The sequence below is a fragment of the Xanthomonas cassavae CFBP 4642 genome (assembly GCF_000454545.1).
Taxonomy (GTDB): domain Bacteria; phylum Pseudomonadota; class Gammaproteobacteria; order Xanthomonadales; family Xanthomonadaceae; genus Xanthomonas; species Xanthomonas cassavae.
This window is the reverse complement of record NZ_CM002139.1, coordinates 2,997,587-3,055,257: the sequence shown is the minus strand read 5'-3', so window position 1 is coordinate 3,055,257 and position 57,671 is coordinate 2,997,587. Positions and strand designations below refer to the sequence as shown.

The window sequence follows — 57,671 nt, the reverse complement described above, 5'->3', positions numbered from 1 at the left end:
AGCGACTCGGCGTTCTGGAGCGATCTGGGCTTCAGCGCCGAGGCCACGCTGCGCACGCGCGAGGATTACCAGCGTTATCTGAAGATGCTGGCCGACATCCCGCGCTATTTCGCCGAGCACACCGACAATATGCGCGCCGGGCTGGCGCGCGGTTTCACCCAGCCGCGGGTCACGATGACCGGGCGCGACCAGTCCATCGCCGATGTGGCGCAGGCCAAAGGCGAGGCCAACCCGTTCTACGCGCCGTTCAAGCAGATGCCGGCGACGCTGCCGGCCGATGTGCAGGCGCAGCTGCGCCAGCAGGCAGTCAAGGCCATCGATACACAGGTGGTTCCGGCATACGCCAAGCTGCTGGATTTCATCCGCAATGACTACCAGCCGCGCGCACGCACCACGCTGGCCGGCGAAGCGTTGCCGGACGGGCAGGCGTATTACCGTGCGCAGATTCGCGAGTTCACTACGCTGGATTTGAGCCCCGACCAGATCCATCAGATCGGCTTGCAGGAGGTGGCCAAGCTGCGCACGCAGATGGACCAGACCATCGCGGCCAGCGGCTTCAAGCCGCCGGCCGGGCAGGCGGTATTCCCGGCGTTTCTGCACTTCCTGCGGACCGACCCGCAGTTCTACGCCAAGACGCCGGAAGAGTTGCTCAAGCAGGCGGCCTGGATCGCCAAGCGCGTGGACGCCAAGGTGGGCGATTACATCGGCCGGCTGCCGCGCCGTCGCTTCGCCATCGAGCCGGTGCCGCCGGAGCTGGCGCCGTTCTACACCGGCGGTCGCGGTGGGCCGGGCATCTATCTGGTCAATACCTACAACCTGCCGTCGCGGCCGCTGTACAACCTGACCGCGCTGACCTTGCACGAATCCTCGCCCGGTCACGCATTGCAGATGCCGCTCGCGGCAGAGGCGCAAGGCTTGCCGGAGTTCCGTCGCTACGGCTTCATCTCCGCCTACGGTGAAGGTTGGGCGCTGTATTCGGAGTATCTGGGCCAGGAAATGGGCATGTACGACACGCCCTATGACCGCTTCGGTTACCTGACCTACCAGATGTGGCGCGCCTGCCGCCTGGTGATCGATACCGGCATCCACAACAAGGGCTGGACGCGCGAGCAGGCGCAGGCCTACCTGCGCGACAACACTGCGCTCAGCGAGCACGAAGTCACCACCGAGGTGGACCGCTACATCGCCTGGCCGGGGCAGGCGCTGTCGTATTACCTGGGCGAGCTGAAAATATTGGAGCTACGCCGCAAGGCAGAAGCCGCGCTGGGCGAAAAGTTCGACCTGCGCAACTTCCACGATGCGGTACTGCAGACCGGTTCGGTGCCATTGCCGGTGCTGGAAGCGCGCATCGACCGCTTCATCGCCGATGGCGGCGTGTCGCCATACCCGCCGGATGACCCGGCAGAGGCATCGGCAGAGGCGAAGGCCTCTGCCAGTGACTGACACGTGCGCGCACGTGATGCTCTACGTGCAGTAACCGCGCTTTCCACACTTCGGGGCGACGTATGACCACACACGCTGCGACCACGCAAGGCAAGTTCCACAAGCGCCTCAGCCTCACCGACCTGACCTTTATCGGGCTGGGTTCGATCTTCGGTTCCGGGTGGTTGTTTTCGGCCAGCCATGTCTCATCGATCGCGGGGCCGGCCGGCATCGTGTCGTGGATACTCGGCGGTATCGCGGTGCTGCTGCTTGGGCTGGTGTATTGCGAACTTGGCGCGGCATTGCCGCGCGCCGGCGGAGTGGTGCGCTACCCGGAGTATTCGCATGGCGCCTTGCTCGGTTCGCTGACCGGCTTCATCACCTTGATCGCGTTCTCCAGCCTGATCGCGATCGAAGTGGAGGCGGCGCGGCAATACGCAGCGGCGTGGTTCCCATGGTTGAGCCAGCCGAACAGTACCCATCCCAGCGTCGCGGGTTGGCTGGTGCAGCTGGCCTTGCTGGTGCTGTTCTTCGTACTCAACTATTTCAGCGTCAAGACCTTCGCGCTGGCCAACAACATCGTCAGCATCTTCAAGTTTCTGGTGCCGATCCTGGTGATCGTGCTGCTGATGCAGCACTTCGATGCCGGCAATCTGAGCGTGCATGGGTTCGCGCCGTCGGGGATGGCGGGGGTGGAAGCGGCGATCTCCGCCGGCGGCATCATCTTTGCGTACCTGGGCCTGACGCCGATCGTGTCGGTGGCCAGCGAGGTGCGCGACCCGCAGCGCAATATTCCGATTGCGCTGATCCTGTCAGTGGCGCTGTCCACGGTGATTTATGTGCTGCTGCAGCTGGCGTTCCTGGGCAGCATCCCGGCCGCACAGCTCGCGCAAGGCTGGGCGGGCATCGACAAGGCCTTCTCGCTGCCGTACCACGACATCGCCCTGGCCTTGGGCATGGCGTGGCTGGCTGCGCTGGTGATCTGCGATGCGATGGTCTCGCCCAGCGGCACCGGCAACATCTACATGAATGCCACGCCGCGCGTGGTGTACGGCTGGGCGCGCAGTGGCGGGTTCTTGCCGGTGCTGACGCGGGTGGACCCGGCGTCGGGCATCCCGCGTCCGGCACTGTGGTTGAGCCTGGGGTTGTCGATCTTCTGGACGCTGCCGTTTCCCTCGTGGGAAACGCTGATCGGGGTGGTGTCGGCCGCCTTGGTGCTGAGCTATGCGGTGGCGCCGATCACGGTGGCGGCCCTGCGCCGCAGCGCGCCGGACTTGCCACGCCCATTTTTCGTGCGTGGCCTGCCGGTGATGGGGCCGCTGTCGTTCATGGTTGCGGCGTTGATCGTGTACTGGTCCACCTGGCCGACCTTGTCGTGGTTGCTCGGCTTGCAGGTGCTGGCGTTCGTGCTGTACGTGCTATTTCGCCTGCCTTCGCGCCAGGGCCGCGCGCGCCTGGTGCGGCAGGTACGCGCGTCGCTGTGGCTGATCGTGTTCTTCGTGCTGGTGATGCTGGTGTCGTGGGCGGGCACGTTCGGTGGACATGGCTGGATTGCGCATCCCTTCGATACGTTGAGCGTGGCGGTCATCGCGTTCTGCATTTATCACTGGGGCGCACGCAGCGGTTTGCGCAGCGACGAGCTTGCGCTGGAGGAGGACGATGGTGAGTGATGTGCGCCGCCGCGCATTTGGTTTGCGTCGATGGTCTGCGCTGGCCGGGTACATGATGGTGTTGTCGGGTGCTGTGCAGGCTGCGCCCAGCGTTGCCGATTACCATCGTTCGCTGGGTTTGCGCGAGCAGTGGATCACGCTGACGGAGAATGTCGCCTGGCCGGCGCAATGGCAGGACAATGGCAGGTTCTATTACCGCAAGACGGTGCCGGGCGGCTTTGCGTTTGTCAGTGCCGATGTGGCCACCTTGCAGAAGCAGCCGGCCTTCGATCAGGCACGCGTGGCGCAGGGCCTGAGTGCGGCAACCGGCAAGCCCTATGCGGCGCTGCGTCTGCCGTTCGAGCAGTTTTCGTTTTCAACCGAGGGCGAACGCAGCGATGGCGCCATTGTCTTCGCACTGGACGATGCGCCCTGGCGTTGCACCCTGACCACCTACCACTGCGCGCCCGATGCTCGGCTGCAGGCCACTTCACGCCCACGCGGTTTCGGCGTGGTGCGCGACCCGCTGGTGCCGGCCGACACCACGCCGCGTCGCTCGCCGGATGCCAGGTGGGAGGTGTTGGCCGATGGTTGGAACCTGGTGTTGCGCCGTGTCGCCGACGGGCAGGTCACCCGGCTCAGCAGCGACGGTCGTGCCGATGACTATTTCGATCTGGAGAGTGTTGCCTGGTCGCCGGATTCGCGGCAGCTGGCGGTGTATCGCGTGCGTCCGGGGCTGGCTCGCCGTGTCACCCGCGTCGAAGCCGCGCCTGCCGGCGGCGGGCAACCGGTGGTGCACACCCAGTTGTATCCCAAGCCGGGCGATGCGGTGGATGTGGAACGGCCGGTGCTGTTCTCCCTGGACGGAACACGTCGCGACGTGGACACGGCGTTGTTCGACAACCCGTATTCGTTGTCGCCGCTGCAGTGGCGCAGCGACGGGCGCAGTGTCGCGTTCGACTATGTGCAACGCGGCTTCCAGCGCATGCGCGTGATTGCGGTGGATGCACGCAGCGCGCGCGCGCGCGTGGCAGTCGGCGAAGACGCCCGCACCTTCGTGTATGCCGACCGCAGCTTTCGCCACGACGTAGACGGGCGTGGCGATGAGGTGCTGTCGATCTCCGAGCGCGATGGCTGGCGGCACCTGTATCTGTTGGATGGACGCAGCGGCAAGGTGAAGCGCCAGCTCACCCGCGGGCCGTGGGTGGTGCGCGATGTGCTGCGCGTGGACGATGCGCAACGCCGCATCTGGTTCACTGCCAGCGGGATGGATGCGGGCAAGGACCCGTACGACCGGCAGCTCTACAGCGTTGATTTCGACGGCCGCCGGTTGACCCGCCTGACCCACGCCGATGCCGACCACGACGTGGCCATTGCCGATGATGGCCTGCATTACGTCGATGTCTATTCGCGTCCGGACCTGCCGCCGGTGATGGAGCTGCACGCCATCGATGGCCAGCTGCTGCACACCGTGGAGCGTGGCACGATCGACAAGCTGCAGGCCGCCGGCTGGCGCGCGCCGGAGACCTTCGTGGCCAAGGGGCGCGACGGCACCACCGATATCTGGGGCATGGTGGTGCGTCCGCGCGACTACGATCCGCGCAAGACCTATCCGGTGATCGAAAACATCTATGCGGGGCCGCACGATTCCTTCGTGCCCAAGACGTTCTGGCCGTTCGGTTATCACTCCGGCGGCGACAAGCAGATCGGCATGCAGGCGCAGGCCGATCTGGGTTTCATCGTGGTGATGATCGACGGCATGGGGACCGCCAACCGCTCCAAGGCGTTTCATGATGTCGCGTGGAAAAACCTGGGCGATTCAGGGTTTGCCGACCGCATTGCCTGGCATCGTGCGCTGGCGGCCAAGGACCCGTCCTACGACATCAGCCGCGTCGGCATCTACGGTGCATCGGCCGGCGGGCAGAGCACGCTGGGAGCGCTCGAGCGTCACCCGGAGTTCTACAAGGTGGGCGTTGCGTTCGCCGGGTGCTACGACAACCGCATGGACAAGATCAGCTGGAACGAGCAGTGGATGGGCTGGCCGGTGGATGCCAGCTACGTCGCAGCCTCGGGCGTGGTCAATGCGAGCAGGCTGCAGGGCGACCTGCTGCTGATCGTGGGCGAGCAGGACAGCAATGTGGATCCGGCGTCCACCGCACAAGTCGTCGATGCCCTGATCAAGGCCGGCAAGGAATTCGACCTGCTCACCGTGCCGGGTGGCGAGCATTCGGTTGGCCGCTCCAGCGGGCCGATCGATTACGTGCAACGTCGCCAGTACGACTTCTTCGTGCGCCACCTGCGCAACGAGCCCACGCCGCACTGGAATTCCCTGCCATCGGAGGTGCAATGATGCGTTTGTTTGCTCGATTCAAGCCGCAGCGGCGCAGCCGGGTGGCGGGTCTGCTGTGGTCGCTGGCATTGCTGGCTGGCAACGCACCGTTGCTTGCGGCCGCCGAAGAACTGCCGCGCCTCGTCACCAAGGATGGCCGCCACGCGCTGTTTGTCGATGGTGCGCCGTATACCATCCTGGCCGCGCAGTTGCATAACTCCAGCGCATGGCCGGCGGTATTACCCAAGGCATTGGACGATGTGGTTGCCCTGCACGCCAATACGGTGGAAGCGCCTGTGTACTGGGAGCAGTTCGAGCCGGCACAGGGCCGCTTCGACACGACCAATGTGGACGCGCTGATTGCCGGCGCCCGCAAGCGTGGCCTGCGTGTCGCGCTCCTGTGGTTCGGTAGCTGGAAGAACGGCCAGATGCATTACGTGCCCGAATGGATCAAGCGCGACGAGGCGACGTACCCGCGCATGCGCGATGCCAATGGCGAGCCGGTGGATGTGTTGTCGCCCCATGTGGCCGCCAACATGCAGGCCGATGCGCGGGCGTTCACCGCGTTGATGCAGCATCTGCGCAAGGTGGATGGCGACCGCCACACGGTGATTCTGGTGCAGGTGGAAAACGAGCCCGGCGCGATCGGCACCGTGCGCGATCACGGCCCGGCAGGCGAGGCAGCGTTTGCGCAACCGGTACCAGCCGCGATTGCGCGCGCACTCGGCAAACCGCAGGGCAGCTGGCAGCAACTGTTCGGCGCCGAAGCTGCCGAAGCGTTCAACGCATATGCAACCGCTGCGTATATCGAACAGGTGGCCGCCGCGGGCAAGCGTGTCTATCCGCTGCCGTTCTACGTCAACGCCTGGCTGCGCTACAAGGGCAAGCGCTATCCGGGCATGGACTATCCGTCCGGCGGCGCGACGGTGAACGTATTCGCGTTGTGGCGTGCGGCCACGCCGTCGATCGATTTCATTGGTACCGACATCTACACCAGCGACTACACCGAATACACCAAGGTCGTCGGCCAATACGCGCGGCCCGATAATCCGGCCTGGGTCTCGGAAACCGGCTTCGAAGCTGCCACTGCGCCGTATCTGTTCCATGTGCTGGGGCAGGGCGGGGTCGGCTTTTCGGTGTTCGGCATGGATGGCAACCCCGACAGCGAGGCCAACCGCGCAGCGGTTGCAGCCCATGCGGCTAACTTCACGCTGCTGGCGCCGATGCAGCGGATCCTGGCGCAGGCCGCCTTCGACGGCCGCCTGCAGGCGGTGGCCGAGCAGCCCGGCGCGCCACAGCGCACGCTGCGCTTTGGCGAGTGGGAGGCCAAGGTGTCGTTCGGTGCGCCCATGTGGGGCGATGCGCCGCCCATTCTGCCCGGCAACGACGACCACGCCGGCCGGCTGCTGGTGGCCCAACTGGGGCCGGAGGAATTCCTGGTGACCGGTATGGCTGCGCGCATTGAATTTTTTCGCGACGCGGCCGATACCCGTCATGGACAACTGTTGCGGGTGGAGCAGGGGCGGTATGTCGACGGGCGCTGGCAGATGGAAAGGCAGCTCAACGGCGACCAGACCGACTACGGCCTCAACTTCGGGCGTGTGGATGCAAACGGCAATGTGCCTGTGGTGTTGCGGGTGCGGGTAGGGACTTACTGAGCCTTGCTGACCGTGTCGCTGCTGCCTTCGGCCTGTTGTCTGCAATGGGCTGAGCCTTGTTCGAATCTTCACCGCCACGCCGGAGCCACCATGAGCATCAGCAGCATCGCAAGTTCCGGAATGCAGGTCGCCGCGCTGCGTCAGCAGGTGGCGGCCAGCAATGTGGCCCGTCAGCCAGTGGACGGCAGCCCACGTCAGTCTGTCGCGGCCACGACCCAGGCCAATGGCGGCGTGGCGGCCAGTGTGGTGAATGCCAACGCCGATCCATCTGCGCCAGCCGGCGATCTGGTCGAAGGTCTATCGGCACGCAATGATTTCCAGGCGAATGCCAATGTGCTGCGGCGCTCCGACGAGATGCTGGGGAGCTTGCTGGATGTGGTGACCTAAGCAGTTCGAAGTGGATGAAAGCTGCCACCGACCCCTTGCCCCAGGGGCACGGGTCTCCGTTTGATGGCCCGCCAGGTGCCACCTGGTGCGGCCCGGCCGTCATGCCGCCGTCGTTTCGCGTCGGGATGCGCTGCGCATACCTTGCTTGTAACGCCACCGCCGTTCGCGTTTCCAATGCAGCGCCTTCATGCGACTGCGCAGTGGAGTGGTGCCCTTGCGGCCGGTGCATCGGCATTCAACGCCAACCCGCATATGGCCCCGGCCGTTCACACGATGTGCGCGCCGGTCAATCGGATCGCAACACCTCCGTCAGCCGTGCACCGTCGGGCACGCCCAAGCCGGTATTGGCGTCCCAGCCGGTGGATGCACGGAAGCCGGCGTTATCGCCGGCAACGATGTCGCGGAATGCGTCCGGTCGACCGTACAGGCGCGGCAACACGAAATGGGGTTGCATGCGGTTTTCGCCGTAGACGCGTGCCAGCAAGGCCGCCCATAACGGCGCGGCGGCGCTGGTGCCGCCCATCACGGCGGGCTGCCCATTGATCGACAGGTAGTAACCGGTCTGCGCGTCGGCATTGGCCGCCACATCGGGAACGCCGCGCATGCCCAGCTGGCGCGACTGGTGCCGTGCATCGGTGATGCGCAGATCCTTCTGCCAGGCAGGGCGTGCAAAGAACCTGCTTTCTCCGCCGCCGCCGTTCGCCCAGGCTTGTTCGTTGGCGCTGTCGGCCGTGACCTGGAGCCGAGTGCCGCCGCAGGCGAGCACGAACGGGCTGGATGCGGGAAAGCAGACATTCAATCCTGGCTGCCCATCGCTGGCGCCATCGTCGCCAGCGGCAATGCATACGGTGATGCCCATCAGTGCAGCGGCCTGAAACGCACAGTTGTAGGCCTGGCGCGATTGCGGCGTCCATTGCGATTCGGTGAAACCCCAGCTGATGGCAATGACGCCGGGAGAATGCTCTGCATCGTGGATGGCGGCGTTGATCGCTTCCAGAAAACCGTTGTCGGTGTTGGGCGCGAAATACACCACCAGTTTGGCGCCCGGCGCGATTGCCCCGGCAATCTGGATATCCATCTGCGCTTCGACATCGGCATCTGCATTGCCGCGACTGACGGTGTTGGTGGCCCCGGGCAACAGCACATCGACCAGTGTCGGCATGGGGACGCGCAGCTGCGCGAAATAGGCGGCCATCTGCGCGCGTGCATAGCCGCCGCCCAGCACGATGATGCCGATGCATTGACCCTGCCCGTCGTGCTCGGGAAAGCCGTAGAGCTGCGCCAGCTGCGGCGGGGTGTATTGCATGATCGGACCATCCTCACTGCCGGCCGGTGCAGTGGCCTGTAGCGCAGGCGGCGAGGATGCAGTCGCCTCGGGCGCGCTGGGCAGCGTCTGAGCCTGCGGGCGTGCGTCCAGCCCGAGCACGGCGGTGACGATGCCGCCCAGGGTCTGTGGAATCGATACCGGGCCGGTGCGCCCGCGATAGCGCATCGCACCATCGACATAGTCGCGCAAGCTGACCTGGAATGCGGCCTCGCATTGCTGCACGGTGCCCTCCAAGATCACGTTGCCGCTGTCTGCGTGCGCGTGCTCCATCGTCAAACCATAGCGGGCGGCAAAGTCGGCAACGGCCTGCAGATCTGTCGCACTGGCGGCGAAGCGTTCGCTGAACTCTGCGCGCGTGAGCGCAATCGGTAGCGTATTGGGCTGCAGGTGCAGCAGCGCATCGGCAGCGGCATTCAATGCCGGCATCCGCACCGCGAGCAGGACGCGCAGGCGTTCGTCCTGCGGCGGTTGTCCGGCCTCGATGGTGGAGGGGGCGATACGGCGCTCACTGCCAGCCAGGATCGTGTGCATGCGGGGGAGAACTCCATCGAAGTGGTGAGCCAAAGTGGGTTGGTGCAGATCCAAATGTAGCCGGCGCGTGCTGCGCGACCACCGCGGCACGCGCGGCTGCCAGTAGCACGGCAGTGTGCACTCAATGCCATGCGCGAGTTGTCTGTGCAGCGGGGTACCGCGTGCGATGGACTGCAATACGAAGCACGGACGCATCGATTGGTGGGCCACCGGCCAATAGCACGCAACGGCAAGCGGCTGCAGCAAGATCAGCATCGCCTGCCTGCGCCTCAGATCCTGCGACAGCGTGCCGCGTGGCCGCGTGGCTTGCGGCGCTGTCGGCCTGGCGCATCCAGAGCGCCGGCGCGGACGACGGCGGGCGTCGCTGCCTGGGCGTGATGTGCGGATTTCCGCACGGGTGTCTGACCGCTGTCACAAGACGTCGTGCATGAACGCGCGCACGATGGGCCACGATCATTTGAGGGAGCAACGATGGACCGTAGAACCTTTCTGCGTCAGGGCATGGCGGCCACCGCGGCGGTCGGTGCAGGTGCCGCGCTGGCAACGCCAACCACGGCGCCGGCTGCGAGCACGCCGCCGGCGCCGACACTGCCCCGTCTGGAACCGCTGCCTTCGGCCGCGCATGTCGGTAGCACGTTGTGTAGCTTCACCCACCTGCAGCAGCATTGGACCGTCTACGAGCATCTGGACGATGCGCAAGGCCAGCTCACGTTGTGGAGCGACAGCGGCATGCTGCGGCTGGACAAGCGCACCGAGCCGGCGTATCCGGCCGCGGGCACGCCGTATTTCGGGCTGCCGCTGGCGCAGGTGGCCATGGACGAAGCCGACCTGCTGGCCGACCGCCTGCTGCGCGATGGCGACCCGGACGAGGCACAGGTGCGCGAGGTGGCACCGCCGCCCGCCTCCTTGCTCGATCCCAAGGACAATGGCGGGCGCTGGCCGTGGACCACCTTCGTCGGTACACGCGAAAGCCTGGACACCATGCCCATCCTGCCCAACGGCCGCAGCCGCACCTCGCGGCCGGAACACGCGTTTGCCGAACTGGGCGAAGAGGCGCTGATCAAACGCCGCGAAGAGGGCATGCTTGGCGGCTGGATGCCGGCGGTGCGCAAGGTGATGCGCCGCGAGGGCGAGCCCGACAGCTGGTACGACGTACTGATGTTTGCCGACGTGCGGGCACGCGATCGCTTCGTGGTGCAAACCTGGCACCGCACGATGAAGGTGAAAGCCGGCGCCATCGTCGCGGTGCACTACACGCATAGCTACCCGGAATTTGCGCCCTCGCGCAGCGCCGCCACCGCCGAACAGTTCTACGCGGCACTGATCGATTTTGCTGCGTATTGGCAGCAGGCGCTGGACGGCACCGTGCAGGCGCAATTTCCCGATGCCAGCTGGAACGACATGGCGCAGTTCGCGTTTGCGCGCGAGCTGGTGGTGCGCCCCGGCGGCGATTACCCCAAGTATGGCGCGGTGGAACGCGACTACTACGGCAACGAATACGACGGTTTCCAGGACACGTTGACCAGCTCGCTGTATGCCAATCTTGAGTGGGGACGTTTTGCACAAGCCGCGGCGGTGCTCGATAACTACTTCGATGAGTTCGTGCAGGACGATGGCCTGCCGAACATGCGCGGGCCGGAAGTCGGGCAGTTCGGGCTCACCTTGTCGTTGCTGGCGCGGTATCTGCGTTACACCGGCGATGCGCCACGGCTGCGCCGTCTGCTGCCCAAGATCGCCGCCACCGCGCAGGTGTTGTGCGCCTTGCACGACCAGGCGCTGGCATTGCCGCGCACGGCGCATGGGCATGGGTTGCTGCACGGCTGGAACGAATCCGATGCCTGCCTGTTTCCCGATCCATCGCGATGGTGGAAACCGTATTTTGCCAACAGCGCGCTGACCATTCGCGGCTGGGAAGACATCGCACAGGTGTGGAGCACACTTGATGGCGATGCCGGCCAGGCCGCGCAATGGCAACGCCGCGCCAAGCAGCTGCGTACGCGGCTGGAAGCCAGCCTGCGTGCCAACGTGCGTCGCGACCTCTCCCCGCCGTACGTGGGCCCGTTGCCCGGTACTACATTGACCTTCCGCCAATCGTTGCTGCAGGAAAAGCCCAGCGAACAGCAATGGCCGCACCGTGCGTATGTCGAACTGCTGCAGGCCGATGTGTTGCCGGACGATCTGGCCCACCTGGTGATCGATTGCCTGCGTGGCCACGGCGGCACCAGCATTGGCGTGGTGGCCAACATCGCACCGCCGGAGCCGGGCAGCCGCGATCTGCTCGGTTTCATTTCCTACGGCTACGCGCAACAGCTGCTGCGGCTGGATCGCATCGAAGAATATCTGTTGTTCGTCTACGCGCATCGCTATCAGGTGCACACGCGCGGCAGTTGGACGGCCGGGGAAGTCAGCGGCATCACCGGCGGCATGCCGTTGTTCTGCATACCGGCGCAGATGACCATCCCCTTGCTGCTACGCTGGATGCTGGTCAGCGACGATGGCGCCGGCGAGCAGTTGTTTCTCGCGCGTGCGCTGCCGCGCGCGTGGCTGGGCAGCGGTGCGCCGGTGGGCATCACCGCAGCGCCAACGCGCTGGGGCACGGTCACCTTGACGCTGCGCACCGAGACTGCGGCGCGTTGCATCCGTGCCGATGTGCAGTTGCCGGAGCGTGCGCCCGTACACACCTGGCTCACCCTGCGCACACCCGCAGGCACACGCCTGCAGCGCGTGCTTGTCGATGGCAGACCGGCGCGAGTACAGGGCCCGCATGCAGATCGGGTGGCCTTGCCTGGCGCTGCTGCACTGGTGAAGGTGCAGGCGTGGTACGCCTGACAACGGCGATGCGATGATCAGGCGTTGCCGTTGTTGCCGTTGTTGCCGTTGTTGCCGTTGTTGCCGTTGTTGCAGTGTTGCTGGACAGCGCGCACCGCAGTACCGCTTCGCTGTTCGCATGCAGGTGCTGTGGTCGATCACAGAGACCAGGGCACATCGCATGATCGTGCCGAGATGTCGCTGTTTGGGCAATGCAGGCATGCCCGAAAGCAGGCGCAAGCACGCGATTTTCCGCATGCGTCCCGCCTAAATTCGTCAAGACGGCGCAGTGGCGTTGTCGCAAGATGTTTTTAACGTAACGCGTGTGCCAAGCATGCGCTCTCAGGGGAGAGCGGTGTCGTTGCAGTTGCCGTCCTTGCATGCGGAGAGACCTGCCGTTGAGACGGCAGGTCGGTGCAGTCTCTGTCGTGATCGTTCCCTTCATCTGTGCGCCGCGGCGGTGCGGCTTGGCCGTGCGCGGTCATGCAGGAAGGTGGGCCGTACCCTGTGTCAGTACAAGGATTTCCGATGTCGTCCAGCCGCCCTGCTGTTGTTCCCAAACGGCGCGTCTTGCAGACCACCCGGCTCGTCAACGCGCTGCTGTTTGCACTGGCGGTCGCCGCCGTGCCGGCCGCCGCGCAACAGCGTGGCGATGGTGCAGACGAAGCCACTCAGACGCTGGATCAGATCAACGTCACCGGCACCCATCTGCGCCGCGTCGACGCCGAAACCGCCAGCCCGGTCGTGGTGATCGACCGGCAGCGTATCGAAGACAGCGGGCAGAACACGCTGGGGCAGCTGCTGCAGCGCTTGCCGATGATGGCCGGCTTCCAGACCGGGCCTGCGCTCAACTCCAACTTCAGTCACGGCCGCGCGCTGGTGTCGCTCCGCAATCTCGGGCCCGAGCGTACGTTGGTGCTGGTCAACGGCCATCGCATGGCAGGGCCTGCCAGCAGCGTGGCGTCGGCGCCCGGCGTGGACGTCAACGCAATCCCCGCCGCGATGGTGGAGCGCGTGGAAGTGCTCACCGATGGAGCGTCGTCGGTGTACGGCTCCGATGCGATCGGCGGCGTGGTCAATGTCATCCTCAAGGACAAGTACGACGGATTCGCCGCCACCGCGGACTACGCGCAGAGTACGCACGGCGATGCCAATCGACGCACGCTCGGGCTGGAATGGGGCAAGACCTGGGACCGCGGTGGGCTGATCGTGGGGCTCAGCCAAAACTCGATGAACCCGGTGTTCAATCGCGACCGCAGTTACGCGGCCAAGGCGGTGGAATATCTCGATGGGCAGGTCAGCGAGGTTCGCGGCGCCAACACCCGTGCCTTCCTGACCGACGGGCGCGTGCTGACGCCGGTGGACGGCGTCGCGCCGGGTCCGGTCGGCGAAGAGGCTTTTCGCCCCTACAATCGCGCCACCGACAGCTACAACGTCTACGACGCGCAGTACCTGATCACCCCGATCAAGCGCACCAATGCCTCGCTGCACGGCAGTTTCGACTTCACCCCCAGCGTGCAGGGGTACATGGACGTGTTCTGGACGCGCAGCAGGACGGTCTCGCGCTTGGATGCCTACGGGCTGGAAATGCCGGACGCGGTAGACAACTACTACAACCCGTTCGGCGATCAACTGGACGCCTACTATCTGCGCTCGCCGCAGGCCAACACGCGCGTCTACACCTCCACCATGTTCCAGACCAATGTCGTGGCTGGCTTGCGCGGGCGCGTGGATGGCACCAGCTGGCAGTGGGATACGGCGGCCGGCTATGCGCGCTACAAGGACACCTTGGTGCGCACCGGCTTCTCGATCACCTCGGCGTTGAATAACGCGGTAGGCGCTTCGTTCCTGGACAGCGACGGGGTCGTGAAATGCGGCGCGCCGGGCGCCGTGATCGTCGGCTGCACGCCGATCAATATTTTCAACCCCAACGACCCGGCCACCATCGCCGCATTGCGTGGCACGCAGCGGCCGGTGGATCTGATCGACGAAAGCCAGATGCGCTTTGTCGATATCAGTGCCAATGGCGATCTGTTCAAGCTGCCGGCCGGAAGGGTGCAGGCGGCCGTCGGCCTGGTGTATCGCACCAACAAGTTCGCGCAGGGGACGACCAGCGACGTGGCCGCTGCCGATGCCGAGGGCAATTGCGACTACAACGATGGCTGCATCCTCAAGCAGGGGCGCGAGGAGTCGGTCAGGGAAGCCTACGCGGAATTGCTGGTGCCGCTGCTGAAGGACGTGCCGTTCGCCAACGTGTTGAACCTGAACCTGGGCTCGCGTTATTCCAATTACGACGCCTGGGGCAACACCACCAACAGCAAGGTTGCGATCGAATGGCGGCCGATTGCGAATCTCTTGGTGCGTGCCACCGGCTCGCAGGTGTTCAGGGCGCCGGCGTTGGGCGATTTGTATGGCTCGCCCTACAACAGCGTGATCGACAACACCGGCGATTTCCAGGATCCGTGCACAGGCTTTACCGGCGCACCCAATCCGGCCTGCGCGAACGTGCCCAACGATGGCAGCTTCACCAACACCGCGCAGTTCAACGTGGTGACCTCCGGCGCCAATAACGTGGGCTTCAAGCTCAAGCCCGAGCGTGGCCGCTCCTACAATGTCGGGTTGGTCTATGACCCGGATCAGGTGCGCGGGCTATCGCTCAACGTCGACAGCTGGCGGGTCTTGCTGGACGACATGCTGACCGGTGTCGGCTACCAGCAGGTCGTCAGCGATTGCTTCGACGGCAGCTAAGCGGCCTTCTGTCCGCTGATTCAGCGCGATGCCACCGGACAGCTGATGCGGGTGTCGGTGCCGTTCGCGTACAACAGCGGCAAGGTCGATATTCGCGGCTACGACGCCGGCATTCATTACACGCTGGCCGACACCGCCTGGGGCACGTTTGCGACGGGGCTGGATGCAACGTTCTTCTCCAGCTATCGCTTTGCGGGCGATCCGCATAACTACGTCGGCGAAAATTCCAGCTGGGGCAACATGCCGCGTTGGCGCGCCGTGGCCAATCTGGCCTGGGACAATGGCCCGTGGCATGCGAGCTGGAACGCCCGTTACCTGGGCCGCACGGTCAACGGTAGCCAGTACGAAAATTTCTGCGTCGACACCAATGCCGACGGTAGCTGCGCCTATTTCCCGATTGGCTCGGTGGTGTATCACGACGCCTCGCTGAGCCGGAAGATCGCATCGCTGCATAGCACGCTGGCGGTAGGAATCGACAACCTGGGCGACCGCAAGCCGCCACGGTTCTACAGCTACTCCAATGCAGCTAATACCGAAGCGAGCACCTACGACACGCTCGGGCGCTATGTCTGGAGCCGGCTGCGAGTGGAGTTCTAGCACGTCTAGAAAGGCAGCCGGCAGGGGTTAGGCAGAGTAGACGGTGCATCTGCAACGCAGCGGACGCGCGGGACATGCCGCATCGAGCGACGCTGCGTGGACCCGGCGGAGAGCTTTAGTTGACCTGCACGGCCTGCGTCAGCCGGTAGGCTCGCGGCCGGCGGCTCGCGTCATTTGCAACAGTCGGTGCGTGTGGTGGCGAAGCACGCACAGCAAGGTTCGCTTTGCATCGCTGCACTTCGTGTTGACGCGGGTGTCGCCAGCGCAAACAACTATGGTGAGACGGCTGCATCACATCGGTTTGCGATGCAGGGGGGAGTACCGCAGCTGTCTATTGTCCGATGCGCGCCAGCCGCTGCATCGATCGCGCTGTCTTGCACGTTAATGGGATGGATGTCATGAGGGAGTTACGCTGGAAGCCGTTTCTGGCGCGGCACCGGCGCTGGTTGCGCGTGACGCGGCGCACCGGCGTGGCTGGGCTGTTGTGGGCATGCATCATGCTGGGCTGGTCACTTGCAGTCGCACAGGAAGCGCCGATCGCCCAGCCCAACGCAATGATCGGCGAGCCGCTCTTCCACGGCCTGGACCACCCGATGCCTCCCACCGCGGTGCCGTTTGCGCCCGGCGGACAACTGACACGCATCTACGCGGCCGATGTCGCGCACGGGGCAGGGCAGGCGCCCGGCAACGATTTCTGGATCGACCGCCTGCTGGCCCGCGAGGGAACTGGCGGTGGTTTCGACGATCACAACGACTGGTTGTTTACCCGTGGCCGCGCCGCGTACCTGAGCTATCACGCGCCAGATGCGCCGGGATTCGTCGGGCAGGTGGCGTATTGGCACTCCACCGATTACGACGCGCTGTTCCACATCCATGCCACGCTGGGCAAGCGTCATGTGCAATGGAAGGAGCGTGCGCAGCAGCGGCGGCAGACGCCGAGTTATTTCACGACGGTGTTCGAAGACGCCGGCGCCGGCGTGCGCATGCGGCTGGTCAAATACATCACCGAGCAGAACGTGGCGGTGGCCAGCGTGGTGCTGTCCAGCCTGGACGGTGCGGCGCATACGGTATCGCTGCAAGCAGTCTCGCCGATCGCCCCGCACGCAGACGGCAATGAGCTGACCGGTGCATTTGACGCGTACAACCACATCACGACGGTCTTCCCCCGCCTGTCCGGCGATGGCTTCCATGTGGAGGGGCAGCGTCTGGTGCGCGATATCGACATCCCCGCGAGCGGCGAAACCGCGCCAGTCAAGGTGCAGCTCGGCATGCTCACCCGCGAGTTGCCCGAAGCCCGCGCCGAGTACACGCGCATTGCCGCGCAAACGCCGCAGCAGGCCTACCAGCAGCACGTGGCCAGCTATAACCGCTGGTGGGTGGACAACCTGCCATACCTGGACACTCCCAACGAGAACATCAGCAAGAGCCTGTTCTATCGCTGGTGGGTACTGCGCTTCAACTTCCTCGATGCCAATGTGCCCGGCAACGACTACCAGTTCCCGGTCGCCATCGAGGGCGTGCTTGGCTACGACAACGCCATCGTGCTGACCGCCGGCATGTTCGTGGACGATCTGAAATACCTGCGCAATCCGCTGTATGCCTATGGCACCTGGCTCAGTGCGGGCGAAACCGCGGGCGGTGGCAAGTACACCGACAACCCTGGCTCGCCGGAGAACTGGTCCAATTCCTACGCGCAATACATCACGGCCGCAGCATGGCGGTCGATGCAGATTCACGGCGGGCCGGCGACGCTGGCGGGCAAGCTGGCACGCTATGGCAGCGGTGACGTGGACGGCGTGCTGGCGGCCTACGATCTCAACCACAATGGGCTGATCGAATACGACTGGGCGGCAATGACCGGCAACGATGCCGATGCGGTGTCGTTCGATTGGGCCGACCAGCACGGCCAGATCCGCATGGACCGCACCGAGAGCGCCTACGTGTACGCCAATGCGCAGGCAGCGGCGCAGGCTGCGACGCTCGCGGGCGATACGGCGACCGCACAGCGCATGCAGGCCACCGCGCGCCGCATTCGCAAGGCGGTGCTGGAGGTGTTGTGGCAGGATCGCAGCGATGCCCCCGACTCGGTCGGCCTGTACGGCGATCTGCTCAAGCATCGGCAGGCCGACGGGCCGCGGCTGGCGGTCGATTGGAAGGAAACCAACAACTACTATCCCTTCAGCGTGGGCCTGATGCCCAAGCAGGGCGATGCCGACTACGACCCCAAGTTCGTGCGCGCGTTGCGGCTGTTTGCCGACGCGGCGCAATACCCGCTGTTTCCGTTCTACACCGCCAACCAGGTGGACATGCAGGCGCGCGGCAGCGGCGCCGATGTGGGCAGCAATAATTTTTCCACCATCAATGCCACCGTGGCGTTTCGTCTGTTCGGCTCGGCCTTGCGCGATTACCCCAGCCCATATCTGAACGCGCAGAGCTATCGCAAATTGCTCTACTGGAACGCCTGGGCGCCCTTTATCAACGGCGACAACCGCTATCCGGACCAGAACGAATTCTGGGCCAAGGGTACTGCCGGCCGCGGCGGCAAGATCGGTTATCGCTCCTGGATCCACCATACCCAGCTGGGCGCGACCAACTTCAGCATGATCGAGGATGCAATGGGTTTTCGCCCGCGCAGCGACGGCAAGATCGAGCTGTATCCGATCGATATCGGCTGGGACCATTTCGCCGCCGACAATCTGCGCTATCGCGACCGCAACCTGAGCATCGTCTGGGATCGCGATGGCAGCCACTACGGTGGCCGTGTGCCGAAGGGCTACAGCGTCTATCTCGATGGCCGCCTGGCGTTCTGCGTGGATCGGCTGGCACACGTGATCTACGACCCGGCCAGCGGGCAGGTCAGTGCCGCGCCGGATGCGGTCAATCGCAATGGCGCAGCGCAAGTGCTCCAAGCCCATCCCGTGGCACTGGCGTCGATGACGCAGGTAGCGTTCGCTGCGGGCACGCGGGTGGCGCAGATCCTGGCCAAGGCCGGTGTGGATGTGACGCTGCCGCCAGCGCATAGCCGCAACCTGGCGCAGGGGGCGCGTGTCAGCGCCAGTTTTGCCGCCGCCGGGTTGCCGGCAACGGCGGCGGTGGATGGCAGTACCGCCAGTACGCCGTTCTGGGGCACCGCGGGCTCGCCATCGGCTAGCGACTGGATCGCGCTGGACCTGGGCGGCACGCGCACGCTGGATCAGGTGGTGCTGTACTTCTATCGCAGTTCCTCGCCGGGCGGGGATCAGAATGGCTTTCCGTCCGGGACGCGGCCTGGCTACGCGGCACCGTGGATCTACGCCGTGCAATACCAGGATGGCAGCGGTGTGTGGAAGAGCGTTCCCGGGCAGGTACGCGATGCCACGATGGCGGAGGGCAATCGCAACCGGGTGCGCTTCCCGGCAATCCATGCGGCAGCGCTGCGCGTGTTGGTGACGCATGCCGGTACGGCGCGCACCGGCATCAAAGAAATCCAGCTGTTCGACAGCGGTTTGCCGGCACCGGCGTCCGTGGGCAACACGCCGCCGCAGGTACAGGCATGGCAGCTGGACACGCCGGGCGCCGATGGTGCGGTGGTGGTGCAAGGGCGCGTTGGCGATGACGGCTTGCCCAATGGCACGCTGCAGGCGCGCTGGCGCGTGCAGCAGGCGCCGGAAGGCGGCGATGCCGTGTTTGCCGATGCCGCTGCGCTGCAGACATCCGTGCGTTTCACCCGTGCCGGGCACTACATCTTGCGTCTGGCTGCGAACGACGGGGCGCTGATGGGGCATGCCGATGTACAGGTCAGCGCACCGGCCTCGCGCCCGCTGCAGAGCATTTCATTGCAGGCCATGGCCAGTGTCAGTGCGCAACTCACCGGCATGCAGTACCGCGTGCAGGCCTTGAACGATGGGTTCATCCCGCAGGCAGGTAGCTTCCCCAGTGGCAGCCTGCGCTGGGGAAGCTATGGGCTCGACCAGCCGGCAACAGTGTGGTTGCAGTATCAGTGGCCGCGCCCGGTGCGGCTGTCCTCCAGTGCGCTCTACCTGTGGAACGATCAGCCCAACGGCGGAGTCGCCGCGCCTGCCGGCTGGAAGTTGCAGATGCTGCAGGACGGACGTTGGCAGGACATCGTCAGCAAGAGCGGCTACCCGATTGCGGCAGCGGCGACCGGCGCGGCGAGCACCGCCAGCTTTGCGCCGGTAGTCACCACCGCGCTGCGCGTGGTGTTGACGACCCAGACCACCGCCAACGGACACGCCGCCATTGGGGTGGACGAATGGCAGGCGCTGTCCGAGCTGCCCAAACAGGTGGAGGCGATCCATCTGCGCACGGCCCCCGGGCAACTGCCGACGCTGCCGCAGGAGATCACCGCCTTCTTTGCCGATGGCAGTGTGCTGCCGGTGGCCGTGCAATGGTCCGAGCTTGCCGCCAGCCGCCTGGGCCGCGAAGGTGCAGTGGAACTGCAAGGCCTGGTCGAAGGTGCGATTCCCGTCAAGGCCACCATCTGGGTGCGCGCAACGCCACCGGGGCAGATCAATACCGTGCAGCCGTTGCCGACGGTAACCGCGGTGGTCGGGCATGCACCGACGTTACCGGGCTTCGTCACGGTGCAATACAACGACGGCTCGCGTGAACGCTTGCCGGTGCAATGGCCCACGTTGCAGCCCGCGCGTTACGCACAGCCCGGCGAACTCCAGCTCACCGGCACGGCGCAAGGGCGTGCACCCACCGGTAACGTGTCGGTGCCGCTGGTGGTGCAGATCAAGGCGGCCGCGCCATGACGCGTACCTTCTCACGGTCGCTGGTGCTGACGTGCGGGTTGTTGCTGGCCAGCGCTCCGGCCTGTGCCATGCAGCCGCCGCAGGGAACGCGGCTGCATGCGCCGGGCAATCCCATCCTCGCCGATGGCAGCGAATATTCCGCCGACCCTGCGCCGCTGGTGGCCGATGGCAAGCTGTACATCATTGCCGGCCGCGACACCGCGGCTCCCAATCTCAATGCGTTCGTCATGCCTGGCTGGCAACTGTTCGTCAGCAGCGATCCGGCCAGCGGCGACTGGATCCACTACCGCGATCTGCTGCGACCCCAGCAGGTCTTTGCCTGGGCAGACAAGCGCTATGCCTACGCGTCGCAGATCGTGCAGGGCCCGGATGGGCGCTATTACCTGTATGCACCAGTGCAGCAGCGCGATTCGCCCAATGCCGACCCATTCGCGATCGGCGTAGCGGTGGCCGACAGTCCGCTTGGCCCGTGGACCGATGCGCATCCGCAAGGTCCGGTGGTCTCGCAGTCGGTGCCGGGCCGCAACGATATCCAGAACATCGACCCGACCGTGATGGTCGACGACGATGGACGGGTGTATCTGTATTGGGGCACCTTCGGCGCGTTGTACGGCGTGGAGCTGCAGCGCGACATGGTCACGTTCAAGGGCACGCCGGTCCTGGTGGACACGCTGGACGGGTATTTCGAAGCGCCCTGGCTATTCAAGCGCAAGGGCACCTACTACCTGGCATATGCGGCCAACAACGCCGGACGCCTTTCGCCATGCACGCCCACGCTGTATCACGCCTGCATCGCCTACGCGAGCGCGCCCACTCCGCTAGGGCCATGGACGTACCGCGGCATCGTGTTGCCGCCGGTGTCCTCGACCACCTCGCATCCGGGCATCGTCGAATTTCAGCGGCAGTGGTATCTGGTGTATCACACCGCCGACGCAACGGGCGGCGGGCATTTTCGCCGCAGCGTGGCGATCGACCGGCTGGAATGGGACGACAGCACGCAGCCGGCCAGCATCCGCACCGTGGTGCCGACGCGGCGTCCAACGCCTCCCGCGCCACCCACGCGCAATCAGGCGCCATCGGCCTACGCCACCGCGTCCAATGGCCCGGACATTCCGGTGCAGTACTGGATTGCCGCGCTCAACGACGGCGTGGTCAAGGCCAATCCATTGCCACCGGAGATGTGGGCCAGCTGGACGGACAACAATCCACCGCAGCAATGGCTGCAGTACAGCTGGGCGCAACCGATCACCGTGGATCGCACGCGCATCGTGTTCTGGGCCGACCACCTTGCCGGTGCCGACGTCGGCGTGGCACCGCCAGCGCGTTGGCATCTGGAATACCGGAACGCTGGGCGATGGCAGCCCGTGCAGCCGCGCGATGGGTATGGCACGCGTCCCGATCACGAAGAAGCGGTGTCGTTCGCGCCGGTGACAACGCGCTGCGTGCGTGTGGTCATGGACGCCTCTGGCAACGCGGCCAGCTATGCCGCGCTGGCAGTGCAGGAATGGGAAGTGCTGGCACCACAGCCACAACGCCTGCCCTCTGCCACGGCCGCTGACAGCAAGCGTTGCGATGCGCCGTGAAGCAGCCGACAAAGCGCCGCATGCGGCAGTCGAACGATGGCTGACGGTGCGCAGGCAGTGGAGTGCACCGGTGGGGGATGACACATCGGCTTTTGCGTACTGGCCGCGCGTGCCTTGCGAATGTGTCCCAAGTGTTTCAGTCACGCTGACGTGAATGACCACGCATGGCCAAGAGATGTGGCGCACGCGTGCAGCCGTCGCGTCTGCTCTACCCGACGGCCTGCCGCACTTTCCTTGGTGTGTGTCTGCCGCAGCGATTGCAGTCAGCGGCCCAGCCATCGTCCATCAACGCCACGCTGTCTTCTCGAATTGAGGTCACAGGTGCCACACATCCCTGCCATGCGCTTACGCACCGTCGCAATCTGGTGCGTGTCTCTCGCACTGGCGCACATCGTGCCGGTGACTGCGGCGCCACTCTCCGCTCCCACGCCGGCGCAGTACACGCAGGCAATGGGCTTGTCCGATCACTACGCTTCGCTGGTGGACCGGCAGCCTACGGCGCCGGTGTGGGTGGATGCCGGGCATTTTCTCTATCGGCGTGGAGTGGCGCGCAGCGAGCAGCTGCCGGCGATCGAATACCGCCTGGTGGAGGCGGCCAGTGGCCGCAACACACTGGCCTTCGATCACGCGCGGTTGGCCGCAGCATTGACGCAGGCCGGTGCCAAGGCGGTCGACGCAGCGCGACTGCAGCTTGACGAGCCCATCCTGGAACAGCAGCGCCTGAGCTTCCAGTTGGCGAAACTGGGCTGGCAATGCGATTTGCTGCGCTATCGCTGCGCGCACCTGCCCGAACGCGACCTGCCGGCCGAATCGATGGACATGCGCCTGCCGCTCAAGCAGGGCGAACGCCAGGCCAGGACATCGCCGGATGGCCGCTGGCGTGCCTGGGTAGAGCAGGGCAATCTGGTCATCGCGCCGGTTGGCAGTCACGAGCGCAGCGTGCTCAGCCACGATGGCAGCACGGATGACTACTACGCACTCGACAGCGTAGTGTGGTCGCCGGATTCGCAACATCTGGCGGCATATCGGGTCAAGGCGCCGCCGCCGCGCATGGTCTATTACATCGAGTCGGCGCCCGCCGATCAGGTGCAGCCGAAGTTGCATCAGCAGGTCTACCCCAAGCCGGGCGATGCGTTGCCGGTGATGCAGCCGGTCTTGTTCGATCTTGCCACGCACGCAGCGCATCCGGTGGCGATGACCTTGCTGCCCAATGCCTTCACCTTGAGCGAAATGGTCTGGTGGAAGGACAGCCGCGGTTTCACCTTCGAATACAACGCACGCGGTCACCAGCTGTACCGGGTGATCGAGGTGGATGCACGCACAGCCGCCGCGCGCACGCTGATCGAAGAGACATCGCCCACCTTCATCGAATACTCCGAGCTCAGTGGCGAGCATGAGAACGGCGGCAAGCACGCACGCCAGGATCTGGACGATGGCGCGCAGATCGTGTGGGCATCCGAGCGCGATGGCTGGGAGCATCTGTATCTGTACGACGGCCACAACGGCGAGGTGATCCGCCAGGTCACACGTGGCGACTGGGTGGTGCGCAAGCTCGATCGCATCGACCAAGCAGCAGGGCAGGTGTATTTCACCGCCTCGGGTATGCAGCCCGGCGAGGACCCGTACTATCGCCATGCCTATCGCATCGGGCTGGATGGCCGCGGACTTACCGCATTGACGCCGCTGGCTGCCGATCATGAGGTGCGCTATTCGCCGGATGGAACCTGGCTACTGGATCTTTACTCGCGCGTGGATCTGGGCCCGGTGCTGGAGTTGCGGCGCAGCGCAGATGGCAGCCTGGCACGCACGGTGGAGCGCACCGACCTGACCCGCCTGCTGGCGGCAGGGTGGCAGGCGCCACTGCCGTTTCACACCACCGGGCGCGACGGCAGGACCGAGATCTGGGGCGTCATCCATCGCCCGCAGCAGCTCGATCCGCAGCAGCGCTACCGGGTCGTCGAAGACATCTATGCCGGACCGCAGGGCTCGTTCGTTCCCAAGAGCTTTAGCACCGCCACACCATCGCTCACCGGGATGGGGTTTGCGGTGGCGTCCATCGATGGCATGGGCACCAACAACCGCTCGCGCGCCTTCCACGATGTGGCCTGGCGCAACCTCAAGGACGCCGGGTTGCCGGATCGTATCGCCTGGCACAAGGCAGCCGCGGCGCAGTACCCGTGGTACGACATCGGCGGCGGTGTCGGTGTGTACGGCACCTCGGCAGGCGGGCAGAACGCGTTGGGGGCGCTGCTGTTTCATCCGGAGTTCTATGTGGCGGGTGTGGCCAATTCCGGCTGCCATGACAACCGCATGGACAAGATCTGGTGGAACGAACAGTGGATGGGCTGGCCAGTCGGCCCGTGGTACGCCGCATCGTCGAATGTGGAGAACGCCGCGCGCCTGCAGGGGCATCTGTTGCTGGTCACCGGCGACATGGACATGAATGTCGACCCGGCCAGTACCTTCCAGGTGGCCGACCGCCTGATCAAGGCCGGCAAGGATTTCGATCTGCTGGTCGTGCCGGGCGGCGATCACGGTGCCGGTGGCGACTACGGCAGGCGCCGCCTGCTGGATTTCTTCCTGCGCTGGATGCAGCACGCACCAACGCCGGAGTGGAATCGCAACGTCGCAGCGCCGGCCGCATCGGTGCGGTGATGCGCGCGCTGCTGGTCGCGTGCGGCGAGTTGGCGTGCGCGGCACATCGGGCCCAATGCCCCCGTCCGCGCATCGATCGTTGTCAGCTTCATCTGCACTCCCATCGCCGCAAGCGGTGCCAATGCGTGCGGGCTCGAGCGCGCTCATGCCGCCACACGTGATCGTTCAGTTGCGAACCATGCTGTTTTCCGCATGCGCGTTCGCCAAATGCGACAAGACGTGGCGTCTGCGCACAGGCACATTGTGACCAGCTGATGAAAACTGGAGCGCATAAGCGCATCCAGTGAGGAATGCACCACCTTTCCGGTAACACGCGTTGCTGCGCGACTGTTCGGTCGCCTGCGTCGCACGTTGTCTGCGCCTCTGCAACACGACCGTGCCAGCGGTTTGTTGCAGCGTGCGTCTGCCATCTACGTCGCTCTGCGCCGCTGTACGCCGGCACGGGCAGGTATTGCCCACGGTTTGTCTTTCGTCACACTCAGGAGCCTTGCATGCCGATGTTGCCGTTGCCTCTGACTCGCACGACCAGCGCCACCACGCGGCCGTTGCCGAGCATGCTCACCACCGCGCTGTTGCTGGTGCTGTCGGCAGGTGCGGTTGCGCCGGTGGCTGCGCAGCAAGCTGCCGGTGGCGATGCGACGCAGACGCTGGACAGCGTGGTGGTCACCGGCTCGCGTTTGCGCCGGGTGGATACCGAGACCGCCAACCCGGTGGTTACCGTCAGCCAGGAGCAGATCGCTGCCACCGGCAAGGCGACCGTGGGCGATCTGTTGCAGGAACTGCCGTCCATCGCCGGCAATGCGACCAATCCGTATACCAACAACGGCGGCGGCACCGGCGCCTCGGCGATCTCGCTGCGCGGATTGGGCGACAAGCGCACGCTGGTGCTGGTCAATGGCATCCGCCTGGCTTACAACGACGTCAACGCCATTCCTTCCAGCATGATCGAACGCATCGAGGTGCTCAGCGACGGTGCGTCTGCGGTGTACGGCTCCGATGCGATCGGTGGCGTGGTCAACTTCATCCTGCGCTCGCGCTTGGACGGCGTGCAGTTCAGCAGCGACTTCGGCACCAGCAGCGAAGGCGACGGCAACCGCCGCAACTTCACCTTGACCGCCGGCAAGACCTGGGAGCGCGGCAGCCTGATCGGCGGCCTGTCGTATCACAACATCGATGCCGTCTCGGCAGCGGCGCGCGATTACTCCAAGGATGCGCTCGCGCTGACCAATGGCCAACCGGTGAAGCAGGGCTCCTCGGCCACGCCCACCGGCACGGTGAACTTCAACGATGGCTCGGATCAATCGCAACTGCTCGCACAATCCAATGGTTGCGGGCGCGTCACCCTCAACAGCGGTGTCAGCGGGCGGGCGAGTCCTGGCGATTTCCACTGTTATAACGCTGCTTCAGATTCCTACAACTATCAGCCGTTCAACCTGTTGCAGACCCCGCAAAAACGCACCAATGCCTTCCTGCTGGGCACGTATCGCTTCAGCGACAGCGTCGAGGGCTACGTCAATACCTGGTTCAGTAAAACCGAATCGGCCTCGATCATTGCGCCGATTCCGATCTTTTCCAACGGCGACAACATCCTGGTGTCGGCGCAGAGCTATTACAACCCATTCGGCGTCAATTTCGGCACCGATCGCACCACCGGCACCTCCTACAACGACCTCAATACGCGCGCCACCGTGTTGGGCAACCGCCGCTACCAATACAACACCTACAACTTCCAGATCAGCCCGGGTCTGCGCGGCCGTTTCGGCGACAGCTCCTGGCAGTGGGATGCCACGTTCAATTACGGCAAGGTCAAGCAGAAGTCGATCAACAACGGCTTTCTCGACTATGCCGCGTTCAATCAGGCCATCGGTCCCTCGTTCCTGGATAGCGATGGCGTGGTCAAGTGCGGCAGCGCGGGTGCAGCGATTGCCGGCTGTACGCCGTTGAATTTCTTCAACCTCAACGACAGCGCCAATCTGGCGACCCTGCAGGGCATGGTGGTCAACCCGATCGTCACCAGCGTGTACACGGTCAAGCAATTCGAGGCCAATGCCAACGGCACGCTCTTTGAGTTGCCGGCCGGTTCGGCCAGCCTGGCAGCCGGCATTTCGTACCGCAAGGAGCGCTCCACCACCGCCTCGGACCCGCTCTGGACCGGCGATGAAAATGGCCTGTGCGGCGTGATCGAATTCTGTTCGTCCAGCTTGAGTGGCAGTTTCGATGTCAAGGAGGCCTATGCCGAAGCGCTGTTCCCGCTGCTCAAGGATCTGCCCGGCATCAATGCGCTGAACATCACCGTGGGCACGCGCTTTTCCGACTACAGCTCGGTGGGCAGCAAGACCAATAGCAAGCTGTCGCTGGAATACCGCCCCGTCGAAAACCTGTTGTTGCGCGGCACCGTCTCGCAAGTGTTTCGCGCACCCAACATCAACGAGCTGTATGCCGGCGTGGCCGGCGACGCGGCCACCGTCAACGACCCGTGCAACGGCTACACCGGCGGCAACACGGTGGCCTGCGCCAATGTGCCCGCCGATGGCAGCTACCAGCAATCGGACGGGCAGGTGTCGGGCAAGGTCTCCGGCGCGGCAGTCGCGGGCTACCAGCTCAAGCCGGAAACCGGTAAGTCCTACGACGTCGGATTTGTGTACGACCCGCAGTGGATCGACGGCCTGTCGTTGAGTGCGGACTGGTGGCGCATCGATCTGGAAGACACCATCACCACGGTGTCGGCGCAGACGGTGCTGAATCAATGCTTCGCCAACTCGGCCAGCGCGTTCTGCGCGTTGATCCATCGCAACGGCAACGGCACCATCAATTACATCGCCGAGCCCACCGTCAATCTGGGCAAGCTGTGGGCCAAGGGCATGGACTTCAACCTGACCTACCGCTTGCCTGCAATGGCATGGGGCAATGTCACCGCCGGCCTCAACGGCACCTATCTCACCCGTTACGACGTGTTGCCCGACACCACCGACCCCAGCTCGGTCACCATCCACAACGTGGGCCGCTACACCCAGGCCTACGGCAACTTCCCACGCTGGCGTGCGCTGGGCACGGTCAGCTGGGCACTGGACGACTGGAGTGCCACCTGGCGCATCCGTTATGTGGGGCATACCGCCATCGGCAACTCGGATCCGGACCAGAGCCTGTCGGCCGATTCCAGCGAACCGACCGTGGTGCGCAATATCGGTGCCTACGTCTACAACAACCTGCAGCTTGGCTATAACGTCGAGCCGTGGCATACGCGCTTCGAAGTCGGCGTGGACAACATCGCCAACAAGCAGCCGCCGCTGTACTACGCCAACAACGTGGGCAATGCGAACACCGATGTGGCCACTTACGATCTGCTCGGCCGCTTTTACTGGGCACGCGCGACGGTGAAGTTCTGAGTGCGCTGGTGTTGCGGCGCTGCGTGGCCGATTGCGGCCGGTTGCGCAGACGCCACGTCACTGGCAGCGTTGCCAGCGCAGCGGCGATCATGTTGTTGCGAACCTGCGCGCATGCCTGCGCGCCATCAGGAGCTAAGCTGATCCCATGACGGAAGCACACCTAGGCGAATCGACCTGCAACCACACGCCGTCGTTGTCGCGGCGGCGCTTTCTGGCCTGGAGCAGCCTGGCGGTAGCTACCGGCTTCCTGAGGTTCCCGGCCCAGGCCAGCGCTGCACAACCGGGCAGCGTGCGCGCGGTGCCGCTCGCCCAGGTCAGGCTCACGCCATCGCTGTTCCTGGATGCGCTGCACACCAACCGGCGTTATCTGATGCGGCTGCAGCCGGACCGCTTGCTGCACAACTTCGTGCTGTATGCCGGCCTCGACCCGAAGGCGCCAGCCTATGGCGGCTGGGAGGCGGACACCATCGCCGGGCATACGCTCGGCCACTACCTCAGTGCGCTGGCACTGATGCACGCGCAAACCGGCGATGCGCAGTGCCGCACACGCGCCGGGTATCTGGTCGGCGAACTGGCGCGCTGCCAGGCGCAAGCCGGCGATGGCTACGTGGCCGGCTTCACGCGCAAGGACGCAGCCGGGCAGATCGAAAGCGGGCGCGCGGTCTTCGACGAGCTCAAACGCGGCAAGATCGACCCGGCGCCGTTCTATCTCAACGGCAGCTGGGCACCGCTGTACACGTGGCACAAATTGTTCGCCGGCCTGCTCGACGTGCATGCGCATTGCGATAACGCGCAAGCGCTGCAGGTGGCGGTGGGTCTGGCTGGATACCTGCAAGGCATCTTCTCCGCGCTAGACGAGGCGCAATTGCAAAAGGTGTTGTCGTGCGAATTCGGCGGCCTCAACGAATCGTTCGTCGAACTGCATGTGCGAACCAATGATGCGCAATGGTTGGCGCTGGCGCAACGCCTGCATCACCACGCCGTGCTCGACCCATTGGTCGCCCAGCGTGACGAACTGGTGCACCAGCATTCCAATACCAACATCCCCAAGCTGATCGGTTTGGCGCGCGAGTACGAAGTCACCGGCGATGCCGCATCGGGCGCGGCAGCGCGCTTCTTCTGGCACACCGTCACCGACCACCACACCTATGTGATCGGCGGCAACGGCGACCGCGAATATTTCCAGCAGCCGGACCGCATTTCGAAGTTTCTCACCGAGCAGACTTGCGAGCACTGTGCCAGCTACAACATGCTCAAGCTCACCCGGCATCTGTACCAGTGGGGCCCGCAGGCCGAATTCTTCGACTACTACGAGCGCACCTTGCTCAACCACGTGATGGCGCAGCAGCACCCACGCACCGGCATGTTCACCTACATGACACCGCTGCTGGCCGGCGAAGCGCGCGGCTGGTCCTCGCCGTTCGACGATTTCTGGTGCTGCGTGGGCAGCGGCATGGAAGCGCACGCGCAGTTCGGCGATTCCATCTACTGGCAGGACGGGCAGGGCGTCTACATCAATTTGTACGTGCCCTCCACGGTGCGCGACGCCGCAGGCCTGGACATGACCTTGCACAGCGCATTGCCGGAGCAGGGCAGTGCATCGCTGCGCATCGACGCCGCGCCGGCCGAGCAACGCACGCTCGCACTGCGCGTGCCAGGCTGGGCGCAACAGCCGCGCCTGCAACTCAATGGTCAGCCTGTCGATACCGCCGCCAGCGATGGCTATCTGCGCATCACGCGCATCTGGCAGCGCGGCGACACCCTGAGCCTGGCGTTCGACATGCCGCTGCGCCTGGAAGCGACCCCGGACGATCCCGCCTGGGTCTCGGTGCTGCGCGGGCCGCTGGTGCTTGCCGTGGATCTGGGCGATGCCGCCAAGCCCTGGTCGGGCAAGACCCCGGCATTGATCGGGGGGCAGGACATCCTGCAACGACTGCATCCGGTGCCAGGCAAGACAGCCTTCGTCTACAGCGATGGCGCGCAGCAGTGGCAGTTGTCCCCGTTCTACGCCCAGTTCGACCGCCGCAGCGCGGTCTACCTGGAACACCGCGACGCCGCCGCATGGCAGCAACGCCAGACCGAACTGGCGGCAGTAGCGGCCGCGCAACACGCACTCGACATCCGCGCGCTCGATCGCATCGTGCTAGGCGACGATGCCTCGGAAAAGGCGCATGCACTGCAGGGGGAAAATTCCAACCCGCTCAGCTACCGCCGCCGGCCCGGCCGCGACGTGCGGACTGGCGGCTTCATGGCCTTCACCCTGCGCAATACCGCCCAGGCCCGCATCCTGCGCCTGCGCTACTGGGGCGACGAAACCCGCCGTCGCTTCCGCCTCCTCGCCGACGGCGAACTCATCGCCAACGAACGCCTTGACGGCAACCGCGGCCTGGAGTTCGTCGATGTGGACTACGCATTGCCAGCAACAGTCGCCGGTCGCGACACCCTGCAGATTCGCATCGAACCGGAGACCGGCTACTCGGCCGGGCCTGCGTTTGGGTGTTGGGTGTTGGCGTCGGCGTGAGCGCTGTAGCTAGCGCGTGTTATTCGTATGACGAGCTTCTACGAGACGTCGGAAAGCAGGAAGGCTGTGCGAATTTATTCGTACCCCTGAAAGCTTATAACTTTCGCGTCCTTTTTGCTCAGCGTGTATTCTCCGCCGCCGCCTATGATTCCTAAGCGCCTATCCACTAAAAAGACGATGACTATTTTTGAAGGTGTTCGGGCAATCCCCATGGAATAGGACTCGAGGTCTCGCAGAGCCGAGTATTCGCCGCTGGCTGGATACATTGCGACAATTCGATTCTTAAAATCTTTGCTTGCCGCCTCAATTGCTTTGAAGGTTTCTGCGTTACCGGGTTCCGCGGCAGAAGCGCCTGTGAAAGATAGAAATAGCATCAGTGATATAAATTTCATGGTTGCCATCCTAAAGCATTGCTGAGAAATTCCGAAATCCTGCTATTTTCTCACCGCCCCCCTGCGTTAGATGCTCACACGCCTGGGAAACTCGGCTTTGTTCGGAGAGCAAACTAGGTGGCGAACTCAGTCGATAGGATATTGCTGATCGAAGGGGTGGTGGGAAATGAGTATCACTGATCCTCTAGTCTTTGAACTTCTGATGTGCGCTGTCTAGTGGCTGGAGCCAATGTGTGTTGAGACACGCATGCTGGCTGTCATGAATGACTCGATGAAGTGATTGTCTGTCGGTTTGCCTTGCCGGGAATAATTGATGGTCATGCCGTTATCCAGGGAAATATGGCGAGAGACGACCAAGAGATCAACGAGAACTTGAGTTGCTGGATGTGGATGCCAACATTTAAACGCAAAGACCGGCGATTAGGCCGGTCTTTGCGTTGCGCAGAAGTAGTGCGGCTTACACCGACAACTCCAACAGCAACTTGTTCAACCGCTTCACATACCCGGCCGGATCCTTGAGGCTGTCGCCCGCCGCCAGCGCGGCTTGGTCGAACAGCACCCGGCTCAGATCGCCGAAGCGGTCCATGTCGGCTTCCGCATCCAGCTTTTCGATCAGCGGGTGGGTGGGATTGAACTCGAACACCGGCTTGCTTTCCGGCACCGCCTGGCCGCTGGCTTCCAGCAGCTGGCGCATCTGCAGGCCCAGGTCGCCCTGGCCGATGGCCAAGATCGCCGGGGAATCGGTCAGGCGATGCGAGACGCGTACCTCGGCCACGTCGTCGCCCAGCGCTGCCTTGATGCGCGAGGCCAGGCCTTCCTTGGATTTGGCGAGGTCTTCCTGCGCCTTCTTGTCTTCTTCCGAATCCAGCTTGCCCAGGTCCAGGTCGCCGCGCGCCACGTCCACGAACGACTTGCCGTCGAATTCGGTGAGATAGCTCATCAGCCATTCGTCGATGCGGTCGGTGAGCAGCAGCACTTCGATGCCCTTCTTGCGGAACACCTCCAAATGCGGGCTGTCCTTGATCTGCGCGTAGCTTTCGCCGGTGAGGTAGTACAACTTGTCCTGGCCTTCTGCCAAACGGCTCACGTAATCGGCCAAGCCAACGCTTTGTGCGCCGGTGGTGTCGTGCGTGGAGGAGAAGCGCAGCAGGCCGGCGATCTTTTCGCGGTTTGCGTAATCCTCGGCCGGGCCTTCCTTCAGTGCCTGGCCGAAGTTGCGCCAGAACGTGGCGTAGTCGTCGGGCTTGTCCTTGGCCAGCTTTTCCAGCATGTCCAGCGAGCGCTTGGTCAGCGCCGACTTCATCGAATCGACCACCGGGCCGGATTGCAGGATTTCGCGCGAGACATTGAGCGAGAGGTCCGACGAATCCACCACGCCCTTGATGAAACGCAGGTACAGCGGCAGGAACTGCTCGGCCTGGTCCATGATGAAAACGCGCTGCACATACAGCTTCAGGCCCTTGGCCGAGTCGCGGTGGTACAGGTCGAACGGTGCACGGCCGGGCACGAACAGCAGCGAGGTGTATTCCAGCTTGCCTTCGACCTTGTTATGGCTCCAGGCCAGCGGGTTGCCCGCGTCGTGGGCGATGTGCTTGTAGAACTCCTGATACTCCTCGTCCTTGATCTCGGACTTGGGCCGCGTCCACAGCGCGCTGGCGCGGTTGACCGCTTCCCATTCGGGCTCTACCGGCTTGTCGGCGGCTTCGCCGTAATGCTCCTTGCGCATCTCGATCGGCAGGCCGATGTGGTCGGAGTATTTCTTGAGGATGCCGCGCAGCGTCCAGCCATCGGCGAACGATTCTTCGCCTTCCTTCAGGTGCAGCACGATGCGGGTGCCGCGCTCGGGCTTGTCGACGCTGGCGATCTCGAATTCGCCTTCGCCACGCGAGGACCAGTGCACGCCTTCGCTGGCCGGCAAGCCGGCGCGGCGCGAATACACGTCCACCTGGTCGGCGACGATGAAGGCGCTATAGAAGCCCACGCCGAACTGGCCGATCAGGTTGGCGTCCTTCTTCTGGTCGCCGCTGAGGTGCTTGAGGAAATCGGCAGTGCCGGACTTGGCGATGGTGCCCAATTGGGAGACCGCCTCTTCGCGGCTCATGCCGATGCCGTTGTCGTCGATGGTGACAGTGCGCGCGTCCTTGTCGTAGTCGACGCGGATGCGCAGCTCGCCGCTGCCTTCCAGCAGCTCGGGCTTGACCAAGGCTTCGAAGCGCAGCTTGTCGGCGGCATCGGCGGCATTGGAGACCAGCTCGCGCAGGAAGATTTCCTTGTTCGAGTACAACGAATGGATCATCAGCTGCAGCAGCTGCTTGACCTCGGTCTGGAAGCCCAGCGTCTGCTTGTCGGTTTCAACGGTCATTGGGGTCGTGCTCCGTGGTGGTCCAGGCCGCAACGCGGCCGATGGCCTGGGGGATGAGGCCAGCGGCGGATGATTTCAAGGCGCGCCGGCGCGATTGTGTCGTGCAGCCGCGCCGGAGCCGGTAGGGCGGAGCCGGCGGTATCATGGGCACCCCTTGCTGCGCTCCGAGCCATGCCACCACGCGTTCCTGTCCTGTTCGACCTCCGCCGGCCCGTCAACGGCAGGCCGCGATGAGCCGCCCGGCACGGCCGGCGCCGCGTGGCGCGGAGGGACAGGTGCGCATCGTGGGCGGGCGCTGGCGCAATACGCGGCTGGCGGTGCCCGACGCGCCCGGCCTGCGCCCAAGCAGCGACCGCGTCCGCGAGACGGTGTTCAACTGGCTGATGCCGCGCCTGCCCGGTGCGCGCGTGCTGGACCTGTTCGCCGGCTCCGGCGCGCTGGGCCTGGAGTCGGTCTCGCGCGGCGCGGCGCATGCCACCCTGATCGAGCGCGACCCCGGGCTGGCGCAGCGCCTGCGCGAGCACGTGGTCCGGCTGGGCGCGGCCGGGCAGGTGCGGGTGCTGCAGGAGGACGCGCTGCGCTGGCTGGAACGCGCGCCTGCGGCCGCGGCTGATATCGTGTTCGTCGACCCGCCGTTCGCGGACGGCCTGTGGGCCGGCGTGCTCGAACGCCTGCCCACGCATCTGGCCGCCGAGGCCTGGCTCTACCTTGAAGCGCCGGCCGAAGCGGTGCCCCAGCTGCCGGCCGGCTGGTACCTGCACCGCGAGGGCGGCACCCGGCAGGTGCGCTATGCGCTGTACCGTCGGGCCGCTGCTACACTGAACGGCGATCCAACCCCGGTAGTTTCCGTATGAGCGTGGCCAACAGCCGCACCGCCGTCTATCCCGGTACCTTCGACCCGATCACCAATGGCCATATCGACCTGGTGAACCGCGCCGCGCCGTTGTTCGAGCGCGTGGTGGTGGGCGTGGCCTACAGCCCGTCCAAAGGCCCGGCATTGCCGCTGGAAAAACGCGTTGCGCTGGCGCAGGAAGCCCTGGCGGCGCACACCAACGTGGAAGTGCGCGGCTTCGATACGCTGCTGGCGCACTTCGTGCGCGACATGAATGCCGGGGTGCTGCTGCGCGGCCTGCGCGCGGTGTCCGACTTCGAATACGAATTCCAGATGGCCAGCATGAACCGCCATCTGATCCCGGAGGTGGAAACCCTGTTTCTCACCCCGGCCGAGCAATACAGCTTCATTTCGTCGTCGCTGGTGCGCGAAATCGCGCGGCTGGGCGGCGATGTCTCCGGCTTCGTTCCGGCCTCGGTGGTCGAGGCGCTGCGCCAGGTGCGCGAATCCCGCGCCCAGGCCTGATCCGATTTTTCGTTACATCACCACACGCAGTTCAAAGGGAGGAGTTTCATGAAACACACCATGCGCGCTCTGGCGCTCGCTTCGATCGCCGCGCTGGCGGTCACCGCCTGCAAGAAGGAAGAGCCGGCTCCGACCGCCGCTGCGGCTCCCGCGCCGCTGAAGGCGCCGGCCAAGGACGACAACGCTGGCTGGAAGAAGTATCTGCAGGAAGTGGTCGGCCAGAACCTGGGCGCCACCACCAACAGCCCGTTCCTGTACTACTTGCCGCCGGAGTCCGATGCCGAATTCGCCGGCAGCTACGAGCGTCAGCTGGAAAGCGTCAAGACCGCACTCGCCCGTGGCGTGCAGCCGGGCAACATGCTGGCCTTCGGTTCCTCGGCCTCCACCAAGATGGCCGACCTGATCGAAGCCGCGTTCAAGGACGTGCAGCCGGATTCGATGAAGGGTGTGCGCGTGCTGTTCATTGGCGACGCCGCCGAGAATGCGCGCGTGCAGACCATCGTCCAGCCCAAGGGCGCGGAATACACCTTCGTTGAAGCCAAGTAATGCCGTACCACGCCGGATGCGCGGGAGGGCGCAGCCGGCCGCCGTGTGCGGAGCCAGCAGCATGCTGACTTCGCACATCGCCGACGCTGGCCGTGTCAGGCCGGTATCCGACAGCGCCCCAGGCGCTGTCCATTTGCTGATCGTCTGCGCCGCGTGCGCCTGCCTGCAGCAGTACGTTGCGTTCCAGCGCCTGCAGTTGAATCGCGCTGCCTCGCATCGCATGGTGGGGTCGATATGTCGCTGAAAATCAACGAGCTCTGCGTCAACTGCGATGTCTGCGAGCCGGCCTGCCCGAATCAGGCGATCTCGATGGGCGAAACCATCTACGTGATCGACCCGGCGCGTTGCACCGAGTGCGTGGGCCATTTCGACGAAGCGCAGTGCGTGGTGGTGTGCCCGGTCGAGTGCATCGACCCGGATCCGGACATCCCGGAAACCCACGATCAATTGCTGGCCAAGCTGATGCAGCTGCAGCGCGATCACCCTGAATTGTACGAACAGGAGCCTCCCGCCCCGTGAGCACTTTCTTCCGACATTTTTCGACACGCGGCCTGCTGTTGCTGGCGTTCGTGCTGGCACCGCCCGCCTGGTCCGTCGATGGCACCAAGCCTGCCGCCGGCGCGCCCGCGGCGGTCGCCGCGCATCCACCCGGCGCCGCCGTGGCCAGCGGCCATGCCCTGGCCACCGACGCCGGCCTGCAGATCCTGCGCGAGGGCGGCAACGCCTTCGATGCGGCCATTGCGGTGTCGTCCACCCTGGCGGTGGTCGAGCCGATCAGCTCGGGCCTGGGCGGCGGCGGGTTCTTCCTGCTGCACGACGCCAAGACCGGCAAGGACGTGATGCTGGACGCGCGCGAATACGCGCCCGAATCGGCTACGCCGGACAAATTCCTCGACAAGCAGGGCGAACTGGATCGCGACCGCTCGGTCAACGGTCCATGGTCGGCCGGCATTCCCGGCCTGCCGGCGGCGCTGGTGGAGCTGGCCGCCAGGCATGGCCGGCTGCCGCTCAAGCAATCGCTGGCGCCGTCGATCCGCATCGCCACCCAGGGCTTTCCGGTGTATGCGCGCATGGCCAAGGGCTACGCCTCGCGGCGCGAGGTGATGGAGCGCTACCCCGGCACGCGCGAGGTGTACTTGCGCGGCGGAAAACCCATTGCCGAAGGCGATCTCTTCAAGCAGCCCGAGCTGGCGCACACCTTGACGCTGCTCGGCGACAAGGGCTTCGATGGGTTCTACAAGGGCGAGACCGCCAGGAAGCTGATCGCCGGCGTCAAGCAGGCCGGCGGCCACTGGACCGCCGCAGAACTGGCCGGTTACACGGTGAAGCAGCGCACGCCGATCCAGTTCGATTATCGCGGCTGGAAGATCACCACTGCGCCGCCGCCGTCCTCCGGCGGCATTGCGCTGGCGGCGATGCTGCAGATTCTGGAGGGCTGGGACCTGAACAAACTCGATGACGTGCACCGCACCCACCTGGTGGTGGAGTCGATGCGCCGTGCCTACCGCGACCGCACCTTCTTCCTGGGCGATCCGGATTTTGTCGACGTGCCGCAGCGCGTACTGACCAGCAAGGATTATGCGCAAGGCCTGCGTGCCACCATCAACCCGGACAAGGCCACGCCCAGCGATCTGTTGTCGGGCAATCCCACGCCGCTGGAAGACGACGAGACCACGCACTTCTCCATCATCGATGGCGAGGGCAACCGTGTCGGCGGCACCCAGACGGTGAACCTGCTGTACGGCTCGGGCCTGATTCCCAAGGGCACCGGCGTACTGCTCAACGACGAGATGGACGATTTCGCGCTCAAGCCCGGCACGCCCAATGCCTTTGGCGTGATGGGCTACGACGCCAATGCTCCCAAGCCGGGCAAGCGCATGCTCAGCTCGATGACGCCTACCTTCATGGAGTCGGCCGACAAGACGATCGTGCTGGGCACGCCGGGCGGCAGCCGCATCATCACCATGGTGCTGCTCGGCATCCTGGGCTACGACGCCGGGCTGGATGCGCAGGCGGTCAGCGCACTGCCGCGCTACCACCACCAGTGGTTGCCGGACGTCATCGACGCCGAAACCGACGCGTTCTCTGCGCAAACCGCCAAGGGCCTGGAGGCGATGGGGCACGCGCTGAAACAGCCCGGCGATACCGCCGAAGGTGGGCGCGGTTCCAGCCACGTGTGGGGCAACCTGCAGACGGTGGAATGGGACAAGCGCAGCAACGTGCTCAGTGGCGGCAGCGACCCACGTAATCCGGTGGGCAAGGCGGGCGTGCAACTGGACAACGCGGCGCGTTGAGGGCCAAGCCTGTGTGAATGATGGCGCCTGTTTCCCGGCATCGGAGGCAGGCGTTCTTTGTTGGGGCGGAACCAAGGCGTTACCGCTGGGGAGCCGGCTCGCCAGCGCCGCCGCTGCTGCGCATGCGCCCGTCAACGATGCAGATCCACGCATCGGCTATGCCGGCATTGGACTTGTCGCCCGTCGCCAATGCGGCGACCATCGCCGCATGACACTCTTCAAGACTCTGCTCACCGGCATGGTGATCGCATCGCCCATCGTCGCCTGCGCGGCCGATACGGCCAATGGCCCGGCGGCATCCGGCGTCGCCATCCACCTGAATCAACTCGGCTATCTGCCCGGCTCGGCCAAGCTGGCGGTGGTCGGGTTGCCGCAGGATGCGGCCCCGGGCATGGACCGTTTCACGCTGGAAGATGCGCAGGGCCGTCAGGTGCTGCAGGGCAAACTGCAACCGGCGGCGCGATGGACGGCGGCGGGCCAGCAGGCGCGGGTGGCGGATTTCTCCAGCGTGCGTGCACCGGGAACCTACCGGTTGAAGATCGATGGGGTGCCGGCTTCCGATGCATTCGCGATCGATGCGGGCGCGTATCGGCCGGTCGTCGATGCCTCGCTCAAGGCGTTTTATTTCAACCGCGGCAGCACTGCGTTGCCGGCGCAGTTCGCCGGGCGCTATGCGCGCGCGGCCGGGCATCCGGACACCGATGTGCGCATCCATCCGTCTGCCGCGTCTGCCACGCGTCCGGCCGACAGCGTGATCAGCGCGCCCAAGGGCTGGTACGACGCCGGCGATTACAACAAGTACATCGTCAATTCCGGCATCAGCACCTACACCTTGCTGGCGGCCTACGAGCACTACCCGGCACTGTTCAAGGCACAGGCCCTGACCATCCCCAACGACGCGCCCGGCGTGCCCGGCATCCTGCAGGAAACCTGGTGGAACCTGGAATGGATGCTGGCCATGCAGGACCCGGCCGATGGTGGCGTGTACCACAAGCTCACCGATAAGCAGTTCGATGGGTTGGTGATGCCGGAGCAGGCCAGGCAGCAACGCTACGTGGTGATGAAGACCACTGCGGCCACGCTGGATTTCGCGGCGGTGATGGCGGCCGCCAGCCGCGTGTATGCGCCGTTCGAAAAACAGTACCCCGGTGTGTCGGCACGCATGTTGAAGGCATCGCGGGCGGCGTGGGCCTGGGCGCAACAGCATCCGGACGTCATCTATCGCCAGCCCGACGATGTGCGCACCGGCGGTTACGACGATGCACAGGTGGCCGACGAGTTCGCCTGGGCGGCGGCAGAGCTGTATGTCACCACCGACGAGGATGGGTTCTACGACGCCATGCTGGCGCGCAATGTGCCGGCCAGCGTGCCGGGCTGGAGCAATGTGGGCGGGCTGGCCTGGATGTCGCTGGCCGCGCATCGCGACACGCTCACGCCGCATGCGGACCGTGCACGCATCACCCGGGAGGTCACTGGTCTTGCGCAGCGCCTGGCCGACCAGTGGCAGGCATCGCCGTGGCGGTTGGCGATGACCGATACCGATTTCGTCTGGGGCAGCAATGCGGTCGTTCTCAATCAGGCGATGCTGCTGGTGCAGGGCTATCGTGTGACGCAGCAGCGCCGTTACCTGGATGCCGCGCAGTCGCAACTGGACTACATCCTGGGGCGCAATCCGTTGAGGCTGTCGTTCGTCACCGGGGTGGGGCAGCGCACACCGATGCATATCCACCACCGCCCCTCGGAGGCCGATGGCATCGCTGCGCCTGTGCCTGGCTGGTTGGCGGGCGGCCCGCAGCCGGGCCAGCAGGATGCCAAGGACTGCAAGGCGAGCTACCCCTCCAAGCTGCCGGCGCTGTCGTACCTGGACGATACCTGCAGCTACGCGACCAACGAAGTGGCGATCAACTGGAACGCGCCGTTGGTGTATGTGAGCGCGGCGATTGAGGCCTTGACGCGCTGAGAGCAGGGCAAGGCGTATTGGACGGACGTGACGGGGGCCAGCTTGGGAACGGCATGTCGCGCGGTGAGCGGCCGAGAGGGGCCGGTTGACTGCGGAAACGTAGGCGTGCGTACGAGCGCCACGCGCGAGTGCGCTGCCCTCACCCCAACTCCTCTCAGGGGGCTTGCCGGACGGCGGGTGTTGGGATTGGCGGCTCAACCTGGCTTATAAAGCATGCCGCGTCCCGCCTGGATCAGCAGTGCCTCATCCCACTTGTGATGGCAGTTGCTTCCCCCGCCTGTGACCACCCTTGCTTCCCCCGCCGGCAGGGGAAAATGCCCGAAGGGCGGATGGGGGCAGCAGTCTCGCGACGTTCCCGCAGGTATGGCCCGCACGGCGCCAACCGCCCCTCATCCGGCGCTGCGCGCCACCTTCTCCTAGGCAGTGGGCCGCCAGCGCTGCGCCAACGCCTCCCTTCCCCTGCCTGCGGGGGAAGGTGCCCGAAGGGCGGATGGGGGCAGCAGTCTCGCGACGTTCCCGCAGGTATGGCCCGCACGGCGTCAACCGCCCCTCATCCGGCGCTGCGCGCCACCTTCTCCCGCCCACGGGAGAAGGCAATGGGCCGCCAGCGCTGCGCCAACGCCTCCCTTCCCCTGCCTGCGGGGGAAGGTGCCCGAAGAGCGGATGGGGGCAGCGCACCGCGCCAATCATTTCTCAACACGCCGCACATCCACGCACTGCCGGCCGGCGGGCAGGGCCTATTCCACCCGCGTGCCGAAGATGCGGTCGCCTGCATCGCCCAGGCCGGGCAGGATGTAGCCCTTTTCGTTGAGATGGTCGTCGATGGCCGCGGTGTACACCTCCACGTCCGGATGCACGGCCTCCAACGCCTTCAGTCCCTCGGGTGCGGCGACCAGGAAGATGCCCTTGATGCGGCGCGCACCGGCGCGCTTGAGCATGTCGATGGTCGCGATCAGGGTGCCGCCAGTGGCCAGCATCGGGTCCAGGATCAAGGCGTCGCGTTCCTCCAGGCGGCCGGTGAGGCGCTCGAAGTAGGGCACCGGTTGCAGGGTTTCTTCGTCGCGCTGCAGGCCCACCACGCTGACGCGGGCGGCCGGGATCAGCGCCAGCACGCCGGGCAGCATGCCAAGACCGGCGCGCAGGATCGGCACCAGGGTGATCTTGGCGCCGGCGATGCGCTGCACGTTCACCGGCCCGGCCCAGCCCTGCTGCACATGCGTTTCGGTGTCCAGATTCGCCGTGGCCTCGTAGGCCAGCAACGTGCCCAGCTCGGTGACCAATTCGCGAAAACCCTTCGTACTCAAGGCGGCATCGCGCAGCAGGCCGATCTTGTGCTGAACGAGGGGATGGCGAACTTCGACGATTTTCATGGGCGGCGACAACGCGGGAGAGACGCACAGTGTGCCGTAGCGACGTCTCGCGCTGCCACACATGACATGTGATCGCGCCTGCACTTGTCATGTCGGTGAAACGTCGCTGACATAGTGTGCACACCCATTCTTAACCGATTTGGGACGCACTCGTGGTGAACAAGACTCCGCTCTGCCTGGCGATCACGCTGACGCTGGCCACCGCCGGCTGGAACCAGCAGGCACGCGCGGCAGAGGTTGCTGCCCCGTCCGGCGCTGCCAGCAGCGCGGCTGCCATCGATCTGGAGCGCCTGGAAGTGCGCCCGCAGCTGGAAGCGCAGGAGCGCGCCGTGGATCTGAAACGCGCGTCCGATGCCATCCAGGATGCGGTCGCCTCCGATGCGATGGGCCGTTACCCCGACAAGAATGTCGCAGAATCGTTGCAGCGCTTGCCTGGTGTCAGCGTCACCCGCGATCAGGGCGAAGGTCGCTTCGTGGTGATCCGCGGCCTGGACTCCTCGCTCAACAGTGTCACCATCGATGGCATGAACATGGGCACGCCCGAAGATGGTACGCGCTCCACGCCCCTTGACGTGATTCCTTCAGATTCCACCGAGCGGCTGAAGGTGGTGAAGTCGCCGACCCCGGACATGCCGGGCGATTCGATCGGCGGCGCGATCCAGGTGGAATCCACCTCTGCATTCGACCGCGACGGGCGCACCCTGCGCGGTTCGATCGAAGGCAGCCACCAGTCGCTGTCCGGCAAGACCAGCCCCAAGGGCGCGTTCAATTACAGCGACATCTATAACGGCACCTTCGGTGTGGCGGTGGGTGTGAACTACCAGGACCGCGAGTTCGAATCGGACAATACCGAAGTGGCCTACGACACGTTCGCCGGCGGCGCGGCCGATGACCTGTTCGCCAGCGAAGTGCAGCGCCGCAAATACTTTATCGAGCGCACCCGCATGGGTGCCAACCTCAATCTGGACTGGCGCCCGGATGCCGACAACCGCTACTACCTGCGCTCGCTGTATAGCCGTTTCGACGATGCCGAAACGCGCCAGCGCACCATCTTCGGCCTGGGCAACGGTGAGGTCAGTGCCAACGGCGATGGTACCTATAACGTGTCCGACCTGCCGGCCGACAGCATCTCCAAGCGGGTGCGCTACCGCACCAAGAAGGAAGACAACACCGCGATCAGTTTCGGCGGCGAGAACCGCCTGAGCAGTGCCACCATCGATTACAAGGTGGGCTACACCAAGACCACCGAGCGCGTGAACGACGAGAAGGAGGCCTACTTCGACTACGACGGCGATGACCTGGCAGCCACGGTGGACCAGCGCAGCGGCATTCCACGCCTGGGGTTCTCCGATAACGGCTGGCAGAGCAACCAGGACTTCGTGTTCGATCGCTTCGTGGTGGCGCCCAAGCAGGTGGACGACAGCGAGCGTAGCGCGCAGGTCAACGTTCGCTTCGATGGCGAGCATTCCAGCGTCAAGATGGGCGTGCTTGGCCGCTGGCGCGAGCGCGACGTCAACGTGGACGAAAACGAGCTGCGTAGTGGCCCGGCGATCGATCTGAACAGCTGGACCACTGCTGCGCCGGAGCACCGTGGCGGTACGCTGGGCGAAAGCATCGGCTCGGACGGCATGCGCGGTTACTGGAAGACCTCCGGCAATCTGTACAGCGCACGCCCGCAGGATGTGGGCAGCAATCTGCAGACCTCGCTGCAAGACGATTACAAAGCCAATGAAGATGTCTTCGCGACCTACGCGATGGGCACCTGGGATATCGGCGCGCTGCGCTTGATTGCCGGCGTACGCGTGGAAAACACCCAGTTCAACGCCACCGGCAACCAGGTGGATGTGGCGCCGAACGGCCGTAGCGCCACGGTGACCCCGCGCGAGGCCTCCAGCAGTTACACCAATGTGCTGCCCGGCCTGCATCTGCGCTACGACAGTGGCAACGACTGGGTGCTGCGCTTTGCGGCGAACAAGACGCTGTCGCGCCCGTCGTTCGGCGATGTGTCGCCGCGCGTCAGCATCAACCGTGGCGATGCGGAGGTAAGCATCGGTAACCCCGATCTCAATCCGTACCGTTCGCAGAATCTGGACCTGTCGTTCGAAAAATACATCGGCAGCACCGGCCTGATCTCGCTGGGTGTATTCCACAAGTCGATCGACGACTACATCGTGCAGACGCTCAACACCAACGACGCGGAATTTCCCGGGCTTCAGGTCACGCGCTCGATCAACGGCGACACTGCCAAGGTGCGCGGTGCCGAATTCAACTGGCAGCAGACGCTGGATTTCCTGCCTGAAGGCTGGAACGGGTTTCTGGTCGGCGCCAGTGCCACTGCGCTGGACAGCGACTTCGACCCGGGCCTGGGCAATCGCGCCGGCGATGACTTCATGCTGCCGCGTTCGTCCAAGCGCATCTACAGCGGCCATCTGGGCTATGAGAAGTACGGTTTCAGTGCGCGCGTGGCAGCGGTGTATCGCAGCGAGTACCTGGACACCATCGGCCAGAGCCGCGCCTACGATATCTATGTCGCCCCACATACCCAGATGGACTTCAGCATGAATTACCAGTTCAACCGCCACATCAGCCTGTACCTGGAAGCGCAGAATCTGCTGGACGAGCCGCTGGAGCTGTACCAGGGCGTGCCTTCGCGCACGCTGCAGAACGAGGAATACGGCCGCACCTATGCGCTGGGCCTGAAGGTGGCGCTGTGATGCGTACGGGCGTAATGCTTCACTCCACGTTGCTTGCGAGCGCCTTGCTGTTGGCAGGGTGTGCAACCAAGCCGGTCGACCGCGAAGCCGACGAAGCGCTGCTCACCGACCCCACCCTCAGCGAGGCGAAGGTGGCGCATGAAGTGGTGCCGGAAGCCTTCATCACCGCGCTGACGCCCTCGGATAACCTGGATTCACCAGCCAGTTGGGCAGCGCCCGATGGTAGCCGCTGGGTGATCGCCACCGCCAAGGCCACGCACGCACTGGTGGTATTTGATGGTGACAGCGGCAAGCGCCTGCGGGTGGTGGGCGGCAAGGGCAAGGCACTGGGCAAGCTGGATCGCCCCAACGGGATTTCGGTGGTGGATGACCTGCTGTTCGTGGTGGAGCGCGACAACCGCCGCGTGCAGGTGTTCTCGCTGCCGGATTTCAGGCCGCTGACCGTGTTCGGCCAGGGCGACCTGCGCGAACCTTATGGACTCTGGGTGCGCAAGCATGATGGCGGCTACGAAGTGGTGGTCAGCGACAACTACATGTCGCCGGCCAACAAGGACCAGCCGCCGCCGCTGGCCGAGCTGGGCCAGCGCTTCCGTCGTTATCAGTTGAATGCGGCAGGGCAGGGCTGGCAGGCACGGCTGACGCAGAGTTTTGGCGACACCAGCGCAGCAGGTGCGGTGCGCATCGCCGAGTCGGTATTCGGCGATGAGGCCAATGCGCGGCTGCTGATTGCCGAAGAAGATGTAGCGGTGGGCACGCAGTTGCGCGAGTACGGCATGGACGGGCGCTACCGCGGGCGCGACGTCGGCGCCGGGCTGTTCAAGGCGCAGGCCGAAGGCTTGACCCTGCTGCAATGCGCTGACGGCAGCGGCTACTGGATCGCCACAGACCAGTTCAAGGACCGCAGTGTGTTCCAGGTGTTCGATCGCAAGACGCTGGCGCATGTGGGCGCCTTCGCCGGCCGTGTGACCGCCAATACCGATGGGGTGTGGCTGGATCAGCGCGGCGATGCGCGCTTCCCCGGTGGCGTGTTCTATGCGCTGCACGACGACCAGGCGGTAGCCGCGTTCGATTGGCGCGACATCGCACGCACCCTGCGCCTGAAGGAGTGCGCGCGGTGACCGCAGTCCGCACCGCGCTGTATGCCGCACTCTGCGCATGTGCACTGACCGTTGCCCCGGCACTGGCCGCCGAGCGCACCGCCGAACCCAATACCCAGGTGCCAGCCGGTTCCACCCATTATGTGGCCGATGGTTTCCCGGACCGGATCGTCGCCACGCCCGCACAGGACGCGGCCACCGGTTTCGCGGTGGCCTGGCGCACCGATACCAGCGTCGATCAGCCGTGGCTGGAACTGGTGATCGCCGGCGATTCGCCCGACGTTGGTACGCCGCGGCGCATCCGCGCCAGCACCGCCACGCTGAGCAGCGAAAACGGCAGCTCGCATCACCATCGTGCCGATATCGACGGCTTGCAGCCCGACACCTTGTACGCCTACCGCGTGCAGGGGCACGACACCTGGGGCGCATGGAATCACTTTCGCACCGCCGCCACGCCGCAGACACCACTGACGCTGCTGTATTTCGGCGACACCCAGAACAAGAATCTGAGCCTGGTCTCGCGGGTGATCCGCCAGGCCTGGCGCTCGGCGCCGGATGCGCGTCTTGCGCTGTTTGCGGGGGATCTGGTCAGCGGCAAGGACGGCCAGGACGACAACGAATGGGCGGAGTGGTTCGAAGCCGGGCGCTGGCTGCTGGAAGGCACCGCAGTGGCGCCGGCACCGGGCAATCACGAGTACCACGAAGAAGGCGAAGACACTCCGCAGGCCACCCGCATCCTGGGCAGCCATTGGCCGGTGACGTTCGCACTGCCGCGCAATGGGCCGTCGGCCACCGCGCGCACCAGTTATTGGTTCGACTACCAGGGCGTGCGCATTGCCGTGCTGGACGGCACCTCGGCGCTGGACCTGGGCACCGGCCCGGCGCAGGCGCAATGGCTGGACAAGGTTCTCGCCAACAATCCGCACCCGTGGTCGATCGTGCTGATCCACCAGCCATTCTTTTCGCCGCGCGCCGATCGCGAGAACGAAAAGCTGGTGGAGCAGGTGTTGCCGGTGATCCGTCGCCACCAGGTGGATCTGGTGCTGCAAGGGCACGACCACACCTACGGCCGGCGCGGCGACCAGGCCGGGCAGGCCACGCCGGTGTTCGTGGTGTCGGTCGCCGGGCCCAAGCAATACCGGCTCTCGGACATGGCACGCAAGACCATGCGTCCGGTGGGCGAAGACACCCAGCTGTATCAGGTACTGCGCATCGACAACCAGCACCTGGGCTACGAATCGCGAACCGCCACCGGCCGGCTGTACGACGCCTTCGAACTCCAGCGCGATGCCAGTGGAACCAAGCGACTGATCGAACACGAACAGGGGCGCATCGCGCCACGCGATTGTCCGCGCAATGCCACGCTCAAGGGGCGTGCGGATCGCTGTTGGGAGTAAGGCCTGATGGCACGGCGAAGGCACGGCGATGACAGGCGCCGTGCAATCGCAGCACTGCGTATTGCCGGTGGAAGAGGGCGCGCCAGGCACCGAGGATTTCAAGATCGGCAATGCCGTGGTGGGTTCCGAGGCCGGCCACCTGTTCTGGCATGCCTTCACCGAGCATCTCTTCGAGCTGCATGCACCCGAGACGCTGGAAGACCACCGGCAGATCCCGATCGTGCGATGACCAACTACCTGCGGCGCAAGTTGAGCGCTATTCCGATCTGATCGGCCAGCGAGGATGCGGACACGGTTCGCCGAGCCGGCCGGACGTTTCGGCCGGCCGGCAGCGTCGTTGCCAGCCAGCCAGCGCCGCTGCCCGCAGTCACGTGCCTGCGGCATGCAGGGCAGGGCGGCGTGCTCGCGCGTTGGTGTTCGTGTGGCAGGTAAGCGGTGTAGACAGGCGCAGTGGTGGTGGCGCCAGGCGAGCATCCCAGTAGGGCGGGCCAGCGAGCCTTGATCGACGCTGCTCGCCGGGCCGGATCGGTGCTGCCAGGTGCATGCAGGCCAGCTGCGATGCATGCAGGCTTACCTGATCGAGCCGTTTCAGCGTCGCTTTGCTGCTTGATGTTGCAGGACCACACTGAGCTCAGTGACCTTGGCGTTCTGCATACTCCCAACGGCTTGGCCTGTGCTCGGGCCGCGTCGCCGCGCGCCGCGCTGCACTGACGCGCGGCGGGCAAACGCCTCGACTGCACTCAGGCAGCCGAGGCGTGAGTGACGCCTCAGGCCGCCTCGGCCTGTGCCTGGCGCGGGCCTTCCTTCAGGGCGCGCGCGATCAGGCCGACCAGCAGGTCCAGCTCGTCTTCGTCCATCGCAAAGTGCGGGGTGAAGCGCAGCGAATTTTCGCCGCCGTGGATCACGTTGACGCCGCGCTTGCGCAGCCACTCTTCGGTGGAGCCGGCGCCGTAGCATTTGAACTGTGGGGCCAGCTCGCAGGAGAACAGCAAGCCGGTGCCCTGCACCTTGGTGATCAGCCCGCCCAGTTCGGTGCGCAGCGCTTCCAGCTTGGCGATCGCCTGCGCGCCGCGCACGCGGATGTTGGTGCGCACCTCGGGGGTGAACAACGCCAGGGTGGCGCAGGCCACATCGAGCGCACGCGGGTTGGTGGTCATGGTGTTGCCGTAGGTGCCCTTGCGGTACACCTGCGCGGCATGCTCGGTGACGGCCAAGACCGACAGCGGATATTGCGCCGCGTTGAGCGCCTTGGAATAGGTTTCCAGGTCCGGTGGGTCGAGCTGTTCGAAGCCGGGGTAGTCCGCGACCGACAGCACGCCGTGCGCGCGCAACCCGGCCTGGATGGAGTCCACCAGCAACAGGCTGCCATGGGTGCGGGTCAGTGCCCGCGCGGCGGCATAGAACTCGGCCGGCAGCGCACGGCCAGGGTCGCCTTCGCCCATCACCGGCTCCAGGAAGACCGCTTCGATGAACCAGTGATGGCGCGCGGCCTCGTCGAAGGCGCGCTGCAGGGCGGCCACATCGTACGGGGCGATGGCGATCACCGAATCCTCGTCGCGATAGCTGGCCAGGTACTTGGTATAGGTCTTGCGGCTGGAATCGGAATACAGCCCGGGGCGGTCGGTGCGGCCGTGGAAGCTGCCCTTGACCACCAGCCGCTTGATGCTGGCGCCGGCATGGCGCGCACCCGGGTCGGTATGCAGCTTGGCGTTGGTATCGACGATACGCGCGGCCAGGCCCACGGCCTCGGACCCGGAATTGAGGCACATGAAGCGCGCGAACGGGCAGCCGCCACGGGTATGGCCGATCTCGGCGCGCAGGGCACGGTCGAGCCGGCGCTGCGACAGGCTGGGCGTCATCACGTTGGCCATCACCTGCGGGCGCGCCATGGCCTCCAGGACTGCTGCAGGGGTGTGGCCGAAGCCCAGCATGCCGTAGCCGCCGGCGTCGTACAGCACCGCGCCCTTGAGCGTGACCACCCACGGCCCGCGCGCGGCCAGCGCCACGTAGGGCGTGACCGCATCGTCGGCGTAGAAATTGATGAAACCCTCCTGCACGGCGGCGATCTGCGCCTCTTCGTCCAGGTCGAACAGGTCGCCGGCCTCGTCACGCACCTGGGCGTACTCGGCAGCGGCGGCGGCGATGGCCTGTGCCAGGTCCGGGCGGCTGCCGGCCAGGCGTGTGATGGCGGCATCGTCCAGGCCATCGGTCAGGCGGCGGCCGGCATGGGCACGCAGCGGGGCGAGCGGGGCGAGGACAGACATGGCGCATCTCCAGCAAGGTGGCGGTGTCTTTCTATTATCGGCAGGGGATCGGCATTTGGCAGCGTGAATTCTGACGAGATGTGCGCTATTTTCGTCGATTCGCCGAAATGCCTGGACATAAAGTGAAAGTCACCCCCTCCGACGAGCGTCTGTTGTCGCTGCTGCGCGAGGACGCCCGCTCCTCCACCGCGCAGATCGCGCGCCGGCTCGGCCTCTCGCGCACCACCGTGCAGAGCCGCATCGAAAAACTCGAGCGCGACGGCGTGATCAGCGGCTATACCGTGCGCACCCACGACGCCTACGACCAGGGCCGCGTCCGCGCGCATATCCTGATCACCGTCCTGCCGAAGAAGATGCCGGCGGTGGTCAAGGCGCTGCGCGACATTCCCGAGGTACGCCTGCTGCATTCGGTCAGCGGCGCCTACGACCTGATCGCCCTGGGCGTGGTGGGCGGCGTCAACGAGATGGACGTGCTCACCGACGCCATCGGCGCCATCGACGGGGTGGAGCGCACAACCAGTTCGATCATTTTGTCCACCAAGTTCGAGCGGTGATTGAGCCGGGATTGGGCAGTCGGGATTGGGGATTGGTAGTGAGGCGGGGATTGGGAATTCGGGATTGGGGATTCGCGAAGCTGGATCCGCGGGCCCCCAGCGTCTCCGACGCAACCGGCCCGCTTCTACGAATCCCAAATCGCGAATCTCCACTCCCGGCCGCAGTTACAATGCCCGGCTCCTCATCCAACCAATCCTGCGGCCTTGAAGAAGTCCGATTTCCATTACGACCTGCCCGACGAGCTGATCGCCCAGGCGCCGCTGGCCGAGCGGGCGGCCAGCCGCCTGCTGGTGGTGCCGCCGGAGCCGGCGGCCTTCAGCGACCGCCAGGTGCGCGATCTGCCGGAGCTGCTGCAGCCCGGTGACCTGCTGATCTTCAACGACACCCGGGTCATTCCGGCGCGGTTGTTCGGGCAGAAGGCCAGCGGCGGGCGGGTGGAAATCCTGATCGAACGGCTGCTGGGCGAACGCGAGGCGCGGGTGCAGATCGGCGCCAGCAAGTCGCCCAGGGCCGGCAGCCTGATCGCGCTGGATGCCGGCGGCCAGGCCGAGGTGCTGGGCCGCGATGGCGAGTTCTACCTGCTGCGGTTCGAGATCCCGGTGCCGTTGCAGCAGTGGTTGCCCGAGGCCGGCCGCCTGCCGCTGCCGCCATACATCCGCCGCGAGCCGGGGGTGGAGGATCGCGAGCGCTACCAGACCGTGTTCGCCCGTGAAGTCGGCGCGGTCGCCGCGCCCACCGCCGGCCTGCATTTCGACGAGGCCCTGCTGGCGCGACTGCGCGAGCGTGGGGTGGAGTTCGGACACGTCACCCTGCATGTGGGCGCCGGCACCTTCCAGCCGGTGCGTGTGGACAGGCTGGACCAGCACGTGATGCACACCGAATGGCTCAACGTGGGCGCGGCACTGGTGGAGCAGGTGCGCCGCACCCGCGCGCGCGGCGGCCGCGTGATCGCGGTGGGCACCACGGTCGTACGCTCGCTGGAAAGCGCCTGGCGCACCACCGACGCCGCGCCCGAGGGCGAACTGCAGCCGTTCGCCGGTGAAACCCAGATCTTCATCCTGCCCGGCTACCGCATCCGCAGCGTCGACGCGATGGTCACCAACTTCCACCTGCCCGAAAGCACCCTGCTGATGATGGTCTCGGCCTTCGCCGGCCGCGAGCGCATCTTCGCCGCCTACGCCCACGCCATTGCCCAGCGCTATCGCTTCTTTTCGTACGGCGATGCGATGTTGTTGTGGGGCGGGGAATCGGGAGTCGGGATTGGGGATTCGTAACAGCCCCCCGTTCGCCGCCTCCTCGGCTTTTGCCAATCCCGAATCCCGAATTCCAAATCCCGGCCTCTCAATGTCCCGACTCCAGTTCCAGCTCCAAGCCACCGATGGCCATGCCCGGCGTGGGCGTCTGACCTTTCCGCGTGGCACCGTCGAGACGCCGGCGTTCATGCCGGTGGGCACCTATGGCTCGGTCAAGGGCATCCTGCCCGAGCAGATCCGCGCGCTGGGTGCGGAGATCATCCTGGGCAACACCTTCCATCTGTATCTGCGCCCGGGCCTGGATGTGATCGGCGATCACGGCGGGCTGCACGGGTTTGCGCGCTGGGATGGGCCGATCCTCACCGATTCCGGCGGTTTTCAGGTGTTCTCGCTGGCGCATCGCCGCAAGATCACCGAGCAGGGCGTGACCTTTTCCTCGCCCACCGACGGCGCGCGCGTGTTCCTGGGCCCCGAAGAGAGCATGCAGATCCAGAAGGTGCTCGATTCGGACATCGTGATGATCTTCGACGAGTGCACGCCGTACCCGGCCACCGAAGAGGTGGCGCGGCGCTCGATGGAGCTGAGCCTGCGCTGGGCGCAGCGCTCGCGCGATGCGCACGACGGGCTGGGCAACGATGCGGCGCTGTTCGGCATCGTGCAGGGCGGGGTGCACCCGGACCTGCGCACCCGCTCGCTGGAGGGCCTGCGCGCCATCGGCTTCGACGGCTACGCCATCGGCGGGCTGGCCGTGGGCGAGCCCGAGCACGAGCGCAATGCGATGCTGGAACACCTGCATCCGCGGCTCCCGGCTGACCGCCCGCGTTACCTGATGGGCGTGGGCCGGCCGGAAGACCTGGTCGAAGGCGTGGCGCGAGGCGTGGACATGTTCGACTGCGTGATGCCCACCCGCAATGCGCGTAACGGGCATTACTTCACCTCCTTCGGCACCGTGCGCATCCGCAACGCCAAGTACGAACGCGACCTGGACACCATCGAACCCGGCTGCGGTTGCCATGCCTGCAGCAGCGGTTATACGCGCGCGTATCTGCGCCACCTGGACCGCTGCAACGAAATGCTGGCGCCGATGCTGGGCACCCTGCACAACCTCTGGTACTACGAAAAACTGATGGCCGACCTGCGCGCGGCGATCGCGGCGGGAACCTTCGTGCAGTTCCGGCGGTCTTTCTATGCGGCACGCGGCGCCACCACGCCGCCGTTGCCGGGGGAAACCAGCTGAGCCCTGCCGTCCGTGCCCCTGGCGCGGACGGGGTGGAACCCGCATGGCATAATTCCCGGCTGTTCCGCCTTGGCGGTACCTGAATAGCGAGTGTGCCGGTGGGCGCGCTGGCAACAAACTAGGACGCACTGAATGAATCTGCTCGATTTCCTGATCCCCGCTGCCCAGGCACAGGCTGCCGGCGGCGCACCGGCAGGCGGCCCGATGGGCGGCCTGTCCACCTTCGCGCTGCCCATCATCCTGATTGCGGTCATGTACTTTTTGATGATCCGCCCGCAGATGAAGCGTCAGAAGGAGCACAAGGCGCTGCTGGACAAGCTGGCGCGCGGCGATGAAGTCATCACCTCCGGCGGCGTGGCGGGCGTGATCACCGATATCGGCGACAACTTCATCACCGTGGAAGTGGCCGACAACGTGCGTATCCGCGTGCAGCGCAGCGCCGTGGGTCATGTACTGCCCAAGGGCACGCTGAAGTCGGCCAGCTGAGCGTCGCGCCACTGCGCACACCGCTGGGCTGGCGCGGCCGGCGCTCGAAAACGGCAGGAACCACTCGTACACTCCGTGATCGCTGCGCCACCGACGCTTGACCGGCCGGTTGCCCGTACCATTGTTCGCTTCGCAAGATCCGCAACATCACTGCTGCGCGCACCGTCAGGCGGGCGCAGTCGGTGCAAGGAGCCGCATCGCACACTGGGTGCGGTGGTTCCGTGTACTGCTCGCATCCACCGGATGGCCGCTGGCGACCTCGTGTCGGTCGCCTGAAGTCGTTCTCACTGCTAGGCGCGGCGCCGGGATGGTGCCGCGCGGGACTGTCGCAATGCTCGAATTTCCTCGCTGGAAGTACTTCCTGATCCTGCTGGTACTGGCGGTCAGCGCGCTGTATGCGCTGCCCAACGTCTACCAGAAGGACCCGTCCGTGCAGATCACCGCCAGCCGCGGTGCGCAGCTCGACGACGCATTGCGCAGCCGGATCGACGGCGAGCTCAAGAGCGCCGGCATCACGCCCAAGGCGATCACCAGGGAGGGCGAGAGCCTGATGGTGCGCTTGCCTTCGCTGCAGGCGCAGACCCGCGCCAACGACGTGTTGCGTCAGCAGCTGGGCGAGAACTACACGGTGGCGCTGAACCTGGCGTCCACCGTGCCGGACTGGCTGGCCAAGCTGGGCGGCCGGCCGATGGTGCTGGGTCTGGACCTGGTGGGTGGTGTGCACTTCGCCATGCAGGTCGATCAGAAGGCCGCGCTGGAAAAGCGGCTGGATGGCTTTGCCGAAGATATTCGCACCACCTTGCGCGACGCCCGCATCGCCTACCGTTCGGTGGAACGTCGCTCCGACAACGGCATCCAGGTCAGCCTGGGCGAGGGCGCCGATGCCGACGCCGCGCGCGTGGCGCTGGCCAAGGCGCAGCCGACCCTGACCTACGACGTCAGCGGCCAGAACATCGCGGTCAAGGTGCCCGAGGCCGAGCTCAAGCAGATCGCCAGTGGCGCCATCGAGCAGAACCTCACCACCTTGCGCAACCGCGTCAACGCGCTGGGCGTGGCCGAGCCGACCATCCAGCGCCAGGGCGAGGACCGCATCGTGGTCGAACTGCCCGGCGTGCAGGATACCGCCGAAGCCAAGCGCCTGATCGGTGCCACCGCCTCGCTGGAATTCCGCGCCGTGGTCGAAGGCAACGCCGAAGATGCCGTGCGCAGCGGCACCATCCCGCCGGAGGCCAAGGTCTACCGCGTGCGCGATACCGGCGCGCCGGTGCTGCTCAACAAGCGCGCATTGGTGACCGGCGACCAGATGGTCAGCGCGTCGGTCAGCACCGACCAGAACGGCATGCCCGCGGTGGCGGTGACGCTCAACAACGTCGCCGGCCAGCGCATGTTCGACTACACCAGCGCCAACGTCGGCAAGCTGATGTCGGTGGTCTATATCGAGCGCATTCCCACCGTGACCATGGTCGACGGCAAGGAAGTGCGCAGCGTGCGGGTCAAGGAAGAAGCCTTGTCGCCGACCCGCATCGCCGGCGTGTTCGGCAAGAACTTCCAAACCACCGGCCTGGAGAAAACCGAGGCCGAGAACCTGGCCAAGCTGCTGAAGTCCGGCTCGCTGGCCGCGCCGATGGACTTCGTCGAGGAATACGTGATCGGCCCGAGCCTGGGCGCGGAGAACGTGCAACGCGGTGTTACCGCGGTGATCTACTCGTTCCTGTTCACGCTGGTGTTCTTCACCATCTACTACCGCGTGTTCGGCGCGATCACCTCGGTGGCGCTGCTGTTCAACCTGCTGATCGTGGTAGCGGTGATGTCGCTGTTCGGTGCCACCATGACGCTTCCGGGCTTTGCTGGCCTTGCCCTGTCGGTGGGTCTGTCGGTGGACGCCAACGTGCTGATCAACGAGCGTATCCGCGAAGAGCTGCGGCTGGGCGTGCCGGCCAAGTCGGCGATCGCGGCCGGTTACGAAAAGGCGGGCGGCACCATTCTCGACGCCAACCTCACCGGCTTGATCGTGGCAGTGGCCTTGTATGCCTTCGGCACCGGCCCGCTGCGCGGCTTTGCGCTGACCATGATGATCGGTATTTTCGCCTCGATGTTCACCGCGATCACCGTGTCGCGTGCGCTGGCGGTGCTGATCTACGGCAGCCGCAAGAAGCTGAAGACCGTCGCCATCTGATGCGAGTCTCTCGCAAGAGCCCGTCTGTAATGCGAGTCCCTCGCAAGAGCCCGCACATAGAAGTGCGAGTCCCTCGCAACAGCCCGCACATCCATGTGCGGGTAAATATGAAGAGCTGGATTCAATGAAAATTTTTCCGCTTCACCTGATTCCCAACGACACCAAGATCGACTTCATGCGCCTGCGCAAGCCGGTGCTGGTGTTGATGCTGGTGATCGCTGTTGCCTCGATCGGCGTCATCGTCGGCAGGGGCTTCAATTACGCGCTGGAGTTCACCGGCGGTACGCTGGTGCAGACCTCGTTCCAGAAGACCGTGGACGTGGACAAGGTGCGTGAGCAGCTGGCCAAGGCCGGGTTTGAAAACGCCCAGGTCCAGAACGCACGTGGCGGCAACGAAGTCATGATCCGCCTGCAGCCGCACGGCCAGCACAACAACCGCGACGATGCCGCGCATACCGTGGCCGAGGATGTGCGCAAGGCGGTGACCAGCGACGAGAATCCGGCCACTGTGCAGCCTGGCGAATTCGTCGGCCCGCAGGTCGGCAAGGACCTGGCCCTGAACGGCGTCTACGCCACGGTGTTCATGCTGGTGGGCTTTTTGATCTACATCGCCTTCCGCTTCGAATGGAAGTTCGCGGTGGTTGCCAGCCTGACCGCGCTGTTCGACCTGCTGGTGACGGTGGCCTACGTGTCGCTGACCGGCCGCGAGTTCGACCTGACCGTACTGGCCGGCCTGCTGTCGGTGATGGGCTTTGCGATCAACGACATCATCGTGGTGTTCGACCGTGTGCGCGAAAACTTCCGCGCGCTGCGCGTGGAACCGCTGGAAGTGCTCAACCGTTCGATCAACCAGACGCTGTCGCGCACGGTGATCACCGCGGTGATGTTCTTCCTGTCGGCGATGGCGTTGTACATCTACGGCGGCGAGTCGATGGAAGGCCTGGCCGAGACCCACATGATCGGAGCGGTGATCGTGGTGATCTCCTCGGTGATCGTGGCCGTGCCGATGCTGAGCATCGGGCCGTTTGCAGTGACCAAGCAGGATCTGCTGCCCAAGGCCAAGGACGTGGAAGCGCTGGCGCGTCGTCCTTGATCGGTTGGCAAAAGCTGTGACGAAAAAACCGCGCATTGCGCGGTTTTTTCGTTTCTGACGTTGGACGTAGTGACTGCACGGTTATGCACTGTGACGCCACGACTCAAGATCTTGAACACTAGTGATTGCGTCGGACACGTGATGCCGATCGATACGCAATACTGCGGGAGAGAAACAACAGCGCCGCCAACGCCTGGTTCTGTGTGCCGCAGACACCTGCGCCTGGATCGCCGAGCGGGTGAGGAACGCCTCGACCTCCGCCTGGGCCATCTGCGCCGGATGGCGCTTGCCGCTGGCCAAGACGAAGCGCCGTATCCAGCTGATATACGCCTGCTCGGTGCGCAGGCTCTAGGGAAACTCTGAACAACTCCCCCTGATCCTGCGACAATCGCACAGAGGCACCAGGACGATGACGATGCAACTGACCTTCGGCGACGCGGANGCAATACCCCGAAAACGTGCCGAAAACGGCAAAAAACCGGGGGTTTGAGCGCCCTCAGCGCGGCGGATGTGGCGTGTTTCGTTTTCCGGCTGCGTTGATCAGACCATCCTTTAGGCAGCTAATGACAGCACGTCGCATCCAAAGCATTGATGGCCTCTACGATTTCATCGGATACGTTGTCTTGTGCGCACCAGATCAATTCCCTAAGCGGGACTATCTTCCTTCCGACCAGTAGATGAGCCTCGACCGCGCCTTTGATGAGCTCAGGCAGGCCATCTCGCTCGTTGAGACAGATTTTCCTGGCGCTGACCAGAAACGCGGCCTTTCGGCAACATTGGATCGTTCCCTCGCAAGTTACCGCCAAGGAGACATTGTCGCAGCGGCCCATACGCGCTTCAAGACTTCCAAGATTTGATCTTCAAGGTGTAGGCAGTGCATCACCACAGTACGCTACCTAACAATTCATTCAAGCCGAACCCGCTTTGCGGGTCGGCTTAATTCCAGTGTTGGGTGGAAATGAGAGTTCTCGCAGCGGCTACTCTTTCAATCCTTTTCATGGCTGGCTGCGCGTCTTTTGGCCGGATAAGCCCTACACAAGCGTCTGCGCCAAACGCGGTGACGGGTATCTGGGATCTTGTAGTCACCGACAAGAGCCAGACGCAATCGTTTAGCTTTGCTCTCACGGACACACCCGCCGACACCTGCATTTCCGGCAACTGGTTCCAGGCACAGCCGCTCTCTGCGCCGCGGGGGCAGGTATCCCGGCCGGCTTATCAGTACCAATCTGGCAAGCTCGAGATCCTGCTATCCACCGAGCTGTGCGATGCCTACACTGTTCTCATAGGCAATGTTTCTGGCTCAAACTTCAAGGGGTCTCATGTCTCTTATGGCCTGTTCGGCAGCACGGAGCACGGCAAAGTTAGCGGCGTGCTTCGGCAATAGCCGGGTGCCGCCTAACAACTCATTCAAGCCGAACCCGCTTCGCGGGTCGGCTTAATTCAGGCGTTAGGCGCCATGCCCAGCTTTCCGAGGATCGACAAAGGCGAGGGGTTCATTCGAACTCACGATCTTCTCGAAGAACTTCAGGCAGATGTTGGGCGCGCCTATGAGGCACTAGGGAATGACCGGCAATCGCAATACCTGCGGCGTTCTGTGGTGCGGGCGGTCTTCTCGTTCATAGAAGCCTGCGTGGAAACGATCAAAGTCGAGATCCGCTCAAACATCAGGACGGGACTCTTTAATCCGGAACTGACCGAAAAAGAACAAGAGACGCTTGGCGCGCTGCACTTGGTTGGTGACCGACGTTCCGACAAGCTGTTACCGCTTGACGCCAACCTCAAGAGAACGTTCCGCCTCGCAGCTAAGGTCTGGGGCCTCACTGAATTCAAGCTCGCAACCGGGGGCGAGAATTTCGCGGACTTTCTTCTCGCAAAGGAGGCGCGCAACCGCTTGACCCATCCCAAGAACTACTATGACATTCAGGTCACTGACGATGACATGCACTGCCACACGATCGCTTACCACTGGGTCTTGGGCGAGTTCAGCAGGCTTTTTCGCCTGCGCGTTGTAGATATTGCTCGATCACTGGCGCCAGAAGATGGCGAACGCCTGCTCCAATCAACTGGAGTTGGGGGTCTTCCGAGTGGCGCCTAACTATTCGTCCAAGCCGACGCCGCTTCGCGGCGCGGCTTAACTCAGGTGTTAGGCGGTAGCGCTTGGCATCGTTGGTGGCTTCTGTCTTCGGCAACGCCTTGGTGGTGTACCCGGCCGGCTCCGGTGCGCGGTCTTTGCGTCAGCGGTGATCGGTCTGCTTGTTACCTCGCCTTGTAGCGTTACCGCTGCGCTGCGCTCAGTGCCTTTGGCTTCGGTTGCTCTGCGCGGCAACGCTCCCTTGGCAAGCCACGTGACTTCGGTTGTGGCATGCTTGGCCCAGTGATGGTCTGGTCGTGCTGGGGAGCAGAGGTCATGCGTCACCGCTCTGCGGCGCCACCGTCTAAGGCAACGCTGATCAAGTCGGTCCCTATCGGAGAAAATATGCCCCTTCCTTCAAATCGGAACGACCGATGAAACAGCAGACATTGGCGATGGCGGCCGATCAGGNTAAGGCAACGCTGATCAAGTCGGTCCCTATCGGAGAAAATATGCCCCTTCCTTCAAATCGGAACGACCGATGAAACAGCAGACATTGGCGATGGCGGCCGATCAGGGCAGTGGATTCGAGCAGCATCGTCGGCCGACGCGCCGGGATGTGTTCCTGTCGACGATGGAGCAGATCGTGCCGTGGTCGGCACTGTGCGCGGTGATCGAGCCGTACTATC

Annotated in this window: 35 protein-coding genes and 3 pseudogenes (2 of these 38 running past the window's edge); 32 read left to right on the top strand and 6 right to left on the bottom strand. The window is 64.9% G+C overall.

Annotated elements, in window-relative coordinates:
* From XCSCFBP4642_RS0113485 to XCSCFBP4642_RS0113465, 5 genes are all read left to right on the top strand, one after another.
* On the top strand, positions 1-1,443 hold the 3' portion of the coding sequence (locus XCSCFBP4642_RS0113485) for a DUF885 domain-containing protein (RefSeq protein WP_029220256.1). 423 nt of this gene lie to the left of the window's left edge; only the last 1,443 of its 1,866 coding nucleotides appear in the window; the start codon falls outside the window, past its left edge; its stop codon occupies positions 1,441-1,443.
* Positions 1,444-1,505: 62 nt separating this feature from the next.
* Positions 1,506-3,092, top strand: coding sequence for an APC family permease (locus XCSCFBP4642_RS0113480; RefSeq protein ID WP_029220255.1), 1,587 nt, complete (start codon positions 1,506-1,508; stop codon positions 3,090-3,092).
* Positions 3,082-5,421 carry a S9 family peptidase gene (locus XCSCFBP4642_RS0113475; protein WP_029220254.1) on the top strand — a complete coding sequence of 780 codons (2,340 nt, stop codon included), beginning with the start codon at positions 3,082-3,084 and terminating at the stop codon, positions 5,419-5,421. The genes XCSCFBP4642_RS0113480 and XCSCFBP4642_RS0113475 overlap by 11 nt, the downstream gene beginning before the upstream one ends.
* Positions 5,421-7,058 (top strand): DUF5597 domain-containing protein, encoded by a 1,638-nt coding sequence (locus tag XCSCFBP4642_RS0113470; RefSeq protein WP_029220253.1) that lies wholly within the window; start codon positions 5,421-5,423, stop codon positions 7,056-7,058. The genes XCSCFBP4642_RS0113475 and XCSCFBP4642_RS0113470 overlap by 1 nt, the downstream gene beginning before the upstream one ends.
* A 90-nt stretch (positions 7,059-7,148) precedes the next feature.
* A complete protein-coding gene (locus XCSCFBP4642_RS0113465) occupies positions 7,149-7,445 on the top strand; it encodes a flagellar basal body rod protein FlgC (protein ID WP_011347859.1) in 297 nt (98 codons plus the stop codon).
* 286 nt (positions 7,446-7,731) lie between these two features.
* Here the strand turns inward: XCSCFBP4642_RS0113465 and XCSCFBP4642_RS0113460 are convergent, their stop codons facing one another.
* Complete coding sequence (locus XCSCFBP4642_RS0113460) at positions 7,732-9,303, bottom strand: S53 family peptidase (RefSeq protein WP_029220252.1); 1,572 nt, start codon at positions 9,301-9,303, stop codon at positions 7,732-7,734.
* A 471-nt stretch (positions 9,304-9,774) separates the two neighbouring features.
* Here XCSCFBP4642_RS0113460 and XCSCFBP4642_RS0113455 point away from each other — a divergent pair, with 471 nt between their 5' ends.
* The 7 genes and pseudogenes from XCSCFBP4642_RS0113455 (at position 9,775) to XCSCFBP4642_RS0113425 (ending at position 30,358) form a co-directional block, all read left to right on the top strand.
* The gene (locus XCSCFBP4642_RS0113455) at positions 9,775-12,132 is read left to right on the top strand and encodes a glucosidase family protein (protein ID WP_029220251.1); all 2,358 of its coding nucleotides are present in this window, start codon (positions 9,775-9,777) and stop codon (positions 12,130-12,132) included.
* 507 nt (positions 12,133-12,639) lie between these two features.
* Positions 12,640-15,456 (top strand): annotated as a pseudogene (locus XCSCFBP4642_RS24800) (TonB-dependent receptor domain-containing protein).
* A gap of 398 nt (positions 15,457-15,854) precedes the next feature.
* The gene (locus tag XCSCFBP4642_RS0113445; protein WP_029220250.1) at positions 15,855-20,213 is read left to right on the top strand and encodes an Ig-like domain-containing protein; all 4,359 of its coding nucleotides are present in this window, start codon (positions 15,855-15,857) and stop codon (positions 20,211-20,213) included.
* Positions 20,210-21,796 carry a family 43 glycosylhydrolase gene (locus XCSCFBP4642_RS0113440; RefSeq protein ID WP_029220249.1) on the top strand — a complete coding sequence of 529 codons (1,587 nt, stop codon included), beginning with the start codon at positions 20,210-20,212 and terminating at the stop codon, positions 21,794-21,796. The genes XCSCFBP4642_RS0113445 and XCSCFBP4642_RS0113440 overlap by 4 nt, the downstream gene beginning before the upstream one ends.
* Positions 21,797-22,135: 339 nt before the next feature.
* Positions 22,136-24,451 (top strand): S9 family peptidase, encoded by a 2,316-nt coding sequence (locus XCSCFBP4642_RS0113435; RefSeq protein WP_029220248.1) that lies wholly within the window; start codon positions 22,136-22,138, stop codon positions 24,449-24,451.
* A gap of 491 nt (positions 24,452-24,942) precedes the next feature.
* Positions 24,943-27,837, top strand: coding sequence for a TonB-dependent receptor domain-containing protein (locus XCSCFBP4642_RS0113430; RefSeq protein WP_029220247.1), 2,895 nt, complete (start codon positions 24,943-24,945; stop codon positions 27,835-27,837).
* A gap of 145 nt (positions 27,838-27,982) precedes the next feature.
* Positions 27,983-30,358, top strand: a complete 2,376-nt coding sequence (locus XCSCFBP4642_RS0113425) for a glycoside hydrolase family 127 protein (protein ID WP_029220246.1) — start codon at positions 27,983-27,985, stop codon at positions 30,356-30,358.
* A 74-nt stretch (positions 30,359-30,432) separates the two neighbouring features.
* On the opposite strand, the gene XCSCFBP4642_RS27115 is transcribed toward XCSCFBP4642_RS0113425, so the two are convergent.
* Together XCSCFBP4642_RS27115 and htpG are read right to left on the bottom strand one after the other, a co-directional pair.
* Positions 30,433-30,750, bottom strand: coding sequence for a hypothetical protein (locus XCSCFBP4642_RS27115; protein ID WP_084624815.1), 318 nt, complete (start codon positions 30,748-30,750; stop codon positions 30,433-30,435).
* A gap of 457 nt (positions 30,751-31,207) precedes the next feature.
* Positions 31,208-33,112 (bottom strand): molecular chaperone HtpG, encoded by a 1,905-nt coding sequence (gene htpG, locus XCSCFBP4642_RS0113420; RefSeq protein WP_029220245.1) that lies wholly within the window; start codon positions 33,110-33,112, stop codon positions 31,208-31,210.
* A 230-nt stretch (positions 33,113-33,342) separates the two neighbouring features.
* Between htpG and rsmD the strand changes: the two genes are divergently transcribed.
* The 6 genes from rsmD to XCSCFBP4642_RS0113380 all read left to right on the top strand — a co-directional run bounded on the left by rsmD (position 33,343) and on the right by XCSCFBP4642_RS0113380 (position 39,269).
* Entirely contained in the window at positions 33,343-33,966 is a 624-nt protein-coding gene (gene rsmD, locus XCSCFBP4642_RS0113415; RefSeq protein WP_029220244.1) for a 16S rRNA (guanine(966)-N(2))-methyltransferase RsmD, read from the top strand.
* Complete coding sequence (gene coaD, locus XCSCFBP4642_RS0113410) at positions 33,963-34,469, top strand: pantetheine-phosphate adenylyltransferase (RefSeq protein ID WP_005990484.1); 507 nt, start codon at positions 33,963-33,965, stop codon at positions 34,467-34,469. Before rsmD ends, coaD begins: the two co-directional genes overlap by 4 nt.
* A gap of 48 nt (positions 34,470-34,517) precedes the next feature.
* Positions 34,518-35,015 (top strand): hypothetical protein, encoded by a 498-nt coding sequence (locus tag XCSCFBP4642_RS0113405; RefSeq protein ID WP_029220243.1) that lies wholly within the window; start codon positions 34,518-34,520, stop codon positions 35,013-35,015.
* Between the two features lie 234 nt (positions 35,016-35,249).
* Positions 35,250-35,534, top strand: a complete 285-nt coding sequence (locus tag XCSCFBP4642_RS0113395) for a YfhL family 4Fe-4S dicluster ferredoxin (protein ID WP_029220241.1) — start codon at positions 35,250-35,252, stop codon at positions 35,532-35,534.
* Complete coding sequence (gene ggt, locus XCSCFBP4642_RS0113390) at positions 35,531-37,309, top strand: gamma-glutamyltransferase (RefSeq protein WP_029220240.1); 1,779 nt, start codon at positions 35,531-35,533, stop codon at positions 37,307-37,309. The genes XCSCFBP4642_RS0113395 and ggt overlap by 4 nt, the downstream gene beginning before the upstream one ends.
* 208 nt (positions 37,310-37,517) lie before the next feature.
* Positions 37,518-39,269, top strand: coding sequence for a glycoside hydrolase family 9 protein (locus XCSCFBP4642_RS0113380; RefSeq protein WP_029220239.1), 1,752 nt, complete (start codon positions 37,518-37,520; stop codon positions 39,267-39,269).
* 737 nt (positions 39,270-40,006) lie between these two features.
* Here XCSCFBP4642_RS0113380 and upp read toward each other — a convergent pair.
* Complete coding sequence (gene upp / locus XCSCFBP4642_RS0113375; protein ID WP_029220238.1) at positions 40,007-40,639, bottom strand: uracil phosphoribosyltransferase; 633 nt, start codon at positions 40,637-40,639, stop codon at positions 40,007-40,009.
* A gap of 152 nt (positions 40,640-40,791) precedes the next feature.
* Here upp and XCSCFBP4642_RS0113370 point away from each other — a divergent pair, with 152 nt between their 5' ends.
* The 4 genes and pseudogenes from XCSCFBP4642_RS0113370 to XCSCFBP4642_RS0113355 form a co-directional block, all read left to right on the top strand.
* The gene (locus XCSCFBP4642_RS0113370; RefSeq protein ID WP_029220237.1) at positions 40,792-43,353 is read left to right on the top strand and encodes a TonB-dependent receptor; all 2,562 of its coding nucleotides are present in this window, start codon (positions 40,792-40,794) and stop codon (positions 43,351-43,353) included.
* Positions 43,353-44,471, top strand: coding sequence for a phytase (locus XCSCFBP4642_RS0113365; RefSeq protein WP_029220236.1), 1,119 nt, complete (start codon positions 43,353-43,355; stop codon positions 44,469-44,471). Before XCSCFBP4642_RS0113370 ends, XCSCFBP4642_RS0113365 begins: the two co-directional genes overlap by 1 nt.
* Positions 44,468-45,847, top strand: a complete 1,380-nt coding sequence (locus XCSCFBP4642_RS0113360; protein WP_029220235.1) for a purple acid phosphatase family protein — start codon at positions 44,468-44,470, stop codon at positions 45,845-45,847. The genes XCSCFBP4642_RS0113365 and XCSCFBP4642_RS0113360 overlap by 4 nt, the downstream gene beginning before the upstream one ends.
* Before the next feature lie 40 nt (positions 45,848-45,887).
* Positions 45,888-46,070: pseudogene (locus tag XCSCFBP4642_RS0113355) on the top strand (hypothetical protein); the annotation flags it as partial.
* 544 nt (positions 46,071-46,614) lie between these two features.
* Here the strand turns inward: XCSCFBP4642_RS0113355 and XCSCFBP4642_RS0113350 are convergent.
* Positions 46,615-48,111, bottom strand: a complete 1,497-nt coding sequence (locus XCSCFBP4642_RS0113350) for an aminotransferase class III-fold pyridoxal phosphate-dependent enzyme (RefSeq protein ID WP_029220233.1) — start codon at positions 48,109-48,111, stop codon at positions 46,615-46,617.
* Between the two features lie 122 nt (positions 48,112-48,233).
* Between XCSCFBP4642_RS0113350 and XCSCFBP4642_RS0113345 the strand changes: the two genes are divergently transcribed.
* From XCSCFBP4642_RS0113345 to secF, 6 genes are all read left to right on the top strand, one after another.
* Positions 48,234-48,665: an Lrp/AsnC family transcriptional regulator gene (locus XCSCFBP4642_RS0113345; protein WP_029220232.1), complete on the top strand. Its 432-nt coding sequence runs from the start codon at positions 48,234-48,236 to the stop codon at positions 48,663-48,665.
* A gap of 204 nt (positions 48,666-48,869) precedes the next feature.
* A complete protein-coding gene (gene queA / locus XCSCFBP4642_RS0113340) occupies positions 48,870-49,940 on the top strand; it encodes a tRNA preQ1(34) S-adenosylmethionine ribosyltransferase-isomerase QueA (RefSeq protein WP_029220231.1) in 1,071 nt (356 codons plus the stop codon).
* Between the two features lie 70 nt (positions 49,941-50,010).
* Positions 50,011-51,156 carry a tRNA guanosine(34) transglycosylase Tgt gene (gene tgt, locus XCSCFBP4642_RS0113335; RefSeq protein WP_029220230.1) on the top strand — a complete coding sequence of 382 codons (1,146 nt, stop codon included), beginning with the start codon at positions 50,011-50,013 and terminating at the stop codon, positions 51,154-51,156.
* 132 nt (positions 51,157-51,288) lie between these two features.
* On the top strand, positions 51,289-51,642 hold the full coding sequence (gene yajC / locus XCSCFBP4642_RS0113330; protein WP_029220229.1) for a preprotein translocase subunit YajC: 354 nt from the start codon (positions 51,289-51,291) through the stop codon (positions 51,640-51,642).
* Between the two features lie 331 nt (positions 51,643-51,973).
* Positions 51,974-53,818, top strand: coding sequence for a protein translocase subunit SecD (gene secD / locus XCSCFBP4642_RS0113325; RefSeq protein WP_029220228.1), 1,845 nt, complete (start codon positions 51,974-51,976; stop codon positions 53,816-53,818).
* A gap of 124 nt (positions 53,819-53,942) precedes the next feature.
* The gene (gene secF, locus XCSCFBP4642_RS0113320) at positions 53,943-54,911 is read left to right on the top strand and encodes a protein translocase subunit SecF (RefSeq protein ID WP_029220227.1); all 969 of its coding nucleotides are present in this window, start codon (positions 53,943-53,945) and stop codon (positions 54,909-54,911) included.
* 81 nt (positions 54,912-54,992) lie between these two features.
* Here the strand turns inward: secF and XCSCFBP4642_RS27110 are convergent.
* Positions 54,993-55,256, bottom strand: a pseudogene (locus XCSCFBP4642_RS27110) (phage integrase N-terminal SAM-like domain-containing protein).
* Positions 55,257-55,588: 332 nt separating this feature from the next.
* Between XCSCFBP4642_RS27110 and XCSCFBP4642_RS0113315 the strand changes: the two are divergent.
* The 4 genes from XCSCFBP4642_RS0113315 to XCSCFBP4642_RS0113300 form a co-directional block, all read left to right on the top strand.
* A complete protein-coding gene (locus XCSCFBP4642_RS0113315; RefSeq protein ID WP_029220226.1) occupies positions 55,589-55,768 on the top strand; it encodes a hypothetical protein in 180 nt (59 codons plus the stop codon).
* A 200-nt stretch (positions 55,769-55,968) separates the two neighbouring features.
* Complete coding sequence (locus tag XCSCFBP4642_RS0113310; protein ID WP_152527267.1) at positions 55,969-56,295, top strand: hypothetical protein; 327 nt, start codon at positions 55,969-55,971, stop codon at positions 56,293-56,295.
* A 72-nt stretch (positions 56,296-56,367) separates the two neighbouring features.
* Positions 56,368-57,006, top strand: coding sequence for a hypothetical protein (locus tag XCSCFBP4642_RS0113305; protein ID WP_029220224.1), 639 nt, complete (start codon positions 56,368-56,370; stop codon positions 57,004-57,006).
* A gap of 517 nt (positions 57,007-57,523) precedes the next feature.
* Positions 57,524-57,671 carry the beginning of an IS5 family transposase gene (locus XCSCFBP4642_RS0113300; RefSeq protein ID WP_029218204.1) on the top strand. The gene runs 815 nt beyond the window's last position, so only the first 148 of its 963 coding nucleotides appear in the window; it begins with the start codon at positions 57,524-57,526; the stop codon falls past the right edge of the window.

Excerpts from the sequence above, each read along its gene's own strand:
- tgt (WP_029220230.1), top strand. The coding sequence starts at position 50,011 with ATGTCCCGACTCCAGTTCCAGCTCCAAGCCACCGATGGCCATGCCCGG.
- XCSCFBP4642_RS0113350 (WP_029220233.1), bottom strand. The coding sequence starts at position 48,111 with ATGTCTGTCCTCGCCCCGCTCGCCCCGCTGCGTGCCCATGCCGGCCGC.
- XCSCFBP4642_RS0113480 (WP_029220255.1), top strand. The coding sequence starts at position 1,506 with ATGACCACACACGCTGCGACCACGCAAGGCAAGTTCCACAAGCGCCTC.
- upp (WP_029220238.1), bottom strand. The coding sequence starts at position 40,639 with ATGAAAATCGTCGAAGTTCGCCATCCCCTCGTTCAGCACAAGATCGGC.
- XCSCFBP4642_RS27115 (WP_084624815.1), bottom strand. The coding sequence starts at position 30,750 with ATGAAATTTATATCACTGATGCTATTTCTATCTTTCACAGGCGCTTCT.
- XCSCFBP4642_RS0113405 (WP_029220243.1), top strand. The coding sequence starts at position 34,518 with ATGAAACACACCATGCGCGCTCTGGCGCTCGCTTCGATCGCCGCGCTG.
- XCSCFBP4642_RS0113395 (WP_029220241.1), top strand. The coding sequence starts at position 35,250 with ATGTCGCTGAAAATCAACGAGCTCTGCGTCAACTGCGATGTCTGCGAG.
- coaD (WP_005990484.1), top strand. The coding sequence starts at position 33,963 with ATGAGCGTGGCCAACAGCCGCACCGCCGTCTATCCCGGTACCTTCGAC.
- rsmD (WP_029220244.1), top strand. The coding sequence starts at position 33,343 with ATGAGCCGCCCGGCACGGCCGGCGCCGCGTGGCGCGGAGGGACAGGTG.
- XCSCFBP4642_RS0113455 (WP_029220251.1), top strand. The coding sequence starts at position 9,775 with ATGGACCGTAGAACCTTTCTGCGTCAGGGCATGGCGGCCACCGCGGCG.
- yajC (WP_029220229.1), top strand. The coding sequence starts at position 51,289 with ATGAATCTGCTCGATTTCCTGATCCCCGCTGCCCAGGCACAGGCTGCC.
- htpG (WP_029220245.1), bottom strand. The coding sequence starts at position 33,112 with ATGACCGTTGAAACCGACAAGCAGACGCTGGGCTTCCAGACCGAGGTC.
- XCSCFBP4642_RS0113380 (WP_029220239.1), top strand. The coding sequence starts at position 37,518 with ATGACACTCTTCAAGACTCTGCTCACCGGCATGGTGATCGCATCGCCC.
- XCSCFBP4642_RS0113440 (WP_029220249.1), top strand. The coding sequence starts at position 20,210 with ATGACGCGTACCTTCTCACGGTCGCTGGTGCTGACGTGCGGGTTGTTG.
- XCSCFBP4642_RS0113470 (WP_029220253.1), top strand. The coding sequence starts at position 5,421 with ATGCGTTTGTTTGCTCGATTCAAGCCGCAGCGGCGCAGCCGGGTGGCG.
- XCSCFBP4642_RS0113435 (WP_029220248.1), top strand. The coding sequence starts at position 22,136 with ATGCGCTTACGCACCGTCGCAATCTGGTGCGTGTCTCTCGCACTGGCG.
- XCSCFBP4642_RS0113465 (WP_011347859.1), top strand. The coding sequence starts at position 7,149 with ATGAGCATCAGCAGCATCGCAAGTTCCGGAATGCAGGTCGCCGCGCTG.
- XCSCFBP4642_RS0113425 (WP_029220246.1), top strand. The coding sequence starts at position 27,983 with ATGACGGAAGCACACCTAGGCGAATCGACCTGCAACCACACGCCGTCG.
- XCSCFBP4642_RS0113365 (WP_029220236.1), top strand. The coding sequence starts at position 43,353 with ATGCGTACGGGCGTAATGCTTCACTCCACGTTGCTTGCGAGCGCCTTG.
- XCSCFBP4642_RS0113445 (WP_029220250.1), top strand. The coding sequence starts at position 15,855 with ATGAGGGAGTTACGCTGGAAGCCGTTTCTGGCGCGGCACCGGCGCTGG.
- XCSCFBP4642_RS0113460 (WP_029220252.1), bottom strand. The coding sequence starts at position 9,303 with ATGCACACGATCCTGGCTGGCAGTGAGCGCCGTATCGCCCCCTCCACC.
- XCSCFBP4642_RS0113475 (WP_029220254.1), top strand. The coding sequence starts at position 3,082 with ATGGTGAGTGATGTGCGCCGCCGCGCATTTGGTTTGCGTCGATGGTCT.
- secF (WP_029220227.1), top strand. The coding sequence starts at position 53,943 with ATGAAAATTTTTCCGCTTCACCTGATTCCCAACGACACCAAGATCGAC.
- XCSCFBP4642_RS0113430 (WP_029220247.1), top strand. The coding sequence starts at position 24,943 with ATGCCGATGTTGCCGTTGCCTCTGACTCGCACGACCAGCGCCACCACG.
- secD (WP_029220228.1), top strand. The coding sequence starts at position 51,974 with ATGCTCGAATTTCCTCGCTGGAAGTACTTCCTGATCCTGCTGGTACTG.
- XCSCFBP4642_RS0113305 (WP_029220224.1), top strand. The coding sequence starts at position 56,368 with ATGCCCAGCTTTCCGAGGATCGACAAAGGCGAGGGGTTCATTCGAACT.
- XCSCFBP4642_RS0113315 (WP_029220226.1), top strand. The coding sequence starts at position 55,589 with ATGAGCCTCGACCGCGCCTTTGATGAGCTCAGGCAGGCCATCTCGCTC.